This window comes from Kitasatospora sp. MBT63, assembly GCF_000710465.2.
Classification (GTDB): Bacteria; Actinomycetota; Actinomycetes; order Streptomycetales; family Streptomycetaceae; genus Kitasatospora.
Map to the genome: position 1 here is coordinate 1 of NZ_JAIZ01000517.1, position 57,671 is coordinate 57,671.

At 73.0% G+C, this 57,671-nt stretch carries 52 protein-coding genes and 1 pseudogene (1 of these 53 running past the window's edge); 10 read left to right on the forward strand and 43 right to left on the reverse strand.

The genetic code is table 11. From position 1 onward, the window contains the following. Together AA75_RS27660 and AA75_RS27665 are read right to left on the reverse strand one after the other, a co-directional pair. The coding region (locus AA75_RS27660) for a glycoside hydrolase family 3 N-terminal domain-containing protein (RefSeq protein WP_033823002.1) at positions 1-1,040 on the reverse strand (1,040 nt) is incomplete at its 3' end. Between the two features lie 127 nt (positions 1,041-1,167). Continuing rightward, on the reverse strand, positions 1,168-2,334 hold the full coding sequence (locus tag AA75_RS27665; RefSeq protein ID WP_033823003.1) for an SAM-dependent methyltransferase: 1,167 nt from the start codon (positions 2,332-2,334) through the stop codon (positions 1,168-1,170). A 316-nt stretch (positions 2,335-2,650) separates the two neighbouring features. Between AA75_RS27665 and AA75_RS27670 the strand changes: the two genes are divergently transcribed. Further along, positions 2,651-3,694, forward strand: a complete 1,044-nt coding sequence (locus tag AA75_RS27670) for a phosphatidylinositol-specific phospholipase C domain-containing protein (protein WP_033823004.1) — start codon at positions 2,651-2,653, stop codon at positions 3,692-3,694. 71 nt (positions 3,695-3,765) lie between these two features. Here AA75_RS27670 and AA75_RS27675 read toward each other — a convergent pair whose 3' ends face one another. Continuing rightward, positions 3,766-5,427, reverse strand: a complete 1,662-nt coding sequence (locus AA75_RS27675) for a peptide-N4-asparagine amidase (RefSeq protein ID WP_051813511.1) — start codon at positions 5,425-5,427, stop codon at positions 3,766-3,768. 161 nt (positions 5,428-5,588) lie between these two features. Between AA75_RS27675 and AA75_RS27680 the strand changes: the two genes are divergently transcribed. Beyond that, positions 5,589-7,523, forward strand: a complete 1,935-nt coding sequence (locus tag AA75_RS27680; RefSeq protein WP_233289216.1) for a Xaa-Pro dipeptidyl-peptidase — start codon at positions 5,589-5,591, stop codon at positions 7,521-7,523. A gap of 47 nt (positions 7,524-7,570) precedes the next feature. On the opposite strand, the gene AA75_RS27685 is transcribed toward AA75_RS27680, so the two are convergent. From AA75_RS27685 to AA75_RS27755, 14 genes are all read right to left on the reverse strand, one after another. Then, positions 7,571-8,377 carry an Fpg/Nei family DNA glycosylase gene (locus AA75_RS27685; RefSeq protein WP_033823005.1) on the reverse strand — a complete coding sequence of 269 codons (807 nt, stop codon included), beginning with the start codon at positions 8,375-8,377 and terminating at the stop codon, positions 7,571-7,573. 107 nt (positions 8,378-8,484) lie between these two features. Next, positions 8,485-9,237 carry an AAA family ATPase gene (locus AA75_RS27690; RefSeq protein ID WP_051813513.1) on the reverse strand — a complete coding sequence of 251 codons (753 nt, stop codon included), beginning with the start codon at positions 9,235-9,237 and terminating at the stop codon, positions 8,485-8,487. Positions 9,238-9,339: 102 nt separating this feature from the next. Continuing rightward, positions 9,340-9,780 carry a type II 3-dehydroquinate dehydratase gene (aroQ, locus tag AA75_RS27695; RefSeq protein WP_033823007.1) on the reverse strand — a complete coding sequence of 147 codons (441 nt, stop codon included), beginning with the start codon at positions 9,778-9,780 and terminating at the stop codon, positions 9,340-9,342. After that, on the reverse strand, positions 9,777-10,865 hold the full coding sequence (gene aroB, locus AA75_RS27700) for a 3-dehydroquinate synthase (RefSeq protein WP_033823008.1): 1,089 nt from the start codon (positions 10,863-10,865) through the stop codon (positions 9,777-9,779). The genes aroQ and aroB overlap by 4 nt, the downstream gene beginning before the upstream one ends. Then, a complete protein-coding gene (locus AA75_RS27705) occupies positions 10,862-11,377 on the reverse strand; it encodes a shikimate kinase (RefSeq protein WP_033823009.1) in 516 nt (171 codons plus the stop codon). The genes aroB and AA75_RS27705 overlap by 4 nt, the downstream gene beginning before the upstream one ends. Next, positions 11,374-12,558, reverse strand: coding sequence for a chorismate synthase (aroC, locus tag AA75_RS27710; protein ID WP_033823010.1), 1,185 nt, complete (start codon positions 12,556-12,558; stop codon positions 11,374-11,376). Before aroC ends, AA75_RS27705 begins: the two co-directional genes overlap by 4 nt. 190 nt (positions 12,559-12,748) lie before the next feature. Next, positions 12,749-13,588, reverse strand: coding sequence for a shikimate dehydrogenase (locus tag AA75_RS27715; RefSeq protein ID WP_033823051.1), 840 nt, complete (start codon positions 13,586-13,588; stop codon positions 12,749-12,751). A 103-nt stretch (positions 13,589-13,691) separates the two neighbouring features. Further along, positions 13,692-14,510 carry an ABC transporter ATP-binding protein gene (locus AA75_RS27720; RefSeq protein ID WP_033823011.1) on the reverse strand — a complete coding sequence of 273 codons (819 nt, stop codon included), beginning with the start codon at positions 14,508-14,510 and terminating at the stop codon, positions 13,692-13,694. Beyond that, positions 14,507-16,297, reverse strand: a complete 1,791-nt coding sequence (gene mltG, locus AA75_RS27725; protein ID WP_149038417.1) for an endolytic transglycosylase MltG — start codon at positions 16,295-16,297, stop codon at positions 14,507-14,509. The genes AA75_RS27720 and mltG (AA75_RS27725) overlap by 4 nt, the downstream gene beginning before the upstream one ends. A 126-nt stretch (positions 16,298-16,423) precedes the next feature. Beyond that, a complete protein-coding gene (gene mltG / locus AA75_RS27735) occupies positions 16,424-17,611 on the reverse strand; it encodes an endolytic transglycosylase MltG (protein WP_051813518.1) in 1,188 nt (395 codons plus the stop codon). Between the two features lie 86 nt (positions 17,612-17,697). Next, positions 17,698-18,180 carry a Holliday junction resolvase RuvX gene (gene ruvX / locus AA75_RS27740; protein WP_033823012.1) on the reverse strand — a complete coding sequence of 161 codons (483 nt, stop codon included), beginning with the start codon at positions 18,178-18,180 and terminating at the stop codon, positions 17,698-17,700. Continuing rightward, positions 18,180-20,849 (reverse strand): alanine--tRNA ligase, encoded by a 2,670-nt coding sequence (gene alaS / locus AA75_RS27745; protein WP_033823013.1) that lies wholly within the window; start codon positions 20,847-20,849, stop codon positions 18,180-18,182. Before alaS ends, ruvX begins: the two co-directional genes overlap by 1 nt. Next, positions 20,849-21,271, reverse strand: coding sequence for a DUF6167 family protein (locus AA75_RS27750; RefSeq protein ID WP_055731255.1), 423 nt, complete (start codon positions 21,269-21,271; stop codon positions 20,849-20,851). The genes alaS and AA75_RS27750 overlap by 1 nt, the downstream gene beginning before the upstream one ends. Positions 21,272-21,273: 2 nt before the next feature. Continuing rightward, positions 21,274-21,753 carry a DUF948 domain-containing protein gene (locus AA75_RS27755; protein ID WP_033823014.1) on the reverse strand — a complete coding sequence of 160 codons (480 nt, stop codon included), beginning with the start codon at positions 21,751-21,753 and terminating at the stop codon, positions 21,274-21,276. Between the two features lie 285 nt (positions 21,754-22,038). On the opposite strand from AA75_RS27755, the gene AA75_RS53760 reads away from it, so the two are divergent. Beyond that, positions 22,039-24,153, forward strand: coding sequence for a regulator (locus AA75_RS53760; protein WP_304441501.1), 2,115 nt, complete (start codon positions 22,039-22,041; stop codon positions 24,151-24,153). 116 nt (positions 24,154-24,269) lie between these two features. Here AA75_RS53760 and rpsD read toward each other — a convergent pair whose 3' ends face one another. After that, positions 24,270-24,884: a 30S ribosomal protein S4 gene (rpsD, locus tag AA75_RS27765; protein WP_033823015.1), complete on the reverse strand. Its 615-nt coding sequence runs from the start codon at positions 24,882-24,884 to the stop codon at positions 24,270-24,272. A gap of 320 nt (positions 24,885-25,204) precedes the next feature. Beyond that, a complete protein-coding gene (locus tag AA75_RS27770) occupies positions 25,205-26,554 on the reverse strand; it encodes a replication-associated recombination protein A (RefSeq protein WP_033823016.1) in 1,350 nt (449 codons plus the stop codon). A 94-nt stretch (positions 26,555-26,648) separates the two neighbouring features. Between AA75_RS27770 and AA75_RS27775 the strand changes: the two genes are divergently transcribed. After that, on the forward strand, positions 26,649-27,149 hold the full coding sequence (locus AA75_RS27775) for a VOC family protein (RefSeq protein WP_033823017.1): 501 nt from the start codon (positions 26,649-26,651) through the stop codon (positions 27,147-27,149). Between the two features lie 9 nt (positions 27,150-27,158). Here AA75_RS27775 and ppk2 read toward each other — a convergent pair whose 3' ends face one another. Then, positions 27,159-27,968: a polyphosphate kinase 2 gene (gene ppk2 / locus AA75_RS27780; protein WP_033823018.1), complete on the reverse strand. Its 810-nt coding sequence runs from the start codon at positions 27,966-27,968 to the stop codon at positions 27,159-27,161. Between the two features lie 242 nt (positions 27,969-28,210). Between ppk2 and AA75_RS52475 the strand changes: the two are divergent. Further along, positions 28,211-28,342: pseudogene (locus AA75_RS52475) on the forward strand (LysR family transcriptional regulator); the annotation flags it as partial. Between the two features lie 191 nt (positions 28,343-28,533). After that, on the forward strand, positions 28,534-29,247 hold the full coding sequence (locus AA75_RS44865; protein ID WP_233289218.1) for a LysR family substrate-binding domain-containing protein: 714 nt from the start codon (positions 28,534-28,536) through the stop codon (positions 29,245-29,247). On the opposite strand, the gene AA75_RS27790 is transcribed toward AA75_RS44865, so the two are convergent. The 4 genes from AA75_RS27790 to AA75_RS27805 form a co-directional block, all read right to left on the reverse strand. Continuing rightward, the gene (locus AA75_RS27790) at positions 29,220-29,726 is read right to left on the reverse strand and encodes a GNAT family N-acetyltransferase (protein WP_033823019.1); all 507 of its coding nucleotides are present in this window, start codon (positions 29,724-29,726) and stop codon (positions 29,220-29,222) included. The two genes, AA75_RS44865 and AA75_RS27790, sit on opposite strands and share 28 nt — an antisense overlap. 113 nt (positions 29,727-29,839) lie before the next feature. Continuing rightward, entirely contained in the window at positions 29,840-31,627 is a 1,788-nt protein-coding gene (aspS, locus tag AA75_RS27795) for an aspartate--tRNA ligase (protein ID WP_033823020.1), read from the reverse strand. Next, positions 31,624-32,886, reverse strand: coding sequence for a histidine--tRNA ligase (gene hisS / locus AA75_RS27800; RefSeq protein ID WP_033823021.1), 1,263 nt, complete (start codon positions 32,884-32,886; stop codon positions 31,624-31,626). The genes aspS and hisS overlap by 4 nt, the downstream gene beginning before the upstream one ends. Before the next feature lie 11 nt (positions 32,887-32,897). Beyond that, positions 32,898-33,605, reverse strand: coding sequence for an MBL fold metallo-hydrolase (locus AA75_RS27805; protein WP_033823022.1), 708 nt, complete (start codon positions 33,603-33,605; stop codon positions 32,898-32,900). Between the two features lie 249 nt (positions 33,606-33,854). Here AA75_RS27805 and AA75_RS27810 point away from each other — a divergent pair, with 249 nt between their 5' ends. Both AA75_RS27810 and AA75_RS27815 read left to right on the forward strand, forming a co-directional pair. Next, complete coding sequence (locus tag AA75_RS27810) at positions 33,855-34,643, forward strand: peptidylprolyl isomerase (protein WP_033823023.1); 789 nt, start codon at positions 33,855-33,857, stop codon at positions 34,641-34,643. A 248-nt stretch (positions 34,644-34,891) separates the two neighbouring features. Continuing rightward, complete coding sequence (locus AA75_RS27815; protein ID WP_033823024.1) at positions 34,892-36,121, forward strand: DUF349 domain-containing protein; 1,230 nt, start codon at positions 34,892-34,894, stop codon at positions 36,119-36,121. 93 nt (positions 36,122-36,214) lie between these two features. Here AA75_RS27815 and AA75_RS27820 read toward each other — a convergent pair whose 3' ends face one another. The 17 genes from AA75_RS27820 to pgsA form a co-directional block, all read right to left on the reverse strand. Beyond that, positions 36,215-37,012: a hypothetical protein gene (locus AA75_RS27820; RefSeq protein ID WP_033823025.1), complete on the reverse strand. Its 798-nt coding sequence runs from the start codon at positions 37,010-37,012 to the stop codon at positions 36,215-36,217. Between the two features lie 108 nt (positions 37,013-37,120). Further along, on the reverse strand, positions 37,121-39,670 hold the full coding sequence (locus AA75_RS27825; protein WP_233289219.1) for a bifunctional (p)ppGpp synthetase/guanosine-3',5'-bis(diphosphate) 3'-pyrophosphohydrolase: 2,550 nt from the start codon (positions 39,668-39,670) through the stop codon (positions 37,121-37,123). A gap of 2 nt (positions 39,671-39,672) precedes the next feature. After that, positions 39,673-40,224 carry an adenine phosphoribosyltransferase gene (locus AA75_RS27830; RefSeq protein WP_033823026.1) on the reverse strand — a complete coding sequence of 184 codons (552 nt, stop codon included), beginning with the start codon at positions 40,222-40,224 and terminating at the stop codon, positions 39,673-39,675. Positions 40,225-40,247: 23 nt separating this feature from the next. Then, positions 40,248-41,360, reverse strand: coding sequence for a protein translocase subunit SecF (secF, locus tag AA75_RS27835; RefSeq protein ID WP_033823027.1), 1,113 nt, complete (start codon positions 41,358-41,360; stop codon positions 40,248-40,250). A 4-nt stretch (positions 41,361-41,364) separates the two neighbouring features. Then, positions 41,365-43,086, reverse strand: a complete 1,722-nt coding sequence (gene secD / locus AA75_RS27840; protein WP_033823057.1) for a protein translocase subunit SecD — start codon at positions 43,084-43,086, stop codon at positions 41,365-41,367. A 228-nt stretch (positions 43,087-43,314) separates the two neighbouring features. Next, a complete protein-coding gene (gene yajC, locus AA75_RS27845; RefSeq protein ID WP_051813524.1) occupies positions 43,315-43,728 on the reverse strand; it encodes a preprotein translocase subunit YajC in 414 nt (137 codons plus the stop codon). 200 nt (positions 43,729-43,928) lie between these two features. Further along, positions 43,929-45,023, reverse strand: coding sequence for a Holliday junction branch migration DNA helicase RuvB (gene ruvB, locus AA75_RS27850; protein WP_033823028.1), 1,095 nt, complete (start codon positions 45,021-45,023; stop codon positions 43,929-43,931). A gap of 52 nt (positions 45,024-45,075) precedes the next feature. After that, a complete protein-coding gene (ruvA, locus tag AA75_RS27855; RefSeq protein WP_033823029.1) occupies positions 45,076-45,687 on the reverse strand; it encodes a Holliday junction branch migration protein RuvA in 612 nt (203 codons plus the stop codon). Continuing rightward, the gene (ruvC, locus tag AA75_RS27860; RefSeq protein WP_033823030.1) at positions 45,684-46,259 is read right to left on the reverse strand and encodes a crossover junction endodeoxyribonuclease RuvC; all 576 of its coding nucleotides are present in this window, start codon (positions 46,257-46,259) and stop codon (positions 45,684-45,686) included. Before ruvC ends, ruvA begins: the two co-directional genes overlap by 4 nt. A gap of 115 nt (positions 46,260-46,374) precedes the next feature. Then, entirely contained in the window at positions 46,375-47,133 is a 759-nt protein-coding gene (locus tag AA75_RS27865) for a YebC/PmpR family DNA-binding transcriptional regulator (RefSeq protein WP_033823031.1), read from the reverse strand. 78 nt (positions 47,134-47,211) lie between these two features. Continuing rightward, complete coding sequence (gene pdxT, locus AA75_RS27870; protein WP_033823032.1) at positions 47,212-47,826, reverse strand: pyridoxal 5'-phosphate synthase glutaminase subunit PdxT; 615 nt, start codon at positions 47,824-47,826, stop codon at positions 47,212-47,214. Between the two features lie 90 nt (positions 47,827-47,916). After that, the gene (gene pdxS, locus AA75_RS27875) at positions 47,917-48,828 is read right to left on the reverse strand and encodes a pyridoxal 5'-phosphate synthase lyase subunit PdxS (RefSeq protein WP_033823033.1); all 912 of its coding nucleotides are present in this window, start codon (positions 48,826-48,828) and stop codon (positions 47,917-47,919) included. Between the two features lie 175 nt (positions 48,829-49,003). Then, positions 49,004-49,549, reverse strand: a complete 546-nt coding sequence (locus AA75_RS27880) for a membrane protein (RefSeq protein WP_033823034.1) — start codon at positions 49,547-49,549, stop codon at positions 49,004-49,006. An 11-nt stretch (positions 49,550-49,560) separates the two neighbouring features. Further along, positions 49,561-49,923, reverse strand: a complete 363-nt coding sequence (locus AA75_RS27885; protein WP_033823035.1) for a hypothetical protein — start codon at positions 49,921-49,923, stop codon at positions 49,561-49,563. An 84-nt stretch (positions 49,924-50,007) separates the two neighbouring features. Next, positions 50,008-51,189 (reverse strand): glycosyltransferase family 4 protein, encoded by a 1,182-nt coding sequence (locus AA75_RS27890; RefSeq protein WP_033823036.1) that lies wholly within the window; start codon positions 51,187-51,189, stop codon positions 50,008-50,010. Next, positions 51,186-52,088: a phosphatidylinositol mannoside acyltransferase gene (locus AA75_RS27895; protein ID WP_233289217.1), complete on the reverse strand. Its 903-nt coding sequence runs from the start codon at positions 52,086-52,088 to the stop codon at positions 51,186-51,188. The genes AA75_RS27890 and AA75_RS27895 overlap by 4 nt, the downstream gene beginning before the upstream one ends. Positions 52,089-52,096: 8 nt before the next feature. Beyond that, on the reverse strand, positions 52,097-52,765 hold the full coding sequence (gene pgsA, locus AA75_RS27900; protein WP_033823038.1) for a phosphatidylinositol phosphate synthase: 669 nt from the start codon (positions 52,763-52,765) through the stop codon (positions 52,097-52,099). Between the two features lie 247 nt (positions 52,766-53,012). On the opposite strand from pgsA, the gene AA75_RS27905 reads away from it, so the two are divergent. Then, complete coding sequence (locus AA75_RS27905; RefSeq protein WP_033823039.1) at positions 53,013-55,055, forward strand: elongation factor G; 2,043 nt, start codon at positions 53,013-53,015, stop codon at positions 55,053-55,055. A 37-nt stretch (positions 55,056-55,092) separates the two neighbouring features. Here the strand turns inward: AA75_RS27905 and AA75_RS27910 are convergent, their stop codons facing one another. Beyond that, positions 55,093-55,515 carry a thiol-disulfide oxidoreductase DCC family protein gene (locus tag AA75_RS27910; protein ID WP_033823059.1) on the reverse strand — a complete coding sequence of 141 codons (423 nt, stop codon included), beginning with the start codon at positions 55,513-55,515 and terminating at the stop codon, positions 55,093-55,095. A 205-nt stretch (positions 55,516-55,720) separates the two neighbouring features. Here AA75_RS27910 and AA75_RS27915 point away from each other — a divergent pair, with 205 nt between their 5' ends. After that, the gene (locus AA75_RS27915; RefSeq protein ID WP_051813528.1) at positions 55,721-57,361 is read left to right on the forward strand and encodes a hypothetical protein; all 1,641 of its coding nucleotides are present in this window, start codon (positions 55,721-55,723) and stop codon (positions 57,359-57,361) included. 64 nt (positions 57,362-57,425) lie between these two features. Here AA75_RS27915 and AA75_RS27920 read toward each other — a convergent pair whose 3' ends face one another. Continuing rightward, on the reverse strand, positions 57,426-57,671 hold the 3' portion of the coding sequence (locus AA75_RS27920; protein WP_033823040.1) for an HIT domain-containing protein. It continues 315 nt past the right edge of the window; 246 of the gene's 561 nt are visible here — the last part of the coding sequence; its start codon lies beyond the right edge, outside the window — the gene reads right to left on this strand; the stop codon is at positions 57,426-57,428.

Sequence of the window (57,671 nt, forward strand, 5' to 3'; positions counted from 1 at the left end):
CCCACGGCGGGGTCCGGCCGGGGCGGGGTGGCCGCGGGCCGCGCCCAGACGCGCAGGGCGGCGACCCGGGCGGCGGCCTCGGCGAGCCGCTGTTCGGTCAACCGGCCCTCCCGGAGGGCGAGTTCGACCTCGTGATGGATCTCTGGGAGCAGCTTCTCGGCGTCCGGGGAGCCGAGCAGGACCAGGTCGGCTCCGGCGGCCAGGGCGGCCGCCGCGGCTCCGCCGAAGCCCCAGCGGTCCACGATCGGGGCCATGTCCAGGGCGTCCGTGACGATCACCCCGTCGAAGCCGAGCTCTTCCCGCAGCAGGCCGGTCAGGACCGAGTGGCTGAACGTGGCGGGCAGTTGGTCGATCCTGGGCAGCCGGATGTGGCCGGTCATCACGAGCTTGGCGCCCGCGGCGATACCCGCGGCGAACGGCGGCAGGTCGAGTGCGGCCAGTTGGTCGCGGTCGCGGTCGACGTCGGGCAGGGCGGTGTGCGAGTCGGTCCGGGTGTCGCCGTGGCCGGGGAAGTGCTTGAGGGTGGCGGCGATGCCGTGGCGCTGCAGGCCTGCCACGAAGGCGGCGGTGTGCCGGGCGACCAGTGCGGGTTCGGCGCCGAACGAGCGGACGCCGATGATCGGGTTGTCCGGGCGCGAGTTGACGTCCGCGCACGGTGCCAGGCAGAGGTTGACACCGGCGGCGGCCAGGTCGGCGGCGATGGCGGCGGCGACCAGGGTGGTCAACTCTGGGTCGTCGACGGTGCCGAGCGCGTGGTTGCCCGGGTAGGCGCTGCCGGTGAGGTAGTCGAGGCGGGTGACGTCCCCGCCCTCCTCGTCCAGTGCGATCAGGAGGTCGGGCCGGACCGCGCGGAGGCGGTCGGTGATGTCCTCGCGCAGCGGGCCCCGGGCGTCGAGCAGGTTGGTGCCGAACAGGGCGACGCCGGCCAGGCCCTCGTCGGCGGCCCGCAGGATCCAGTCGGCGGGTGTGCGGCCGGCGTACGCGGGCAGCAGGCAGGAGTTGACGAGCGCCGCGAGGGCGGTGGCGGTGCGGTGGGGCATGGCGGTGCGGTGCCTTCCTGGGACCTGTCGGGTGGGTGGGGTCAGGACGACCGGCGGCGGTCGGAGCGGTCGGTACGGGGAACGGGCGACGGGATCGGGCGAGGGGGAACGGGCGGGAGCCCCGGGGTCAGCCTCGGGTTCGGCGCAGCAGGACGCCCGTGCTGCCGCGCTTGCTGAGGTAGGCGCGGCCGCCGCAGACCGGCTCCAGCCGGGGGCCGACCAGTTCGGTCTCCTCGGCGGCCCGCCAGTTCCGCGAGCCCGCCAGCCACGGGCGCAGGCGGGCGTCCAGCGTCGCGGGTTCCAGGGCCACCAGGACCCGTTCGGTGGGCAGCCGGTCGATCAGGTCGAGGTCCTGGCCGTAGTAGAGCATCTCGATCAGCAGATGGGCCGGGGAGGCCGGGGAGGCCGGTCCGGTCAGTGCGGCGAGGTCGGCGTCGCCGATCCGGACCGCGGGGGTGCCGGCGAGTGCGGCGGCGAGGCGGGTGCGGAACCGCGGATTGGGCTCGGTGGCCAGCACCTGGTGCCCGGCTGCGGCCAGCCTTCGGGTCAACGCCCCTTCGCAGGCGCCCACTTCGACCAGTTGCCCGGACTGCGGCGGGCAGTGGCGGGCGATCCAGGCGGCGGTGGCGTCGAGCCGGTCGGCCTCGTACCGGGAGGAGTCGAACTCCCAGGGGTCGGCGACCGAGGCCGCTTCGTCGTCGAGGCTGGCGAGCAGGGCGAACAGCCGGTCGCGTTCCTCCTCGTCGGCCTCGAAGAAGCGCTCGGCGGACGGGACCCGGGCGGTGCGGAGCATGTGCTGCGGGTGGTCGCAGGCCAGCAGGTGGGCGCACCAGTGGTTGACGAACTCCAGCTTGGCCGACACGAGTTCGCGGCTCAGCGGGTGGTCGAGGTCGCTGACGAACTGCAGGTACGGCGAGTAGCCCACGGCGTGCCGTACCGGCAGTGCGGCGCCCGCCGCCGCCCGGGCGACCGACCGGCCGAGGGTGCCGCGGCTGCGGCGGTTGTCGGCCGGGGAGTGGGTCCAGATCCGGGCGGGACGGCCGGCCCCGGCCCGGGCGATCAGGGCGGCGGCGTCCGGTCCGGGCCCCGACGGCGCATCGGCCGGGCCGGCCGGGCCGACCAACGGGCCCAGCAGGGCCAGCCGTTCGGCGGGCGGGGCGCCGGCGGGGAGGGTGAGCACCGTGCCGGATCCGGCGACGACCACCTCGGTCTGCGCCCCGCCGGGGTCGGCCAGCACGGAGAGGAAGTCGAGGACCGCGTCCTCGGCCCGGAGCACCACCACGATGTCGATCACAGACGGGTCCCGTCGGATTGGCCGGCAGCAGGATCGGGCACGGAGTCCGCCGCTTCGACGTGGCGCCCGAGCAGGAACACTAACCCTCCGTCAGGGCTGTGGTCCAGACCACTGGTTGACTCAATCCGGCACCCGCGGTCCGCCCGCACCGGCACCCGCCACCCGTCCGCGGCGACCCCCGGCGACCGCGGGAGCCCGGCGGCGGCGGACGCTCACCCCGAAGCATCCGCCAGTTCCTTGTCATGTCACCTTCCGTGCGCTCGAATGGTCGACGCTGGTCCCACCGAACCCCGGCATCCCCCGCCCAGGAGGAACCTTGACCGTCCGTCGCACCCTCGCCGCCGCCGTGCTGGCACTGTCGGCCGCCGCCCTGATCCCCGCCCCGCAGGCGTCGGCCACCGGCACCGGCGACCTCCCGTTCGGCTCCACCACCACCGTCGGCCTGCACAACACCTACGACCCGGCGGCCTTCTCGTACCTGGCCCAGGCGCTCGACACGGGCACCGGCATGATCGAGCTGGACGCCTGGACGGACACCATCACCAAGGAGTGGAAGGTCAGCCACTCCAACCCGCTCGGCAACAGCAACAACTGCGTCAACGCGAGCTCCGCCGCCCAGCTCTACAGCGGCGGCGCCAACAAGAACCTGGAGTCCTGCTTCGACGACATCCGGGTCTGGCTCGCCGCCCACCCCACCGCCGGCCCGCTGGTGGTCAAGCTGGAGCTCAAGGGCGGTTTCGCCGCCAACCGCGGCATGGGCCCCAAGGAGCTGGACGCCCTGATAGCCGCCCACCTGGGCGCCGCCGCCTACCGGCCCGCCGACCTGCTGGCCGGGCCCGGCGGCTCGTACGCCACCCTCGACGACGCGGCCCGGGCCGGGAACTGGCCGAGCCGGGCCGCGCTGGCCGGCCGGGCGGTGGTCGAGGTGATCCCCGGCACCGTCGAGGAGAGCAACCCCTTCGACACCCTGCACACCGACGTCGAGTACGGCCGCTACCTGCGCGACCTGGCGGCCGCCGGGAAGCTCGGGCAGGCGCAGATCTTCCCGGCCGTGCACGGCGCCGCGGCGGCCGACCCGCGCACCCGCTACGAGAGCGCGATCCGGCCGTGGTTCGTCCTGTTCGACGGCGACGCGGCCGCCTATCTGAACGGGATCGACACCTCCTGGTACGACAGCCGCCACTACCTGCTGGTGATGACGGACGCCCAGAACGTCGCCCCGGCGATCAGCGGCACCGACCCGACCGCCGACCAGGCCCGCGCCCGGTCCGTCCAGCTCGCCGCCGCCCACGCCTCCGTGGTTTCCAGCGACTGGCGTCACCTGCCGGAGGTCCAGTCCCTGGTCCTCCCCCGGGGCTGACCGCAGGTGCGTGGCCGGCCCGGGGAGACGGGCCGGCCACGCACCGCGGGCGAAGGCCGTACAGGGCGACTTCAGGGCACCGGCCACCCGTCCCGGGTGGCGGCGCTGCGGTGGTAGGGGCCGTCGGGCCCGGTGGAGCGGTAGTCCTCGGTCGCCTCGGCGGTGCGGACGGTGGTGTCGCCGTCGTGGCGGTGGGCGGTGGGGGCGTAGGTGTGGTCGACGGTGCTGCGGGCCAGGGTGAGCGGGCCGAGGCGCAGACCGTCCTCCTGGTGGCGGCCGAGTGTCATGGTGGTCCGCTGGTCGGTGTTGCCGGCCGCGTCCCGGACGTAGTGGTAGCCGACGTCCAGCGGGTCGCTCTCGTGGGCGGTGCGGGTGAGGGCGGGGCCGAGACCGGCCCGGGTGGTGACGGCGCGGGTCAGGTCGGTCCGGTTGCGCAGGGTCAACTCGTTCCCACCGGAGGCGAGTTGCTCGTCCGAGGAGAAGGCCAGGTCGTCCCGGACCTCGGTGCTGACCCGGCCGTGCGAGGTCTGCACCCAGCCGGTGGCCGTGTCGTGCCGGGTGGCGGTGACCGTCCAGTGGCCGCTGCCGCCGCCCTGGTCGGTGAGGGCGGTGGTGACGGTGGCCTCGGGGGCGACCCGGTGGTCGATGAGCCGCCCCTCGGTGCGGGCCCGGCCGTGGTCGACGGTGGCGAACAGGTTGATCTGGCCGGTCCACAGGTCGTTGCTCTGGCTCTCGGCCGCGTTGACGGCGATGCCGATGCTGTGCGGGCGGCCGTCGAGCAGCAGTCCGACGTACGGGGTCAGGTCGAGCCGGTAGCCGGGCAGGTCGAAGGCGGCGATGCCGGGGGTGGGCCGCCACAGCAGCGGGTCCCAGCCGCCGGTGTAGATCACCGGGTACGGCCAGACGGCGCCCGCGCTGCGGCCGTCCACCGACAGCCGAAGCTCCCGGAACGGGCCCTTCCCGCACAGGCCGAGGCCGGGGTTGGCGCTGACGTACGCGTCGGGCGCGGATGCGTAGGCGAACTCCTCGCAGGCGCCGCCGCCGCGGGTGTAGACCTCGGCGGTGAGGCGTTCCAGGTTCTGCGGGAAGACCAGCGGCACGGCGGCGGACGGCGCGGCGCCGGTGAGGCCGAACGGGCCGGTGGTGAGCAGCCGGTCGGCGGTGGCGGCGGCCGGGTGCCGGGGGGAGGCGGTGTAGAAGGTGAGGCTCGCGGTGATCCGGAAGACGCCGGTGTAGGTGGCGTCCGTGACGTTGGCGAGGTCGAGGGCGAAGGGCTGCGGGCGGTCGAGGAGCGGCGCGTAGCGGGTGACGTCGCGCTCCACGCTCCACTCGATGCCGTCGGCGGAGGGTTCCGGGGTGGAGGAGAGCAGCACCTGGACCCCGCCGATCCGCACCGTGAACAGCCGGTCGAACTGCCGGCCGGCCACCCGCCCGTGCAGGTCGAGCACCACGGCGGACCAGGGCCCCCGGCAGGCCGCGGGCGGGGTGAGAGTGACGGTGTACGGGGTGTCCGGCGGGTTGCCGTAGCCGTTGCTGAACGGCTGGTCGTGCATCGTCTCGACGGTGCAGGAGCGGGTGTCCGGCCTGGTCAACGGCTTGGCGACGCTGAACGGGTCGTGGTAGTCGGTGCCGAAGTCGGCGCTGGCCGGGCCGGCCGCCAGCAGGGTGGCGGCGAGCGCGAGCACGGCGGCCAACAGCCGTGCCGCGCGCCGGTACAGGGGACGAACGGCCATCGGGGTGCCTCTCCTCGCTGCCTGGCGGTCGAGGCATCCTCCAGTCCATGGCATGGCCGGGTCAAGAGGGCGCGACCCCTCCTCCGCCGCTCGTAAAATCTTGTCGACGACACGTCAAAAGACTTCTGGCGCAGCCGGATCCACGACTACCGTCAAAACCTGTGACAACCAGCCGAAAGCGCCTGTCCGCCCTCCTCACCGCCCTGCTCGCGCTCCTCGCCGCCGCCGCGCTGGGCCCGGCCGCCGCGCACGCGAGCACCGGCGGCACCGTCCGCAGCGGTGCCAGCCAGCCCGTCTACTCCTACGCCGACGCCGTCCGGGAGACCGTCTGGGTCGACACCGGGCTCGACGGTGACGGCAACGGCCGCACCGACCGGGTCGCCGCCGACATCGTCCGCCCGCGCGAGCCGGCCGCGGCCGGCCTCAAGGTCCCGGTCATCATGGACGCCAGCCCGTACTACTCCTGCTGCGGGCGCGGCAACGAGAGCCAGCTGAAGACCTACGACGCGCAGGGCGGGCCGGTGCAGTTCCCGCTCTTCTACGACAACTACTTCGTCCCGCGCGGCTATGCGGTGGTCCTGGTCGACCTGGCCGGCACCAACCGCTCGGACGGCTGCGTCGACGTCGGCGGCCCCTCGGACATCACCTCCGCCAAGGCGGTGGTCGACTGGCTGAACGGCCGCGCCGCCGGCTACACCTCCCGGACCGGCACCGGCACCGCCAAGGCGGGCTGGACCGACGGCTCGGTCGGCATGATCGGGAAGTCCTGGGACGGCACCATCGCCAACGGCGTGGCCGCGACCGGCGTGCCGGGCCTGCGGACCGTGGTGCCGATCTCCGCGATCAGCTCCTGGTACGACTACTACCGCTCCGACGGCGCGCCGCTCTACGGCGGCACCCCGGCCGACCTGTCCGCCGCGGTGGAGAGCCGGGCCACCCTCGGGCACTGCTCGACCGTGCAGAAGCAGCTCGCCGCCGGCTCCCCCGCCAACGGCAACTGGACCCCGCTGTGGCAGCAGCGCGACTACGTCGCCTCCGCCGCCAAGGTGCGCGCCAGCGTCTTCCTGGTGCACGGGCTGCAGGACCTGAACGTCCGGGACATCAACTTCTCCCAGTGGTGGTCGGCGCTGGCGCAGAACGGGGTGGAGCGCAAGATCTGGCTCGCCCAGACCGGCCACGTCGACCCGTTCGACTTCCGCCGGACGGCGTGGGTGGACACCCTGCACGCCTGGTTCGACCACTACCTGCTGGGCGTCGACAACGGCGTCCAGAACGGGCCGGCCGCCGACATCGAGCGGGCCCCCGACCAGTGGACCCAGGACCGGACGTGGCCCGCGCCGGGCACCGTGACCACCACCCTCGGCCTTCGCCCCGGCACCCTCACCACCGGCCTGGGCAGCGGTACCGCGGCCTTCACCGACGACCCGGCGCGCGACGAGAACGCCTGGGCCGCCGACGCCGACCGCTCCACCCCGGACAAGACCGTCTTCGCCACCGGCGCGCTCACCCAGCCGCTGCGGATCTCCGGCGGCGGCTCGATCACCCTGACCGTCAAGCCGTCGACCCGCAGCGCCCGGCTGAGCGCGGTGCTGGTCGACCTCGGCCCGGCCACCGTCCGCGACTACCAGGCCGCGGGCGAGGGCATCACCACCCTCGGCACCCGATCCTGCTGGGGTGACAGCACCGCGGGCGACAGCGCCTGCTTCCTGGACACCGCCGCCGACACCGCCCAGGTCGGCGCCACGGTCTTCAGCCGGGGCTGGGCCGACCTCGGCCACTACGCGGGGCTCGACCGGTCCCTCACCCTCACCCCGGGCACCGCGTACCCGATCACCTTCGACCTCGCCGGCACCGACCACGTGGTGCCCGCCGGGCACCGGCTGGCCCTGATCGTGGCCGGCACCGACCACGGGCTGATCGACCCGCCGTCCACCCGGCCGGCCCTCACCCTCGACCTGGCGCACTCCTCGCTGCGGCTGCCGCTCACCGGCGGCCCGGGCCCGCTCCCGCAGGCCGTACCGCACGAGGGAGCCGCGCTGCCCGCCCTGACCGGCGGCGCGGGCGGCACCGCGGCCCGGCCGGAGACCTTCCGGTAGCCCGCCCGCCGGGCCCGCCCCCGGGCGGGTCCGGCCGGTGCCGGCCGTCAGCGCTGCTGGCAGGCCGGGCACCAGAAGAGGTTGCGGGCCGCGTGCTCCTCGGTGCGCACCGGTGTCCCGCAGACCAGGCACGGCTGGTCGGTGCGGCGGTAGACGTAGACCTCGCCGCCGTGGTCGTCCACCCGCGGCGGGCGGCCCATCGCCTCGGGGGTGTGCTCCGGACGGACGGTGTCGATCCGGCCGATCCCCGCCCCCTCGTGCATGAGGGCCACCAGGTCCGCCCAGATCGCGTCCCACTCCGCCCTGGACAGGTCCCGGCCGGCCCGGTGCGGGCTGATGCCGAGCCGGAACAGCACCTCGGCGCGGTAGACGTTCCCCACGCCCGCCAGCACCTTCTGGTCCATCAGCAGCGCGGCCACCGTGGTGGCGCTGCGCGAGATCCGCTGCCAGGCGGGCACCGGGTCCGCGCCCGCACGCAGCGGGTCCGGGCCGAGCCTGCGGTGCACCGCGGCCTTCTCCGCCGGGGTCAGCAGCTCGCAGGTGTTGGGGCCGCGCAGGTCGGCGTACGCGTCGTCGGACTCCATCCGCAGCCGGATCAGGCCGACCGGCTCGGGCGCCGGGCCCTCGCCGAAGGTGAAGCCGCCGTACAGGCCCAGGTGGATGTGCAGCCACGCCTCGCCGAACCCGAGGAAGAGGTGCTTGCCGTGCGCCTCGGCCTCGTCCAGCCGACGGCCGTCCAGCAGCGCCGCCCCCTCGGCGAACCGGCCCTGCGGGCTGGAGACGCGCACCGGCCGCGCCCCGAAGACCCGGAAGTTCTCGGTGGCCAGGCGGTGGATGATGTGGCCCTCGGGCACGGGCGTCAGCTCCTCGGCAGATCAGTTGCGACCCGTCCATTCTCGCAGCGGGGTACGACACACCCCGCCGGGCCGGGGAGCCGGGCCGGGGAGCCGGGCCGGCCGGCTCAGCCCGCGGGCCGGCCCGTCAGCCGGGACAGGATCGCGTGGTCCAGCGCGGCGGCCGTGGCGGCCACGTCCAGCTGGGAGTTGTCGATGATCGGCAGGCCGGAGGTGCGCCAGCCGGCCATCCGCCCGTGGATCCGGGCGACCTCCTCGTCGCTGAGCCGCCGGTTGCCGCTGCGCCGGGCGTTGCGGGCGAGCACCGAGTCGAGGCCCGGCAGCAGCACCACCGGGATCATGCCGGGGCCGATGTGCCGCTTCCAGCCGCCGAGCCCGATCGCCGGGCGGTCCGGGAACACGGCGTCGTCGATGATGCAGGAGATGCCGTTGGCCAGGTAGTTGCGGCAGGCGAAGCCGCAGGTGCGGCGGGCCAGCCGGTACTGCGCCTCGGAGGCGGTGTTCCAGCCCGACTGCGGGTTGGCGAACCCGGCCTGCACCCACTCCCGGACGTCGTCCAGGCTGATGTGCGCGGTCGCGGTCGGCCGGCGCTCGGCCCAGTGCCGGGCGACGGTGGTCTTGCCCGCACCGGCCGGGCCGATCAGCAGCACCGCGAGCGGCCCGGTGGGCAGGTGCTGCGGCGGGTGGGCGGGAAGCTGCACGGGGGCTCCGGTCGGCAGCACGAAGTGGCCGGTCGGCTGCGGCGGTGCGGCGGCGGGCGGCGGGCCGCCCGGGTGCGGCGGCCGGGCCGGGGTGTACGGCGGCGGCTGGTGGCCGCCCTGCGGGGCCGGGTACGGCGGCGCCAGTGGTCGCGGAGGCACTGGTCCTCCCCCTGCGTACTGCGTCACGGTCACCTCCCGACGGGGACACTACACGTCGGCCCGGCGGCGGACATAGTCCGCGGCCGGGCCGATGATCGCACGTCAGCGCGTGGTGAGCTGCTCCGCGAGGGCGCGCAGGGCCAGTTCGTACGAGCCCAGCCCGAAGCCCGCGATGGTGCCCGAGGCGACCGCCGCGATGACCGAGTTGTGCCGGAACTCCTCCCGCGCGTACGGGTTGGAGATGTGCACCTCGATCAGCGGCGCGGTCCGCTGCGCGGCGGCGTCCCGCATCGCGTACGAGTAGTGCGTGAACGCGCCCGGGTTGATCACCACGGGGGTCTGCCGGTCGGCCGCCCAGTGCAGCCACTCGACCATCTGCTGCTCGGAGTTGGTCTCCTTGACCTCCACCTCGAAGCCGAGCTCCTTGCCGAGCGCCGTGCAGCGCTCGACCAGCCCGGCGTAGGAGGTGGCGCCGTAGACGTCCGGCTCCCGGCTGCCGAGGCGGCCGAGGTTGGGACCGTTGAGCACCAGCACCCGGCTCATGCCGACACCTCCCCGTACGCGCCGACCAGCAGCGTCGGGTCGGGGCCCTCCAGGATGGAGGTCTTGCCGAGGCCGTCCAGCACGACGAAGCGCAGCAGGTCGCCGCGGGACTTCTTGTCGATCTTCATGGCGTCCAGCAGCTTGGGCCAGGCGTCACCGCGGTAGGTCAGCGGCAGGCCGACCGAGCCGAGCACCGCCCTGTGCCGGTCGGCGGTCTCGTCGTCGAGCCGGCCGGCGAGCCGGCCGAGTTCGGCGGCGAACACCATGCCGATCGAGATCGCCGCGCCGTGCCGCCACTTGTAGCGCTCGTTGCGCTCGATGGCGTGGCCCAGGGTGTGGCCGTAGTTGAGGATCTCGCGCCGCCCGGCCTCCTTGAGGTCACCGGAGACCACGTCGGCCTTGACCTGGATGGCCCGGCGGATCAGCTCCACGGTGTGCGGGCCCTGCGGGGTGGTGGCGCCCTGCGGGTCGGCCTCGATCAGGTCGAGGATCTCCGGGTCGGCGATGAACCCGCACTTGATCACCTCGGCCAGCCCGGAGACGTAGTCGTGCCGGGGCACGGTCTCCAGGGTGCCGAGGTCGGCCAGCACGCCCGCGGGCGGGTGGAAGGCGCCGACCATGTTCTTGCCCTCGGCGATGTTGATGCCGGTCTTGCCGCCGACCGCCGCGTCCACCATGCCGAGCAGCGTGGTCGGCATGGCGATCCAGCGCACCCCGCGCAGCCAGCTCGCCGCGACGAAGCCCGCCAGGTCGGTGGTGGCCCCGCCGCCCAGGCCGACGATCACATCGCTGCGGGTGAAACCGGTCTGGCCCAGCACCGACCAGCAGTACGCGGCGACCTCGGCGCTCTTGGCCTCCTCGGCGTTGGGCACCTGCAGCGCGATGGCCTCGTAGCCCTCGGCCGCCAGGTCCTCGCGGATCGCCTCGCCGGTGGCCTCCAGCGCTTCCGGGTGGATGATCGCCACCCGCTTGGCCCGGTTGCCGATCAGCGGCGCCAGCTCGCCGAGCAGCTGATGCCCGATCAGCACGTCGTACGGGTCGTGGCCGGCGCTGCCGCCGACGCGGATCGTGACGGTGTCAGTCATGGGGTCTTCAGCTCCAGTGCTTCCAGTACGGCGTCGGCGGCCTGCTCGGGCGTGCGGCCCTCGGTGTCCACCACCGCGGTGGAGACCGCCAGGTAGACCGGGCGGCGCAGGTCCATCAGCTCCCGCCAGCGGGCCCGCGGGTTGATCGCGAGCAGCGGGCGCGGGGCATCCAGGCCGACCCGCTTGACGGCGTCCCCGAGCGCGACGTCGAGGAACACCACCGGCAGCCCGGCCAGTTCGGCCCGGGTGGCCTCGGCCATCACCGCGCCGCCGCCGAGCGCGAGCACCCCGTCGTGGTCACGGACGGCGGCCGCGACGGCGGCCGCCTCCAGCGCGCGGAAGTGCGGCTCGCCCTCGTCCACGAAGATCTCGGGGATCGGCTTGCCCGCCGACTGCTCGATGTCGGCGTCGGTGTCCCGGAAGCCCACGCCGAGCCGGGCGGCGAGCAGCCGCCCGACCGTGGACTTGCCGGCCCCCGGCGGGCCGACCAGCACGACCACCGGTCCGCTCATCGGACGATCAGGTTGTCGAGGTAGCCCTGCACGTTGCGGCGGGTCTCGGAGACGTTGTCGCCGCCGAACTTCTCCGCCACCGCGTCCGCCAGCACCAGCGCCACCATCGCCTCGGCGACGATCCCGGCCGCCGGCACCGCGCAGACGTCCGAACGCTGGTGGTGCGCCTTGGCGGGCTCACCGGTGCGCACGTCCAGGGTCTGCAGCGCCCGCGGCACGGTCGCGATCGGCTTCATCGCGGCCCGCACCCGCAGCAGCTCACCGGTGGACAGACCGCCCTCGGTACCGCCCGAGCGACCCGAGGTGCGCCGGACGCCCTCCGGGGTGGGGACGATCTCGTCGTGCGCCTGCGAGCCCGGCACCCGGGCCAGGTCGAAGCCGTCGCCGACCTCCACGCCCTTGATCGCCTGGATGCCCATCAGCGCGGCGGCCAGCCGGGCGTCCAGCCGGCGGTCCCAGTGCACGTGCGAGCCGAGACCCACCGGCACGCCGTACGCCAGCACCTCGACCACACCGCCGAGGGTGTCGCCGTCCTTGTGGGCCTGGTCGATCTCGGCGACCATCCGCTCGGAGGCCTCCGGGTCCAGGCAGCGCACCGGGTCCGCGTCGAGGCGGGCCTCGTCGGAGGGCAGCGGGTAGACCCCGGCCGGGGCCTTGGCGGCGGCCAGCTCCACCACGTGCGAGACGATCTCGATGCCGCAGGTCTCCTTGAGGTAGGAGCGGGCGACGGCGCCGAGCGCGACCCGGGCGGCGGTCTCGCGGGCGGAGGCGCGCTCCAGGATCGGGCGGGCCTCCTCGATCGAGTACTTCTGCATGCCGGCCAGGTCCGCGTGGCCCGGGCGGGGGCGGGTGAGCGGCTCGTTGCGGGCCAGGTTGGCCAGGATCTCCGGGTCCACCGGGTCGGCCGACATCACCTGCTCCCACTTGGGCCACTCGGTGTTGCCGACCATGACCGCCACCGGGCTGCCCATGGTGAGGCCGTGCCGGACGCCGCCGAGGAAGGTGACCTCGTCCTGCTCGAACTTCATCCGCGCGCCACGGCCGTATCCCAGCCGGCGGCGGGCCAGCGCGTCGGCCACCAGCTCGGTGGTGACCGGCACACCGGCCGGCAGGCCCTCCAGCGTCGCGACCAGAGCGGGACCGTGCGACTCCCCCGCCGTCAGCCAGCGCAACCTACCCAACGGAGCTCCTTCGTCAGCGGCCCGGACCGCAGCTGCGGGCCGGGCCGGGCGTCTTGGGCGGCCCCGAGGTACCGGGCCCGCCGTCCGTCTCCGATCTTTTCACGTCCGGCGGCCGACCGGGCGCACGGTCCGGGTTCCGGACACCGCACGTCCGCTCCTCGACCGTCGACACCCCTGCTGACCTGCGGGATCAGCGGTACGACCCGGGTAGGGCCAGCTCGGCCTCGCCGGCCGCCCGCATCGCGGCCAGCGGGCCCGCCACCTTGGTGAACAGTTCGAACTGCAGCACCGCCTGGTGCACCAGCAGGTCGAGACCGCCCAGCACGGTGGCCCCGCGCTGCGCGCAGGCAGCCGCCAGCGGGGTCGGCCACGGGTGGTACAGCACGTCGAACAGGGCGCCCGGCCGCGCCGGGACGGCCGCCGCCACCTGGTCGGTGGCCCCGGCCGGCGTGGTCGAGATGGTCAGCGGGGTCTCCAGTGCCTCGGCGGCCCGCGCCCAGTCGGCGGTCCGCAGGTCGAGCCCGAGCCGCTCGCCGAGCGCCCGCATCTCGGCCGCCCGCTCGGGGCTGCGGACGTACGCCGTCACCGGGCCGTCGCAGATCCGGGCCAGCGCCGCCAGCGCGGAGGAGGCGGTGGCCCCCGCGCCCAGCACCGCCGCCGACCCGACCTGGTCGATGCCGCGCTCGGCCAGGGCGTTCACCAGGCCGGGGATGTCGGTGTTGTGACCGTGCAGACGCCGGTCCGGGCCGAACACCACGGTGTTCACCGCGTCGACGCGCAGCGCCGTCGCACTCACCTCGTCCAGCAGCGGGATAACCGCCCGCTTCAACGGCATGGTCAGCGACAGCCCGGCCCACTCCGGGCCCAGCCCGGCCACGAACGCGGGCAGCGCGGCCTCGTCCAGCTCGAAGCGGTCGTAGTGCCAGCCGTCGGCCAGGCCCAGCGCCGCGTACCCCGCCCGGTGCAGCACCGGGGAGAGCGAGTGCGCGATGGGCGAGCCGAGTACGGCGGCCCGGTGGTGCGTCGTCACGGAGCTGGTCACCTTTCCCTCTGGATGACCGCCACCCTAGTGCCGCCGCACCGGCGGCCGGGACCGGGACCGGTCGGGGTGCCGGACCCCGGCACCGGCGGGATCAGCGGGCGGGGGACTTGGCGGCGGCCCGGGCGGCCCAGCGGCCCTCACTGCGGGTGATCCGGATCGGGTGCCGGAAGCACGCGCTGACCAGCTCGGTGGTCAGCACCTCGTCGACCGGCCCGGCCGCCACCGACTCGCCGTCGCGCAGCAGCAGCGCATGGGTGGTGCTGGCGGGCAGCTCCTCCAGGTGGTGGGTGACCAGCACGCTGGCCAGCTCCGGGTGGCGCAGCCGCAGGTCGTCCAGGCTGTCCAGGAGCTGCTCGCGGGCGGTCAGGTCGAGACCGGTGGCCGGTTCGTCGAGCAGCAGCAGACGGGGTGCGGGCATCAGCGCGCGGGCGATCAGCGCCCGGCCGCGCTCGCCCTGCGAGAGCGTGGTCCACGGCGCCTCGGCGCGGTGGCCGATCCCCAGGGTGGCGATCAGCGACTCGGCGTGCGCGGCCTGGTCGTCAGTGGGCTGCCACCGCGGGTACAGCTCCACGCTGTTGGTGATGCCGGTGAGCACCACCTGGCGGACGGTCAGCGGCGAGCGCAGCGGGTGCCGCGGATTGACGTGCCCGAGGTAGGAGCGCAGCTCCCGCAGGTCCACCCGGCCGAGCTGCCGGCCCAGCACCCGCACCTGCCCCCGGGTGGGGTGGGAGAGGGCGCCGAGCAGGGCGAGCAGCGTGGTCTTGCCGGCGCCGTTGGCCCCCAGCACGGCCCAGTGCTCGCCCGGCCGCACCGTCAGCGAGACCTGGCGCAGCAGGTACCGGCCGTCGCGGACGACGTCCACCTGCTGCGCCTGGAGCAGCGGCTGCGGATCTCCGGTCGGCTCGGTCACTTGCAGTAGTTGCCCTGCTTGTCGAAGCCCTTGCCCTGCGCCTTGCAGTACTCCTCCACGTTCTTGGCGTGCTCGGCACCGGTCGTCGCGAAGCGGGTCTCGGTACTGGACATCGCGATGAAGAAGACCCAGTCGCCCGGCGTCGGGTTCAGCACGGCCTTGATCGCCTCGTCGCCCGGGTTGGAGATCGGGGTCGGCGGCAGGCCGGGGTTGACGAAGGTGTTGAACTTGTTGGACCCGTCGTTGATCTCCTTCTCGGTCAGCGCGGTGCGGCCGAGCGAGTACTGGAGCGTGGTGTCCATGCCGAGCTTGTGCTGCGTGGCGTTGGTGTTGAGCCGGTTGTAGATGACCCGGGCCATCTTGCCGAAGTCCGCGTCGTTGTTGCCCTCGCGCTGCAGGATGCTGGCCTCGGTGATCACCTCGTAGGCGTTCTTCAGGCCGATCTTCTGCGCGTTCTCGTCGAGCTTGAGGTCCTGGTAGTGCTGGACGGCGTTGGTCACCATCTGCTTCAGCACGTCCTCGGGCTTCATGCCGTCGGCGATCGAGTAGCGGGTGGGGTAGAGGAAGCCCTCGATGTTGCCCTGGGCGTACGCCGGCAGGCCGAGGTTGGCCACCTGCGCCTTGGCGGCGTTGGCCGTGGTGCCCTTCTCGACCTTGAGCTTGCGGTCGATCGCGGCGTAGATGTCGCCGGAGGGCAGGCCCTCGGGAATCACCAGCACGTTGCCGCCGGCCGAGTCGACCAGGTACTTCACCGCGGCCTCGCCGGACATCTGGTGCTTCATGGTGAAGAAGCCCGGCTGGATGGTGTTCGCCTTCGGGTTCTTCTGGAACGCGGCGGTGAAGGCCTCGACGCTCTTGACCACGTCGGCCTCCCGGAGCGTCTGTCCCATCGCGACGCCGCTGCCCGGCTTGATCTCGATGGTGACCGAGCCGGCGCCGTCGCCCTGGTAGTCCGGCGGCGGGCCGAAGTGGCTCTGGTAGAAGCCGTAGCCCCACCAGCCGGCGCCGACGACGCCGCCCATCAGCACCAGGGCGACCACCAGGCAGGCGCCGCGGTTGCGGCGGCCGGCCTTCTTGCCCTTCTCCTTGCGCTTGCGCTCGGCGTCCCGGGAGGTGTCCTGCTCGGCGCCGCCGAAGAAGGACTCGTCCTCGTCGGGGGCCTGCTCGCCCGGCTCGTCGAGGTACTCGTCCTCGGCGGCGGGGTCGGCCCAGTCGTCGAACTCCGGTTCGGCCTGCGGGCCGTCCAGCGCGGCGGCCTCGGCCTCCCAGTCGATGCCGTCGGGACCGGGGCCGGACGGCTGCGGCGGCCGCGCCTGCCGCGGCGGCTGCTGCTGCCGCACCTGCTGCGGTTGCTGCTGGACGGGCTGCTGCGGCTGTTGCTGCTGTTGCTGCTGCTGCTGCGGGATCTGCTGCTGGTACGGCTGCTGCTGGTAGCCGGACCCGGGCTGCGGCTGGCCGTACTGCGGCTGCTGGTAGCCCTGCTGCCCCTGCTGCTGCCCGTACTGGCCGCCCTGGCCGCCCTGCTGGGGCCAGCCCTGCTGCTGCGGCTGCTGCTGCGGATATCCCTGCTGCTGCGGGTAGCCGCCCTGCGGGTACCCCTGCTGCTGGGGATAGCCCTGCTGCTGCGGGTACCCCTGCTGCTGGCCGAACGGAACGCCCTGCGGGTTCTGCTGCTGCCAGGCGTCCGGCTGCCCGCCGGGCCGGGGCTGCTGTCCGCCTGTACCCGGGGACCCCGGGTACCACGGCTGGTCGCCCTGGGGGCGGTAGCCCCCACCCAGATCAGTCATCGATCCCCTTAACGCGTTCCTGCGCCCGTGGCGGACCGCAGACGTCTCGAACCGGCGTGCTAGGGACACGCCCGATGGGAGACGTTACCGTACCGCAGGGAGGGTCCCGGCCGGTCCCGCAGGTCCTCACGGTGAGGCCGGTGCAGGTGAGGCGGGGTGCTCGGCGCGGTAGGCGTTGAACTCGTCGACGTTCTTCTGGTGCTGCTCGGGGCTGTCGGTGAACCTGGTGTCCCCGGGGCTGACGGTGACGAAGAAGATCCAGTCCCCCTCCGCGGGGTGGGTGGCCGCGTGCAGGCCGTCCCGGCCGGGGTTGCCGATCGGACCGGGCGGCAGGCCCTTGTGCAGGTAGGTGTTGTAGGGCGAGTCCAGTTTGGTGTCGGTGGCCGTGGTGGTGAGGGTGGAGCGGCCGAGCGCGTAGTTGATGGTGGAGTCCAGCTGCAGCGGCATCCCCTTGGCCAGCCGGTTGTAGATGACCCGGGCCACCTTGGCCATGTCGTCGGGATTGTCCGCCTCCGCCTCGGCCAGGCTCGCGACGATCATCATCTGGTACGCGGACTGGCCCTCGACCCCGACCACACCGTTGGCCTCGGCGGCCTTCCCGGCCTCCTTCACCATCTCCTGGAGCAGCCCGAGCGGCGTGGTGTCCCCGGTGATCGGGTACGTCGACGGGTAGAGGTAGCCCTCGGGGTTGCCGTGCGCGTCGGGCGGCAGGCCCAGTTCGCCCGCACGCTGCTTGGCGATCGACTCGGTGGTGCCGGCCGGCAGGTTCAGCCGGGAGTCCACCGCCGCGTAGATCTGGGTGGTCCGGCGGCCCTCGGGGATGGTCAGCGCATTGGCGTTGCCCGGGTCCAGCAGGACGTTCAGCGCCGCGGCCGCGGACATCCGGTGGTGCAGGGTGTACGTGCCGGGCTGGATACGGTTCCCGGCCGGGCTCTTGGCGGCGGCCTCGGTGAAGGCCCGGGCGCTGGCCACCACGTCGTTCTTGACCAGGGTCTGCCCGATCTGGGTCAGCGAGGCGCCCTGGCTCACCGACACCTGGACCGTGCCGCTGCCGTTGCCCGTGTAGTCGGCGGCCGGCGGCCGGCCCTTGGGCCACATCACGTAGACGGTCGCCATCACCACGGCCACCACCGCCACCAGCGCGACGGCGGTCAGCAGGCAGGCCAGCCCGGTGTGCCGCCGGCGCGGGTCCGGCGGAGGCGGCTGCTCGCCGCCGCCGAGCAGGGCACGGGGCTCCGGCTCGAGGACCGGCGCACCGAGGTGGCCGGGGCTGAGTCCGGGCGTCAGACCTGGTGCGATGAACGGATCGGACACGGCTGCCCTCTGGTCGGCGGGAACGGCCGGGGCCCGTACGGACTCACGTCCGCACGGGCCCCTCACCGCACGCTAGGCCAGAGTGATCAGCTGACCGGCTCGACGCTCTCACCGGGCGCCCGACCGCTCACCCGTTCGGTCTCAAGGGCGCTCTGCAGGATCACCACGGCCGCCGCCTGGTCGATCACCGAGCGGCCCTTCTTGCTGCTCCGTCCGGAGGCCCGCAGGCCCTGGCTGGCGGTGACCGTGGTCATCCGCTCGTCCACCAGCCGCACCGGCACCGGCGCGAGCAGCCCGGCCAGCCGGCCGGCGTACACCCGGACCTTGGCCGCGGCCGGGCCCTCCTTGCCGCTCATCGAGCGGGGCAGACCCACCACCACCTCGATCGCGTCGTACTCCTCGGCGATCTCCTTGAGGCGGGCCTGGGAGCGGCCCCCCGCGGGGACCGTCTCCACCGGCGTGGCGATCAGCCCGTCGGGGTCGCAGGAGGCGACCCCGATCCGGGCGTCGCCCACGTCGACGGCGATCCGGCGGCCCCGGCGGAAGACCTTCTCCGGCAGCTCCTCCATCAGGCGGTGCGCTCCGCCACCAGGCCGCGGACGGCGGCGATCGCCGCGTCCACGGCGGCCGGGTCGGTGCCGCCGCCCTGGGCGACGTCGTCCTTGCCGCCACCGCCGCCACCGAGCGTCTTGGCGGCGGTGCGGACCAGCTCACCGGCCTTGACGCCGCGGGCGCGGGCGTCCTCGTTGGTGGCGATGACGGTCAGCGGACGGCCGTTCGCCACGGTGAAGGCCGCGACCACGGCCGGACGCGAACCCAGCCGGGCCCGGACGTCCAGCACCAGCTTGCGCAGCTCGTCCGCACCGGCGCCGTCGGCGACCCGGGCGGCGACCAGCGCGACGCCCCGGACGTCCTCGGCCGCGTCGGCCAGACCCGCGGCGGCGGCCAGCACCTTCTCCGCGCGGAAGCGCTCGATCTCCTTCTCGGCGTCCTTGAGCTTGGCGAGCATGCCCGAGATCTTCTCCGGCAGCTCCTCCGGGCGGCCCTTGACCAGCTCGGTGAGCTGGGAGACCACGGTGTGCTCGCGGGCCAGGAACTTGTACGCGTCGACGCCGACCAGCGCCTCGACCCGGCGCACGCCGGAACCGATCGAGGACTCGCCGAGCAGCTTCACCAGGCCCAGCTGGGCGGTGTTGCCGACGTGCGTGCCACCGCACAGCTCCTTGGAGAAGTCGCCGATGGTGACCACCCGGACCGAGTCGCCGTACTTCTCGCCGAACATCGCGATGGCGCCGGCCTTGCGGGCCTGATCCATCGTCATGACCTCGGCGGTGACGTCGAGTTCGCGGACCAGCACCTCGTTGATCTTCTGCTCGACGTCGGTCAGCACACTGCCGGGCACGGCGGCGGGCGAACCGAAGTCGAAGCGGAAGCGGCCCGGGGCGTTCTCCGAACCGGCCTGGGCGGCCGTCGGGCCGAGCGCGTCACGCAGCGCCTGGTGGGTCAGGTGGGTGGCCGAGTGGGCCCGCGAGACGGCCCGGCGGCGGTCGGTGTCGATGGTGGCGTACGCGGACGCGCCGAGCACCACCTCGCCGAACAGCACCCCGCCGGAGTGCACGATCACACCCGGCACCGGCTGCTGGACGTCACGGATCTCGACGACCGCGCCGGACTCCAGCCGGATCCGGCCGTGGTCGGCGAGCTGGCCGCCGCCCTCGGCGTAGAAGGGGGTGCGGTCGAGGATGATCTCGACCTCGTCGCCCTCGGTGGCGGCCGGCGCCGGGACGCCGTTCACCAGCAGACCGACGACGGTGGCCTCGCCCTCGGTGGCGCTGTAGCCGGTGAAGACGGACGCGCCGGACTTGTCGGCGACCTCGCGGTACGCGGCGACGTCGGCGTGGCCCATCTTCTTCTTCTTGGCGTCCGCCTTGGCGGCGTCCCGCTGCGCCTGCATCAGGCGGCGGAAGCCTGTCTCGTCGACCTGGAGGCCCTGCTCCTCGGCCATCTCCAGGGTCAGGTCGATCGGGAAGCCGTAGGTGTCGTGCAGCTTGAACGCCTGGTCGCCGGAGAGCACCGCGCCACCGGACTGCTTGGTCTCGGTGATGGCCGCGTCCAGCAGGCTGGTGCCGGACTTCAGGGTCTGCAGGAAGGCGTTCTCCTCGGAGACCACGACCGTCTCGATCCGCTTGCGGTCGGCCTCCAGCTCCGGGTACTGCGGGGCCATCGCCTTGATCGAGATGTCGATGAGCTCCTTGGCCACCGGCCCGGTGGCGCCCAGCAGCCGCATGTTGCGGATCGCGCGGCGCAGGATGCGGCGCAGCACGTAGCCGCGGCCCTCGTTGCCGGGGGTGACGCCGTCGCCGACCAGCATCAGCGCGGTGCGGAAGTGGTCGGTGACCACGCGCAGCGAGACGTCCGACTTGTGGTCGGCGCCGTAGGTGTGGCCGGTCAGCTCGGCCGCCCGGTCGAGGATCATCCGGCTGGTGTCGATCTCGAAGAGGTTGTCGACGTCCTGGAGGATCGCGGCGAGGCGCTCGAGGCCGAGACCGGTGTCGATGTTCTTGCTCGGCAGGTCGCCGAGGATCTCGAAACCGTCCTTGCCGTCACCGTGGCCGCGCTCGTACTGCATGAAGACCAGGTTCCAGATCTCCAGGTAGCGCTCGCCGTTGACGGCCGGGCCGCCCTCCTCGCCGTACGCGGGGCCGCGGTCGTAGTTGATCTCCGAGCACGGGCCGCACGGGCCGGGGACGCCCATCGACCAGAAGTTGTCCTTCATGCCGAGGCGCTGGATGCGCTCGGACGGCACGCCGATGACGTCCCGCCAGATCAGCTCGGCCTCGTCGTCGTCCTGGTAGACGGTGATCCAGAGCTTCTCCTTCTCCAGGCCGTAGCCACCGTCCGCGACGGGCGTGGTGAGCAGGTCCCAGGCGAACTTGATGGCTCCTTCCTTGAAGTAGTCACCGAAGGAGAAGTTGCCGCACATCTGGAAGAACGACCCGTGCCGGGTGGTCTTGCCGACCTCTTCGATGTCCAGCGTGCGTACGCACTTCTGCACCGAGGTGGCCCGCGAGAACTGCGGCTTCACCTCACCGAGGAAGTACGGCTTGAACGGCACCATGCCGGCGTTGACCAGCAGCAGGGTGGGGTCGTCGGCGACCAGGGACGCCGACGGAACGACGGTGTGGCCGCGCTCCTCGAAGAAGCGCAGCCAGCGGCGGCGGATCTCTGCCGACTCCATCAGTGGTCCTTCCGGTTGGGGCTTCCCGGCAGCTCGTCGAGCCGGCGGGAGGGCGAATCAATGGCTTGGGGGATGGTGCGGATGGTGCGAGGCGGGGGCAGGGCGGCGCCCGGGGAACCCGGGGCCGCCGGGATAGCTCGGTACGTCGGCTCGCCGCGCAGGGGCGCTCGCCGGCGCGGCGGCTCGAGGACCGCGGTGCCGTCCAGGCCGAGGTCGCCGCGCAGCTGCTCCTCGCGCTCGGCCATGCCGGCCCGCACGTCCCGCGCGAACCGCTTGGCGGCGTCGCCCAGGTGCAGGGCGCCGCGCGCCGCGGTGCCCGACAGGCTGTCAGGGGTGAGCCGGTGCACGGCCTCGTTGGCCTTGTTCATGGCCCAGACGGTGGCGCCCGCGCCGACCGCCATCCAGAAGATCCGTCGAACCATCGTCAGCCCCTCACGGCTCGCCGGACACGGGAGATCAGTCCGCCGCCGCGCGGCGCGGTGGCCGCGCGCACCTCGGCCCGGATCAGGCTGGCCAGCGCCTCCCGCTCGGCCGACTGCGGCGGGACGGTGACGGTGCCCTGCTGGCGGCTGACGGCCTTTCGGACGCCGTAGCTGAAGGCAGCGACCTTGACCAGCGGGCCGCCGATGGTGGCCGCGACGGTGGAGGAGAGCGCGTTGGCGTTGGCGGCGGCGTCCTGCACGTTGGCGGTGATCTCGTCCACCCGCTCCAGCTGCTCGTTGGCGCTGCGCACCGCGGTGCCCGCGTCGACCAGCAGCGGCACGGCCTGCTCGGTGACGGCCGACACCAGTACGGTGGCCTCCTTGAGCACCCGCGACAGCCGTACCAGGACGACCGCGAGCAGTGTGACCAGGACCGCCCAGAACACGGCCACCAGCAGACCGGCCAGCTCTCCCACGGACACCGGTGCGCTCCCTCGCCTCGCCACGTCTGCAGATCTTCCTCAAAGGTGAACCCTATCGCGGCCGGACCCCTTCACCCGACCGGATATCGCCTGGTCGCCCGGCCGGTCGCGCGGACGGCGGGCGTGACCTCGTACGGGCCGTCTCGTTGGGCCGGGTGGGTCCGCGCGTCGCGGGCCGCCAGGGTGGCCGGCCGGTGTCCGGCCAGGCCGGACGGGGGGCGGCAGTTGTCGAGTGGGCCGACGCCAGCGCGGGGCGGTACGCCGGCGGGCCGGCTGCTCGCCGACGTGACCAGCTTCGTCGGCCGCCGCGGCGAGCTGGCCGCCCTGACCGCGTTGATGGGCCCGGCCCGGCTGGTGACCGTCACCGGGCCCGGCGGGGTCGGCAAGACCCGGTTCGCGATGCGCGGGGCCGCCCGGCTGGCCGAGCTGACCGGCCTGTTCCCGGACGGCGTCCGGTACGCCGAGGTGAGCGCCGTCCAGGACCCGCTGCTGCTCGGCCACGCGGTGCTCGAGGCGCTCGGGCTGACCGACTCCACCGCCCGCCCACCGTACGAGGTCCTGGTCGAGCAGGTGCGCGAGCAGCGGCTGCTGCTGGTGCTGGACGGCTGCGAGCACCTGGTGGGCCCGTGCGCGGAGCTGGTCGACACCCTGCTGCGGGCGGCTCCGGGCCTGCGGGTGCTGGCCACCAGCCGGCAGTCGCTGGGGACGGACGGCGAGCACCTGCTGCCGCTGGCCCCGCTGCCGGTCGACCCGCCGCCGGGCGGCGGCACGCCGGACGCGGTCACGCTGTTCGCCGACCGGGCCGCCGCGGTGCTCCCCGGTTTCGAGCTGACCGAGCGCAACCGCGCCGAGGTGGCCGTGCTCTGCCGCCGCCTGGACGGCATTCCGCTGGCCGTGGAGCTGGCGGCGGGGCGGCTGCGGGCGCTGTCGGTGGCACAGATCACCCTCCGGCTGGACGACCGGTTCCGGCTGCTCACCGGCGGTTCCCGGACGGCTCCGGCGCGGCACCAGACGCTGCGCACCACGATCGGCTGGAGCCACGAACTGTGCACCATGAAGGAACGTTTGCTCTGGGCCAGGCTGTCGGTGTTCGCCGGGACGTTCGACCTGGACGCCGCCGAGTACGTCTGCGGCGGCGAGGGGATCGACCCGGACGAGGTGCTCGACCTGCTCGGGGAGCTGGTCGGCAAGTCGGTCCTGCTCCGCGAGGAGGGCCCGCAGCAGGTCCGGTTCCGGCTGCTGGACACCCTGCGCGAGTACGGCGCCCGGTGGCTGCGGGCCGGCGGCGACCGGCACCGGCTGCTGCGCCGGCACCGGGACTGGTACCTGGGGGTGGCGTCCTGGGGCGAGGTGGAGTGGTTCGGCCCGCGGCAGGCGGAGACCGCCGAGCGGACCCGGCTGGCCCACCCGAACCTGCGGGCCGCGCTGGAGTTCTCGCTCTCCGAGCCCGGCGAGGAGCAGCTGGCCCTGGTGCTGGCCGGGACGCTGTGGTTCTACTGGGTCGGCTCCGGGCACCTCGGCGAGGGACGGCACTGGCTGGACCGGGCGCTGGCGCTGGCCCCCGCACCGACCGAGGCCCGGGCCAAGGCGCTCTGGGTGACCGGCTACATGGCCACCCTGCAGGGCGACCTGGCGCGGGCCCGGCCGGCCCTGGAGGAGTGCCGCGAGCAGGCGCTGGCCACCGGCGACGACCGGGCGCTGGCGTACGCCGTCCACCGGCAGGGCTGTGCGGCGTTGATCGGGGACGAGCCGCAGCGGGCGGCGGAACTGTTCGAGGAGGCGCTGTGGCACTACAAGACCATCGGCGAGCTGAACAGCAACGTCCTGATGGCGATGTTCGAGCTGGGCATCGCGTACCTGTTCCTGGGCGACGCCGAGCAGGGCGAGCGCTGGATCTCGGAGGTCCGGGAGATCGCCGAGCAGCACGGTGAGCAGTGGGCGTACGCCTACGGTCTGTACGCGCTGGCCTACGCCCGCTGGTCGTCGGGCGAGGTGCGGCTGGCGCGGGCCCACGCCCGGGAGTGCGTACGGCTGAACCACCTGTTCCGGGACCTGCTGGGGATCGTGCTGGCGATGGACGTGCTGGCGCTGCTGGAGACCGAGGCCCCGGACGGGGACCTGGTGGAGGCCCGGGTGCTGCAGGGCGCGGCGCACCGGATCTGGCAGGCGGTGGGCAAGCCGTTCTTCGGTTCGCGGTCGTTCAACGGGCCGCACCTGGAGTGCGAGCGGCGGGCCCGGGACGGGCTGACCGAGCAGGAGTTCCACGAGGCGTTCCGCCTCGGCGGGCAGCTGGACCTGGACGCTGCGGTCTCCCGCGCGCTGGGCCGCGGCGACCGGCCGGGGCCGGAGGGCCTGCCCGGGCCGCGGCCGGTGCGGCCGTCACCGGTACCGGCGTTCTGAGCTCCCCGCGGGCCCGCCGTCCCGGGGCCCCGGTCTTCCGGGGGCCCGGCGCCCGGAAACGGGCCGAGCCCCGCAGCCGGCAGGCTGCGGGGCTCGGTGGGGTACGTGCTCGCGGGTCAGCGCGAGTAGTACTCGACGACCAGCTGCTCGTCGCAGATCACGGGGATCTCGCGGCGCTGCGGCTGGCGGTCCAGGCGGAAGGCCAGGGCCTTCAGGTTGACCTCGAGGTACTTCGGGGTCTGGCCCTCGCCGGCGTTGCCGCCCTCGCGAGCCACCTGGAAGGGGGTCTTCTCCTTGGACTTGTCCTTGACGGTCACGACAAAGCCCGGCTTCATCTGGAACGACGGCTTGTTGACCTTGCTGCCGTTGACCTCGATGTGGCCGTGCACGACCATCTGACGGGCCTGGTAGATGGTGCGGGCGATGCCCGAACGCAGGACCAGGGCGTCGAGACGGGTCTCCAGCTCGGCGATCAGCGCCTCACCGGTCTTGCCCTCGACCTTCTTGGCACGGTCGAACGCCCGCGCCATCTGCTTCTCGCTCAGGTCGTACTGCGCGCGCAGACGCTGCTTCTCGGTCAGACGGACCTTGTAGTCAGAGTTCTGCTTGCGGCCACGGCCGTGCTGGCCGGGCGGGTACGGGCGGGCCTCGAAGTACTTGACGGACTTCGGGGTCAGCGGGATGCCAAGGGCACGAGCGATCTTGACCTTGGGACGCTTCTGGTTCGCCATGAACCAAACCTTCCTTGCTTCACGAATACGGCTTCACCAGGTGTTGACGGAGGTCGCTCCTCGCGACCCGGAGAAAAACCACCCGCGAGGGGTGATCAGCCGCTCTCCGGAGCCGGGCACATCTGTGCATGCACACGAGTGGCCCACCGACCACGGAGGTGGTGGGCTGCCCGCGACACCGAAAGCCGGTGCGCGACGCTCCAAGGGCCGCTCCCGGAGGAGTGGCCACGGGCCGGTGCCCCGCTGGTGCGGCCGGTCGGCCGGATTCTCATCCGCCGCCGTACCCGGGACATGGCACTTCGGGACAGTCTACCGTGCGATCAGTCGCCCTTGAGCCGCGCCCTGGTCCACTCCGCGATGTCGGCGTAGCGGGCCTCCCCGCCGCGCCGGGTCGGCCGGTAGTACTCCTTGCCGTGCACCGGGTCCGGCGCGTACTGCTGCGCGGCGATGCCCTCCGGCAGGTCGTGCGGGTACTGGTAGCCCTGGCCGTGGCCGAGCTTGCCCGCGCCGCCGTAGTGCGCGTCCCGCAGGTGCGGCGGCACCGCGCCGGCCAGGCCCTGGCGGACGTCGGCGAGGGCCGCGTCGATCGCCAGGTAGGCGGCGTTGGACTTGGGGGCCAGCGCCAGCGCGATGGCCGCCTGGGACAGGATGATCCGGGCCTCGGGGAAGCCGATCAGCGCCACGGCCTGGGCGGCCGCGACCGCCGTCGGCAGCGCCGTCGGGTCGGCCAGGCCGACGTCCTCGCTGGCGGAGATCATCAGCCGCCGGGCGATGAACCGGGGGTCCTCACCGGCCTCGATCATGCGGGCCAGGTAGTGCAGGGTGGCGTCCACGTCACTGCCGCGGATCGACTTGATCAGCGCGCTGGCCACGTCGTAGTGCTGGTCGCCGTCCTTGTCGTAGCGCACCGCGGCCTGGTCGACGGCGGTCTCGGTGGTGGCCAGGGTGAGCTCGGCCTCGCCCTTGTCCAGGGCGGCGCCGGCCGCGGCCTCCAGGGTGGTGAGCGCCCGCCGGGCATCCCCGCCGGCCAGCCGGACCAGGTGGTCCTCGGCCTCGGCGGTCAGCTCGACGCTGCCGGCCAGGCCCCGCTCGTCGGCCACCGCGCGGCGCAGCAGGGCCCGTACGTCGTCGTCGGTGAGCGACTCCAGGGTGAGCAGCAGCGACCGGGACATCAGCGGGGAGATCACCGAGAAGTACGGGTTCTCGGTGGTGGCGGCGATCAGGGTGACCCAGCGGTTCTCCACCGCGGGCAGCAGGGAGTCCTGCTGGGCCTTGGAGAAGCGGTGGATCTCGTCCAGGAAGAGGACCGTCTCGCGGCCGGACATGCCGACGGCCCGGCGGGCGCCGTCGATCACCGCCCGGACCTCCTTGACCCCGGCGGTGATCGCGGACAGCTCGACGAACCGGCCCTCGACGGCCTGGCTGATCACGTGGGCGAGGGTGGTCTTGCCGGTGCCGGGCGGCCCCCAGAGGATCACCGAACTGGTCGCCGCGGGCCCCTTGGCACCGGAGACCAGCCGCCGCAGCGGCGAGCCGTCCTTGAGCAGCCGGCGCTGACCGGCCACCTCGTCCAGGGTGCGCGGGCGCATCCGTACGGCCAGCGGCGCGCGGCCGGGCTCGGCGGCCTGGCGTGCCTCGGCGGCGGCGGTGAAGAGGTCCGGTTCTTCCACCTCTGAAGGGTATGCGAGAGCTCCGACAGCCCGGGCGCCCGCCGGCGGGACCCCCGTAGTTCGAATTTGAACCAGAGGGGCGTAGGGTGGCGCCATGTCCGTACGCCGACTCAACCACGCAGTGCTCTGGATCCGCGACGTCGACCGCTCGGTCGCCTTCTACCGCGAGGTCCTGGGCTTCCAGCTCGACCACCTGATGCCGGGGCGGGCCGCCTTCCTGAGCGCCGCCGGCAGCAGCAACGACCACGACCTCGGCCTGTTCGCGATCGGCGCGGACGCACCCGGCCCCGAGCAGGGCAGGGTCGGCCTGTACCACCTGGCCTGGGAGGTCGGCACCCTCGGCGAGCTGGCCGAGCTCGGGCGGCGGCTGGCCGAGCGCGGCGCCCTGGTCGGCTCCACCGACCACCTGGTGTCCAAGTCCTTCTACGCCAAGGACCCGGACGGCAACGAGTTCGAGCTGATGTGGCGCGTCCCCCGCGAGGACTGGCCGGCCGCCGACTCCGACGCCCGCCCGGGCCCGCTCGACCTCCCCGCCGCCATCGACCGCTGGGGCCCCGACCGCCCCACCGGAGCCGCAGCCGGCTCGGCCACCTGACGCGGGCCGTCAGGCCTCCAGTGCCGCCGCGTGGTCCGGGACGTAGGTCTGCAGATCGCGCGGCGGGCGGCGGTAGCCGTGGGAGGCCGGGCGGGGCGGGAGTTCGACCTCGGGGCGGCGGACCTCCCGGTAGGGCACCGAGGAGAGCAGGTGGGAGATCATGTTGATCCGGGACCGCCGCTTGTCGTCGCTCTCCACCACGTACCAGGGCGACTCCGGGACGTCGGTGTGCACGAACATCTCGTCCTTGGCCCGGGAGTAGTCCTCCCAGCGGCTGATCGACTCGATGTCCATCGGGGAGAGCTTCCACTGCCGCATCGGGTCCGCCATCCGGTCCCGGAACCGCCGCTCCTGCTCCACGTCGCTGACCGAGAACCAGTACTTGCGCAGCAGGATCCCGGCCTCGATCAGCATCCGCTCGAAGGTCGGGCACTGGCGCAGGAACTGCTGGTGCTCCTCCGCGGTGCAGAAGCCCATCACCTTCTCCACCCCGGCCCGGTTGTACCAGCTGCGGTCGAACAGCACGATCTCCCCGGCCGCGGGCAGCTGCTCCACGTAGCGCTGGAAGTACCACTGGCCGCGCTGGCGCTCGGTCGGCGCCGGAAGTGCCGCGACCCGGGCGATGCGGGGGTTGAGGTACTCGGTCACCCGCTTGATCGCGCCGCCCTTGCCGGCCGCGTCCCGGCCCTCGAAGACGACCACCAGCCGCACGCCCTCGGCGCGCACCCACTCCTGGAGCTTCACCAGCTCGTACTGCAGGCGCAGCAGCTCCGCCTCGTACAACTTCCTCGGCAGTCGATCCCTGCGCTTCCCCGCCACCGGGCCCTCCGTTCGCACGTGCGGCTGACGGTCACTCACGCTACGGGGCTTCGCCGTCCGGCGCAGGTCGGCGCGGGTCGGCGCGGGTGGGCGGCAGCGGGGTGCGCGGCGGGTACGGCAGGCCGGGCGGGCCCGGTTCCGGCACTCCCCTGTGCTGCCGGGGCCGGGCCCGCCCGACGAGTGATCAACTGTCCCCCGGACCCCGCCGTTTCGGCAAATTACCGCTTCCATAACCTTGCGGCATGGACATCGACACCCGCCTGCTGCGCTCCTTCGCCGCGGTCTGCGAGGAGGGCCAGCTGACCGGGGCGGCCGCCCGCCTGTTCGTGAGCCAACCGACCCTGACCAAGCAGATCCGCCAGCTGGAGACCCAGCTCGGGGTACGACTGTTCCAGCGCTCCCGGGAGGGCATGACCCCGACCGCCGCGGGCCGGGTGCTGGCGGACCGGGTGCCCGCGCTGCTGACCGGCTGGGAGGACGCGCTGCGGGCCACCCGCCGGCCGCCGTCGAGGCGCAGGGCACCCTGCGGGTCGGGTTCGAGGGCAGCACCATCAACGCGGTCGGCCTGGCCACGGTCGAGGACTTCGGCCGCCGGATGCCCGGCTGGCAGGTCCGGATGCGGCAGAACAACTGGTTCGACCCGACCTCAGGGCTGGCCTCCGGCGAGATCGACCTGGCGCTGTGGCACGCGCCCGCCGCCATCGCGGCCGCGTACAACTGCGCCGAGCTCGGTGTGGAGGAGCGCTGCGCGGTGCTGCCGGCCGGCCACCGGCTGGCCGACCGCGAGGTGGTGGACCTGGCGGAGCTGCTGGACGAGGACTTCGTCGCGATCCCGCGGGAGGCCGGGTTCTGGCGGGACTACTGGCTGGCCGTCGAGGAGCGCGGCGGCCACCCGGTCCGGATCGGCGCGGTCGCGCACAACGCGGACGAGTGGCTGACCGCGATCGCCTGCGGGCAGGGCATCGGCTTCGCGCCCGTGACGATGAGCCGGCTGGCCTCCCGGCCCGGCGTGGTCTACCGGCCGCTGCGCGGGGTCAGCGCCAGCCGGGTCGGCCTGTACTGGCCGCTGGACCGGCCGCTCACGCCCGCGATGGCCGCGTTCGTGCGCAGCTGCCGGGAGACCGTGCGGATCGGGCCGGCCTGCCCCGGACCGTCGCCGCTGGACACCGTGCCCGCCCAGCGGCGCCCCGGCGGCGCGACGGCGCCCGCCGCGCCTGCTCCGGCCCCGGGCCCGGCGCCCGCCCCGGCCGGTCAGACCTCGGCGAACGGCGCCGGGTAGCGGCACACGCCGTGCGGGCCGCCGTCGTACCCGGGCAGCGGCAGCGCCTGGAAGTACGCGTCGGGTGCCTCGAACGGGCCGCTGATCCGGTGCCGGGAGGCCGGCTCGAAGCCGAAGCGGCCGTAGTAGTCCGGGTCACCGAGCACCACCACCAGCCGCTCCCCCGCGGTCTCGGCGGCCGCCAGCGCGGCCCGGACCAAGGCGGCGCCGACGCCCTTGCGCTGCCACTCGGGGGCGACCGCGACCGGCGCCATGGACAGGCCGTCGCCGTCGCCGACCCGGAGCCTGGTGAGCAGGACGTGCCCGACGATGAGGTCCCGGTCGTCGACCGCGACCAGCGAGAGAGCCGGTATCCAGGCGGAGTCCCGGCGGAGCGCGTCCACCAGGTCGGCCTCCTCGGGGCCGGGGAAGGCCGCCATGTGGACACGTCTGGTGGCGGGGGCGTCCGCCGGGTTCTCGACTCTGGTTCGGATGGTCATCCTCGACCCCTCTGCTGTGGCACGCCGTTGTGCACCGGCCCCGGGCGGGGCGAGCCTACCCTGAGGCGGATCGCACCGGCCGGGGCCGTGAGCATGGTGTTACTGACCGGGTGTCAGGCCTTGACCTCGGACGCCGCGGCGGCGTCCGTGCCCTTCGGCTTGGCGTCGACGCCCGCCTCGCGGCGCTGGGCCGGGGTGATCGGGGTCGGCGCGCCGGTGAGCGGGTCACCGCCGGTGCTGGTCTTCGGGAAGGCGATCACGTCACGGATGGTGTCGTACCCGCCCAGCAGGGTGACGATGCGGTCCAGGCCGAAGGCGACACCGCCGTGCGGCGGCGGGCCGTAGTTGAAGGCGTCCAGCAGGAAGCCGAACTGCGACTGCGCCTCCTCCTCGGACAGGCCGATCGCGTCGAAGGCCCGCTTCTGGACGTCCCGCTGGTGGATACGGATCGAGCCGCCGCCCAGCTCGGAGCCGTTGAGCACCAGGTCGTAGGCGTTGGACAGGGCCGTGCCCGGGTCGGTGTCGAAGGTCGCCAGCGACTCGGCGGTCGGCGCGGTGAACGGGTGGTGCACCGCGTGCCAGCCCTGGAAGGCGCCCTTGTCGTCCTCGATCGGCTCGAACATCGGGAAGTCGACGACCCACAGGAAGGCCCAGGCCGACTCGTCGATCAGCTCGCAGCGGCGGCCGATCTCCAGGCGGGCCGCGCCGAGCAGCTCCTGCGAGGCGGTCTTCTTGCCGGCGGCGAAGAACACCGCGTCGCCCGGCTTGGCGCCGGCCGCGGCGGCCAGGCCCGCCAGGTGCTCCTCGGAGAGGTTCTTGGCGACCGGGCCGCGCAGCTCGCCGGTCTCGGCGTCGACCAGCACGTAGGCGAGGCCGCGGGCGCCGCGCGCCTTGGCCCAGTCCTGCCAGGCGTCCAGCTGCTTGCGCGGCTGGGAGGCGCCGCCGGGCATGACGACCGCGCCGACGTACGGGGCCTGGAAGACCCGGAACTCGGTGCCCTGGAAGTACTCGGTCAGGTCGGTGAGTTCCTGGCCGAAGCGGACGTCCGGCTTGTCGGAGCCGTAGCGGTTCATCGCGTCCGCGTAGGTCATCCGGGGCAGCGGGTTCGGGATCTCGTACCCGTGCACCTCGCGCCAGATGGCACCGACGATCTTCTCGCCGAGGGCCAGGATGTCCTCCTGGTCGACGAAGGACGCCTCGATGTCGAGCTGGGTGAACTCCGGCTGCCGGTCCGCGCGGAAGTCCTCGTCGCGGAAGCAGCGGGCGATCTGGTAGTAGCGCTCCATGCCGGCCACCATCAGCAGCTGCTTGAACAGCTGGGGCGACTGCGGCAGGGCGTACCAGTGGCCGGGCTGCAGGCGGACCGGGACGAGGAAGTCGCGGGCGCCCTCGGGGGTGGAGCGGGTGAGGTACGGCGTCTCGATGTCGAGGTAGTCGTTCTCCTCCATCACCGTGCGGATGATGTGGTTGACCTTGGAGCGCAGGCGCAGCGCGCGGGCCGGGCCCTCACGGCGGAGGTCCAGGTAGCGGTAGCGCAGGCGCACCTCCTCGTTGACCGTGCCGGGCTCGTACTCGGCGACCGGGAACGGCACCGGGGCGGCCTCGGAGAGCACCTCCAGCTCGTTCACCACGACCTCGATCGCGCCGGTCGCGATGTCCGGGTTCTCGTTGCCCTCCGGGCGGACCCGGACCTCGCCGGTGACCTTGACGCAGTACTCGGCGCGCAGGCTGCCGATGGCCTCCAGGTCGCGGGCCACGATCTGCACGGTGCCGGAGGCGTCGCGGAGGTCGATGAACGCGACTCCGCCGTGGTCACGGCGGCGGGCGACCCAGCCGGCCAGGATGACGGTGGTGCCGGCGTGCTCCGCGCGGAGCGTGCCCGCGTCGTGCGTGCGGATCACAGCTGCTTCTCCTTCAGGGTGGTGACGAGTGCTTCGAGGGCGACGGGCGTCTGCTCGCCGGTGGTCATGTCCTTGAGCTGGACGACGCCTTCGGCGAGGTCCCGGTCGCCGGCCACGAGGGCGTAGCGGGCGCCGGAGCGGTCGGCGGACTTCATGGCGTTCTTGATGCCCTTGACGCCGAACGCCAGGTCGGTGGCGACGCCGGCCCGGCGCAGCTCCACCACCTTGGCGAACAGGACGTTCTTGGCCGTCTCGCCGAGCGCGACGGCGTAGACGGAGGTGGCGGCGGGCAGGTCGAGGACGATGCCCTCGGCCTCCATCGCGAGGAAGGTGCGGTCCACCCCGAGGCCCCAGCCGACCGACGGCAGCGCCGGGCCGCCGAGCATCTCGGACAGGCCGTCGTAGCGGCCGCCGCCGCCGATCGCGGACTGGGCGCCGAGGCCGTTGTGCACGAACTCGAAGGTGGTCCGGGTGTAGTAGTCCAGGCCGCGGACCAGCTTCGGGTCGTCGACGAAGGCGACGCCTGCGGCGGTCAGCAGCTCGCGGACCTGCTCGTCGTACGCCTTGCAGTCCTCGCAGAGGAAGTCCCGCAGCCGGGGCGCGTCGGTGAGCTGGGCCTGGACGGACTCGCGCTTGTCGTCGAGGACCCGCAGCGGGTTGATCTCCGCGCGGCGGCGGGTGTCCTCGTCGAGGTCGAGGCCGGCCAGGAACTCGACCAGGGCGGCCCGGTAGACCGGCCGGCACTGCCGGTCGCCGAGGCTGTTGAGCAGCAGCGAGTAGTCGCGCAGGCCCAGCGAGCGGAAGGCGTCGTCGGCCAGGATGATCAGCTCGGCGTCCAGCGCGGGGTCCTCGGCGCCGATCGCCTCGGCGCCGACCTGGGCGAACTGGCGGTAGCGGCCCTTCTGGGCCCGCTCGTAGCGGTAGAAGGAGCCGGAGTACCAGAGCTTGACCGGCAGGTTGCCCTGCTTGTGCAGGTTGGCCTGGAGGGCGGCGCGGACCACCGAGGCGGTGCCCTCGGGACGCAGCGCCAGCTCGTCGCCGCCCTTGGTGGTGAGGTTGTACATCTCCTTGGTGACGATGTCGGTGGACTCACCGACGCCGCGGGAGAAGAGCTTGACGTCCTCGAAGACCGGCGTCTCGATGTAGCCGTAGCCGGCCCGGCGCGCGGGGCCGGAGAGCCGCTCGCGGATCGCCAGGAAGGTCGCGGAGCTCGGCGGCAGCAGGTCGTAGGTGCCCTTGGGGGCGCTGAAGGTGCTCAACTTCTCTTCCGTCACATTCCTCGTCGCGGGAAGGCCGGAGCATCGAGCGCTCCTGCCGCCTGCTGGAGGTAGGGGTTGGTGGCGCGCTCACGGCCGATGGTGGTCTGGGAGCCGTGGCCGGAGAGGACCACGGTCGCGTCGTCGAGGGGCAGGCACACCCGGGCCAGCGAACGCATGATCGCCGCGCTGTCCCCGCCCGGGAGGTCGGTACGCCCGATGGAGCCGGCGAACAGCAGGTCGCCCGAGAAGAGCACCGGCGGGATCTCGTCCGATGCGGGCGTCCGGAAGGTCACCGACCCCTTGGTATGGCCGGGCGCGTGGTCGACGGTGAGCTGCAGTCCGGCCAGCTCCAGCAGGCTGCCGTCCGCCAGCTCGCGGACGTCGTCCGGCTCGCCGACGGTGAGGCTGCCCATCAGCTGCTGCCCGAGCGAGCGGCCGAGCGCCCGCTCCGGGTCGGCCATCATGTAGCGGTCCTCGGGGTGGATCCAGGCGGGCACGCCGCGGGCGCCGCAGATCGGCATCACCGAGGCGATGTGGTCGATGTGTCCGTGGGTGAGGACCACCGCGACCGGCTTCAGCCGGTGCTCGCGGATCAGGTCCTCGACGCCCCGGGTGGCCTCGTGACCGGGGTCGACGATCACGCACTCCTCACCGGCGGCCGGCGCTACCAGGTAGCAGTTGGTGCCCCAGGCCCCGGCTGGAAATCCGGCGACGAACAACGCGAGTCCTCTACGGTCGGGGGCGGGCGCTCGGGTCTCACCGCCTGGTCGCACCAGAGCCTACCGGCGGGACACCACCGCGGGCGAACCCGTTACCACGTGCCCCCGCGGGTCGATCGTGTCCCGTGCACATCGCGTTTGACCTCGAACTTACGCACAGACTCCTTACACTTGGCCGCCAACGGATGCGATGATCCGCATCGGCACTTTTCCCCCAGACGTCCAGCGCATACGTAGGAGACACGGCCGGTGGCCAGCAACGAACAGCGACGGCGACAGCTCGCCCGCGAGAAGTACGAGCGCCAGATGGCGCGCCGGGCCCAGGCGCACAAGCGCCGGAAGCAGCGGAACGCGATCATCGGCGGTGCGCTCGCGGTCGTGGTGGTCGCCGCCGGCGGTGCGTGGGCGGGCGGCGTGTTCGACTCCGCCGACAAGTCCAAGACCCCGCAGGCCGCCCCGACCGCCCCGGTCACCCAGGTCAAGGGCTGCAACCCGCCGGCCGCGGGCCAGCCGAACGGCAAGCAGTGGAAGACCGAGCCGGCCATGACGGTCGACGGCAAGTCCGCCTACACGGGGACCCTGCAGACCAGCTGCGGCACGGTGACGGTGTCACTGGACCCGGCCAAGGCGCCGCACACGGTGAACTCCTTCGCCTTCCTCGCCGGCGAGCAGTACTTCGACCACGTCAAGTGCCACCGGCTCACCACGGAGGGCATCTACGTGCTCCAGTGCGGTGACCCGACCGGCACCGGTTCCGGCGGCCCGGGCTACCAGTTCGCGGACGAGAACCTGACCGGCGCCACCTACCCGGCCGGCACCCTGGCGATGGCCAACGCGGGCCCGGGCACCAACGGCAGCCAGTTCTTCCTGGTCTACAAGGACACCCAGCTGCCGCCGAGCTACACCCCCTTCGGCAAGATCACCGGCGGTCTGGACGTGCTCCAGAACATCGCCGCCGGCGGGGTCCAGGGCGGTGGCGGCGACGGCGCCCCGACCGCCGGCGTGGTCCTCGACAAGGTGACGGTCGCCAAGGGCTGACCGGCATCGGCGCCGCGGTCCCCGAGCGGGCCGCGGCGCCGGCGGAAATCGCCCGGCCCGGATGCGGACAGCACCGGCGCTGGTCGCCTATGTTGCTGTTGTATAGGGTGCCCTGACCGTCGGCCGTCACCCTCGGCGCAACAACGGACGGTCCGGACGGCGGACTTCATCGGTCCGCCGCACATCAACTGTGGACGACGCGCGCGCCCCGCACTGAGCGGGCCGCGGCGTCATGTGGAGGAGGCGCTGTGAGCAGCGACCCGTGGGGCCGTGTCGACGAGCAGGGGACCGTGTACGTCAGGACCGCGGACGGCGAACGCGCCGTCGGCTCCTGGCAGGCGGGCTCCCCGGAGGAGGCCCTCGCCTACTTCGAGCGGAAGTACCAGGGCCTGGAGGCCGAGATCGGCCTGCTGGAGCACCGCGTCCGCAAGACCGACCTGGCCGCCAAGGAGGCCCAGGTCGCCCTCGACCACCTGCGCGCCCAGGTCGTCGAGGCGCACGCGGTGGGCGACCTGGACGCGCTGGCCAAGCGCCTCGACACGCTGGCCGGCGAGATCGAGACCCGGCAGACCGAGCGCCGGGCGGCCCGGGCCAAGGCCCAGGAGGAGACCCGCGCGGCCAAGGAGGCGCTGGTCGCCGAGGCCGAGCGGCTGGCCGAGTCCACCCAGTGGCGGGAGGCCGGCGACCGGCTGCGTGCCCTGGTGGACAACTGGAAGGCGCTGCCGCGGCTGGACCGCAAGAGCGACGACGAGCTGTGGCACCGCTTCTCGCACGCCCGGTCGGTCTTCTCCAAGCACCGCAAGGCGCACTTCGCCGCGCTGGACGTCGAGCGCGACCAGGCCCGTGCGGTGAAGGAGAAGCTGGTCATCGAGGCCGAGGCGCTCTCGGACTCCACCGAGTGGGGTGCGACCGCCGCCGCGTACCGCGACCTGATGACCCAGTGGAAGGCGGCCGGACGCGCCCAGCGGGACGCGGAGGAGGAGCTGTGGGCCCGGTTCCGGGGCGCGCAGGACGTCTTCTTCCAGGCCCGCTCCGCGACCTTCAGCGAGCGTGACGCCGAGCAGGGCGAGAACCAGAAGCTCAAGGAGGCCCTGCTGGTCGAGGCGGAGGCGATCCTGCCGATCACCGACCTCAAGGCCGCCAAGGCCGCGCTGCGGGACGTCAACGAGCGCTGGGAGGCCATCGGCCACGTGCCGCGCGACGCCCGGCCGAAGCTGGACGCCCGGCTGAACACCGTCGAGCGGGCGATCCGCGAGGCGGAGGACGCCGAGTGGCAGCGTTCCAACCCGGAGGCCAAGGCCCGCGCGGCCGGCATGACCGGGCTGCTGCAGTCCGCGGTGGACAAGCTCCAGGCCGACCTCGACAAGGCCCGGGCGGCCGGCAACGCGAGCAAGGTCGCCAAGCTGGAGAACGAGCTGGCTGGCCGTCAGGCGCTGCTGGACCAGGCGCTGAAGAGCCTCCAGGAGTTCAGCGGCTGACGCCGCCCCCGGCAGCAGACGGGCAGGGCCCCCTCCGCGGAGGGGGCCCTGCCCGTGTTCCGTCCGGGGTCCGGCGGCTCAGACCGGGCCGGCTCAGACCGGGCTGGCCGCGCCGGTCGCACCGGACTCGCGCTGCAGCTCGTCCAGGTCGAGGGTCCGGTCGGCGGGCGGGGCGGTGGCGGCGACCTGGGCACCGAAGTCCTTGAAGTCGAGCCGGCCGCCCTCGCTGCCGCCGTTCGTCTCCAGCCGGACCGGATAGGGCCGGCCCTGGACCGCCACGTACAGGGTCCCCGGGCTGTCCCCCTGGGTGGTCTGCACGGTGACGACCGGTGTGCCGTCGACCGTGGTGCGGCTGCCCTGGCCGAGCGGGCCGTTGTCGGTGCCGATCAGGTCGGCGATGGTGTTCAGGTCGCAGAGCGAGCCGACGTCGGCGAAGTCGGTGTTGGCGGTGGTGGTCCGCAGGTACTTGTCGCCGACCAGGGCCGCGATGGCCGGGCCGCCGTGCGTCTCTAGGAAGGTCTGGTCGGGCTTGATCCAGAGCTGCTCGCCGAGCTGGACCACGCCGAAGCCGCCCTCGCCGTCCAGGCTCATCGAGCCGGCGCAGTGCGCATCGCCGTCCATTGCGAGGTCGATGGTGACCGCCGAGCCCGCCGAACTCACCTGGCCGGCCACGTGGACACTGTGGCTCTCCTTGAGCGCCTGGACCGACTTGTCGACGATCTCGCGCGGGGCCAGCGACTCCACCCCGTTCGGTGCGGACGGGTCGGCCGAGGACGCCGCGGCCGGCTGGGCCGAGGACCCGCCGCCGCCCGCTCCTCCGCCGCCGCAGCCTGTGGCGGCGGTCAGCCCGGCACCCATCAGCACGGCCACGACGATCTGCCTGCCACCCATGGCGGCCTCCGCGAGTCGACACCCAGCACCGCATCGGACGGTGACATTCTGTGCCGCTCGCGGAGGCCCCGCATCCGCAGCCGCCGCGGGGGGGCGGGGCCGCCGGAGCTACTTGCGGGCCGAGGTCACCCGGTACACGTCGTAGACGCCCTCCACGCCGCGGACCGCCTTCAGGACGTGGCCGAGGTGCTTCGGGTCGCCCATCTCGAAGGTGAACCGGCTCATCGCCACCCGGTCCCGGGAGGTCTGCACCGCCGCGGAGAGGATGTTGACGTGCTGGTCGGAGAGCACCCGGGTGACGTCCGACAGCAGCCGCGAGCGGTCCAGCGCCTCGACCTGGATGGCGACCAGGAACACCGAGGACTGGGTGGCCGCCCACTCGACCTCGATCATCCGCTCCGGCTGCTGGGTCAGCGCCTCGACGTTGACGCAGTCCGAACGGTGCACCGAGACGCCGTTGCCGCGGGTGATGAAGCCGACGATCGGGTCGCCGGGCACCGGGGTGCAGCAGCGCGACAGCTTCACCCAGACGTCCTCGACGCCCTTGACGATCACGCCGGGGTCGCCCTTGGCCCGGCGGCGAACCGCCCGGCTCTGGTGGGTCGGGGTGGTGGTCTCGGAGAGGTCCTCGACCGCGCCCTCCTCACCGCCGAGCGCCTGGACCAGCTTCTGCACGATCGACTGCGCCGTGACGTGGCCCTCGCCGATCGCCGCGTACAGCGAGGAGATGTCCGGGTAGCGCATCTCGTGCGCCAGGGTCACCAGCGAGTCCCCGGTGAGGATCCGCTGGATCGGCAGGCCCTGCTTGCGCATCGCGCGGGCGATGGCCTCCTTGCCCTGCTCGATCGCCTCCTCGCGGCGCTCCTTGGAGAACCAGGCGCGGATCTTGTTGCGGGCCCGCGGCGACTTGACGAAGGTCAGCCAGTCCCGCGACGGCCCGGCGTTCTCCGCCTTGGAGGTGAAGACCTCGACCGCGTCGCCGTTCTCCAGGGTGGACTCCAGCGGCACCAGCCGGCCGTTGACCCGGGCCCCTATGCAGCGGTAGCCGACCTCGGTGTGCACCGCGAAGGCGAAGTCCACCGGGGTGGAGCTGGCCGGCAGCGCTATCACGTCACCCTTGGGGGTGAAGACGAAGACCTCGTTGTTGGACAGGTCGAAGCGCAGCGACTCGAGGAACTCGCTCGGGTCCTCGGTCTCCTTCTGCCAGTCCAGCAGCTGCCGCAGCCAGGCCATCTCGTTGACCGCGTCGGCCTTGTCGTGCTGGCGCCCGTGGGTGGGGGTGTCGGTGCGGACCTTGGAGGCACCGGCCACCGCGCGCTGCTTGTACTTCCAGTGCGCCGCGATGCCGTACTCCGCCCGGCGGTGCATGTCGAAGGTCCGGATCTGCAGCTCGACCGGCTTGCCGCCGGGGCCGATCACCGTGGTGTGCAGCGACTGGTACATGTTGAACTTGGGCATCGCGATGTAGTCCTTGAACCGCCCCGGCACCGGGTTCCACCGCGCGTGGATGGTGCCCAGTGCCGCGTAGCAGTCGCGGACGGTGTCGACCAGGACCCGGATGCCCACCAGGTCGTAGATCTCGGCGAAGTCGCGGCCCCGCACGATCATCTTCTGGTAGACCGAGTAGTAGTGCTTGGGCCGGCCGGTGGTCTGGGCGGTGATCCGGGCCCCGCGCAGGTCGCCCTGGACCTGGTCGATCACGGTGGCCAGGTACTCGTCGCGCTTGGGCGCGCGCTCGGCGACCAGCCGGACGATCTCGTCGTACATCTTGGGGTAGAGGATCGCGAAGGCGAGGTCCTCCAGCTCCCACTTGATGGTGTTCATGCCCAGCCGGTGCGCCAGCGGGGCGTAGATCTCCAGCGTCTCGCGGGCCTTCTTCTCCTGCTTCTCCCGCTTGAGGTAGCGCATGGTGCGCATGTTGTGCAGCCGGTCGGCCAGCTTGATCACCAGGACCCGCGGGTCCTTGGCCATCGCGACGACCATCTTGCGCACGGTCTCGGCCTGCGCGGCCTCGCCGAACTTGACCCGGTCCAGCTTGGTCACGCCGTCGACCAGCAGCGCGACCGAGTCGCCGAAGTCGCGGCGCAGGGTCTCCAGGCCGTAGTCGGTGTCCTCGACGGTGTCGTGCAGCAGCCCGGCCATCAGGGTCGGGGCGTCCATGCCCAGCTCGGCCAGGATGGTGGCGACGGCGAGCGGGTGGGTGATGTACGGGTCGCCGCTCTTGCGCTTCTGGCCGCGGTGCCACTTCTCGGCCACCGCGTAGGCGTTCTCGATGTCCTTGAGCAGCGCCGGGTCGGCCTTCGGGTCCTGCGCCCGGATGGTGCGGAACAGCGGCTCCAGCACCGGGTTGACCGTGGAGCTGCGCTGGCCGCCGAGCCGGGCCAGGCGGGCGCGCATGCCGCCGGAGGACGGCCGGGGCGCGGCGGGCGGCCCGGGGCGGACCGGGGCCGTACCGGAGGGCGCGGTCCTGGTCTGGTCAGCCGTGGGCACAACCTCGTCGGGCAAGGACACTCCTCGGGGGCGCGGGGCCTGCCCCTTCGCACAACTGGGCAGGGGTGAACCTTCATGGTACCGAGAGTGCAGGCCGGGCGTTCCGCCGCCCGGCCGGGAACGCCCGAGGGGGCGTACGGCCGTGGCCGTACGCCCCCTCGGGGGAATGACTAGACGGTGACCAGGGTCTCCAGCGGAGCACCGCCCAGGTGCGGCTCCAGCCGCTCCCGGCCGGGCAGGAAGCCCAGCTCCATCAGGACCACCACGCCCACCAGCTCGGCGCCGGCCTCCCGGACCAGGTCCACCGAGGCACCGATGGTGCCGCCGGTGGCCAGCACGTCGTCCACCACCAGGACCTTCTCGCCCGGGGTGAAGGCGTCGCACTGCACCTCCAGGGTGGCGGTGCCGTACTCCAGCTCGTACGAGCGGGCGAAGACCTCGCCGGGCAGCTTGCCCTTCTTGCGGATCGGCACGAAGCCGAGGCCCGCCGCGAAGGCCGCCGGGGCCGCCAGCACGAACCCCCGCGCCTCCAGCCCGACCACCTTGGTGGCGCCGAGTTCCCGGGCCCGGTCGGCCAGCGCCCGGGTGAGGGCCGCGAAGGCCTCGGCGTCGGCAAGCAGCGGCGCGATGTCCTTGAACAGCACGCCGGGCTTCGGGTAGTCCGGTACGTCCCTGATCCGGCTGTTGAGCAGCTCGGCCAGGACGGGGTCAGCGGAGGTCACGGGGGTCCTTACGGAGTACGGGCTCAGTGCTTGCCGGAGGGGCGGCCCTTGCCGCGGGCGCGGCCGACCGGCTGGTTGCGCTGACCAACCATACCCGCCGGCTGGCCGGACTCGTCCTCGCCGTGGTCGCCGTGCTCGCCCTGCCCGGCGGCCTGCTCGGCCGCCTTGGCGTCCGCGGCCCGGCGGGCGGCGACCCGCTTGGCCAGGTCCTTCATCTCCGGCGTCATCTCCTTGAGCTGCGCGAGCAGCGGGGTGGCGACGCAGATGGAGGAGTACGCACCGGCCGCGAGGCCGATGAACAGGGCCAGCGAGATGTCGTTCAGGGTGCCGGCGCCCAGCAGGCCGCCGCCGATGAACAGCAGCGCGGCGACCGGGAGCAGCGCGACCACGGTGGTGTTGATGGAACGCACCAGGGTCTGGTTGAGGCCGAGGTTGGCGGCCTCGCTGTAGGTGCGCTTGTTCTGCTTGGTGATGCCCTTGGTGTTCTCCTTCACCGTGTCGAAGACGACGACGGTGTCGTACAGGGAGTAACCGAGGATGGTCAGGAAGCCGATCACGGTGCCCGGGGTGACCTCGAAGCCGACCAGGGCGTACACACCGATGGTGATCAGGAGGTCGTGGATCAGGGCGACCAGGGCGGCCGCCGCCATCCGCCACTCGAACGCGACGGCCAGGTAGATGGTGACCAGCACCATGAAGATCACCAGGCCGAGCAGGGCCTTCTGGGAGATCTCGTGGCCCCAGCTGGGGCCGATCACCTGGGCGTCGACCTCGTTGGCCGGCACCGAAAGCTCCTTGGAGAGCTGCTCGGTGAAGGTCGAGGCGTCCACGCCGGAGGCGGAGCTGACCTGGATCCGGACGTCACCCTTGTCGGTCGACTGCACCACGGCGGTCGAGTCGTGGGTGATCTTGTTGGCGACGTCCTGGGCCTGCGAGACCGACAGGCCGGGCTTGTGCACGGTGTAGACCGAGCCGCCCTTGAACTCGATGCCCAGGTGCAGGCCCATGGCCAGGCCGATGGCCGCGACCAGGACGATCACGCCGGAGATCGAGTACCAGAGCTTGCGGCGGCCGACGAAGTCGAAGCTGATCTCGCCCTGGTAGAGGCGGTGGCCGATGTTGCCGAAGCGCGACATGGCGTCAGGCCTCCTTGGGGGCGCTGGGGGCGGAACCGCGGCGGCGGCTGCTCCGGATCGGCGGGCGCGCGCCCAGCCGCTTCGGGTCCAGGCCGGACCACTTGTGGCCGCTGGAGAAGAACTTGGTGCGCGCCAGCAGGGTGATCAGCGGCTTGGTGAACAGGAAGATCACCACGACGTCGAGCAGCGTGGTCAGGCCCAGCGTGAAGGCGAAGCCCTGGACCTTGCCGACCGACACCAGGTACAGCACCGCGGCACACAGGAACGAGACGAAGTCCGAGACCAGGATGGTGCGCCGGGCCCGGGGCCAGGCGCGCTGGACGGCCGGGCGCAGCGGGGCGCCGTCGCGGACCTCGTCGCGGATGCGCTCGAAGTACACGATGAAGGAGTCCGCCGTGATGCCGATCGCGACGATGGCGCCGCAGACCGCCGGGAGGTTCAGCGCGAAGCCGATGGTGGCGCCGAGCAGCGACATGATCGCGTAGGTCAGGGAGGCCGAGACCAGCAGACCGGCGATCGACACCAGGCCGAGGCCGCGGTAGTAGACCAGCGAGTAGATGACCACCAGGATCATGCCGATCAGACCGGCGAGCAGGCCGGCCTTCAGCTGCTCGCCGCCGAGCTGCGGGGAGACGGTGGTGACGTCGCTCTTGGTGAAGTCGAGCGGCAGGGCGCCGAAGCTCAGCACGTTGGCGAGGCCCTTGGCCTCCTCCTGGCCGAAGTTGCCGGAGATGACCGCGTTGCCGCCGGTGATCGACTGCTGGACGTAGGGGTGGGAGACCACCTTGCCGTCCAGGACGATGGCGAACTCGTTGGCGGGCTGCGGCTGGGTGGCGAGCTGGCCGGTGACCGCGGCGAAGGACTTCGAGCCGGCGTCGGTGAAGGACAGCTGGACCTGCCAGCCGGCCGCCTGCTGGGTGTCGAAGCCGGCCTGGGCCTTGGCGACGTCACCGCCGTTGAGGGCGACCGGGCCGAGGATGAACTTGTTCCAGACCTTCTGGCCCTTGACCGCGGTGTCCTCCTGCTGGAAGGAGCAGGCGAGCGCGGGCTTGGTCGGGTCGGTCTGCAGGTCCTTGCGCTGGGCCGGGTCCGAGCAGTCCAGCGCGGCGAACTGCTGCTGCAGCGCGGCGATGGCCGGGTCGGTGGCCGGGGCCGGGGTGGCGGCCGGGTCGGCGGGAGTGCCCGGCGAGGCGGCGGCGCCCGGAGTGGCGGCGGTGCTCGCGCCGGCCGAGGCCGTCGGGTCGGCCTGCAGGGCGCCGCTGACCGCGCGGCCGGCCTTGCTGGCACTGGCCGAGGCACCGGCGCTCGGGGAGGCCTGGGTGGCGGCCGAGCCGGTGGCGGAGCTGCTCGGGGAGGCGCCGGGAGAGGGGCTGCCGGTGGCCGGGGCGCTCGGGGAGGCCGACGGGTCCACGGCGGGCTGGCCGCTCGGGGCGAAGGTCAGGACGGGGCGGAAGTAGAGCTTCGCGGTGTCGCCGACCTGCTTGATCGCGGTCTGCTGGTCACCACCGTCGGGGATGTTGACGATGATGTTGTTGTTGCCCTGGGTCTGCACCTCCGCCTCGGAGACACCCAAGCCGTTGACGCGCTGCTGAATGATCCCGACCGCGATGTCCATGCTGGACTTGTTGATCGCGGACGGGTCCTTCGACGTAGCGGTCAGCGTGATGCTGGTGCCACCGGCGAGGTCGATTCCGAGACGCGGGGTCTTGTGACCCGTCCCGAACATGAGGGCGACCAGTCCGACGGTCGCCACCAGGATGAGGGCCAGCGCCCGTCCGGGGTAACCGTCGCGCGGACGCGACTTTGGTGTTGCCACCTTGCTCGTTTCTCCCTGTCCATGCCGTCGCGCGGACCGGTCCGGTCCGGCTCGTGGCGGACGGGATCGGCGGCGGACGGCCCTGAGGTCCTGTTGGCCAGCGGCGGGTGCCGCTCGGCCGGGCAAGGCCCGACCGTACTACTTGCTCTCGGGAGCCCCACCGTCGGCGCTGCTGTTGCCCGACTTGTCCTTGTCAAGGCTGAGCGGCTTGTCCTCGGCGTCGTGCGCGTCAACGTCCTCGACCGGCTCGCCGAGCTCGTCCGCGTCGTCCTCGGCCGGGCGGCCGTTGATGATCGCGTCGTACTCCAGCGGGTCCAGCACGGCCGCGACGGCGCCCTTGGTGAAGTGGGTGACCACACCCGGCGCGATCTCCAGCTCGACGGTCTCCTCGTTGACCGACTTCACCAGGGCGTAGAGGCCGCCGATGGTGCGCACGCCCGCGCCCGGCTCCAGTGCCTGCTGCATCGTCTGCATCTGGGACTGGCGCTTCTTCTGCGAACGGAACAGCAGGAAGATCGCCAGGAGCGGGAGGAGGAGGATGATGAAGTTCACAGCCAGGGTCCTTTACAGGCCGCCCGCCCGGGCGGCCAGGGTATGCGTCGGCCCATCGGGTGAGAGGGGCGGTCCGGCGGAGTCTAGGCGACCCTTATCGATCGGACAACGCCAAGCATCGCATCCTGCCGCCGAAAGTGGCGACCCTCTGCCTGCACAGTTTCTGTGCGCTTCGCTCACGACCCCGTCGCCGGGCCCGCTCAGACCTGACCCTTTCCGTGCCACAGGCCGGGCTGGACCGCGCCCGCCCCGCCGGGCTGCTGGAGCGGCGGGGTCATCCCCAGGTGCTGCCAGGCCGCGGCGGTGGCGACCCGGCCGCGGGGGGTGCGGGCCAGCAGTCCCTCGCGGACCAGGAACGGCTCGGCCACCTCCTCGACCGTCTCCGACTCCTCACCGACCGCGACCGCCAGGGTGGACAGGCCGACCGGGCCGCCGCCGAACAGCCGCAGCAGGGCGTCCAGCACTGCCCGGTCCAGCCGGTCGAGGCCGCGGGCGTCGACCTCGTACACCTCCAGGGCCCGGGCGGCGATCTCCCTGGTGACCACGCCGTCATGCCTGACCTGCGCGAAGTCCCGGACCCGGCGCAGCAGCCGGTTGGCGATCCGGGGGGTGCCGCGGGAACGCCCGGCGATCTCGGCGGCGCCGGCCGGGTCGATCTCCACGTCCAGCAGGGCGGCCGAGCGGTGCACCACCCGCTGGAGCTCGGCGGGCGCGTAGAACTCCATGTGGCCGGTGAAGCCGAAGCGGTCGCGCAGCGGGGGCGGCAGCAGGCCGGCCCGGGTGGTGGCGCCGACCAGGGTGAACGGCGGCAGCTCGAGCGGGATGGCGGTGGCGCCGGGACCCTTGCCGATGATCACGTCGACCCGGAAGTCCTCCATCGCCAGGTAGAGCATCTCCTCGGCGGGCCGGGACATCCGGTGGATCTCGTCCAGGAAGAGCACCTCGCCCTCGGTCAGCGAGGAGAGGATCGCGGCCAGGTCGCCGGCGTGCTGGATGGCCGGGCCCGAGGTGATCCGGATCGGGGCGTTGAGCTCGGCCGCGATGATCATCGACAGGGTGGTCTTGCCGAGCCCGGGCGGGCCCGAGAGCAGCACGTGGTCCGGGGCGCTGCCGCGCCGCCGGGCGGCCTGGAGCACCAGCGAGAGCTGCTCGCGCACCCGCTCCTGGCCGATGAACTCGTCCAGCAGCTTGGGCCGCAGCGCCGCCTCGACCGCCTGGTCCTCGCCGTCGGCGGCCGCCTGCACCAGCCGGTCGGCGGCCAGGCGGTCGGCGGGCTCGGGATCGTACGGGCTCATCGGGACGGGCTCCATTGTCGACAAAGTAACAGGTCGTCAGATCGGTACGGCGTCAGCGGGCGCGGTTCAGGCCGCGCAGGGCGGCCTTCAGCAGCACCCCGATGTCGGGCACGCCCTGCGCCTCGGCCTCCGGGGTGACGGCGGTGACCGCGTCGTCCGCCTCGCGCGGGGCGTAGCCGAGCCCGACCAGGGCGGCGTGCAGCTGCTCGTGCCAGGGGGCGGGCCCGGTGGCGACCGGCTTCTGGGCGGGCACCGTGCCGTGCGGGGCGCCCAGCTTGTCCTTGTACTCCAGCAGCAGCTTGGCCGCCTTGGCCTTGCCGATGCCGGGCACCGCGATCAGCGCCTTCTCGTCCCCGCCGGCCACCGCGACGCGCAGCGCCTCCGGGCTGTGCACCCCGAGCATGGCCTGGGCGAGCCGGGGGCCGACGCCGGGCGCGGCCTGGAGGACCTCGAAGGTGGCCCGCTCGTCGTCGTCGGCGAAGCCGTACAGGGTGAGCGAGTCCTCCCTGACGACCAGTGAGGTCGCCAGCCGGACGCTCTCGCCGAGCCGCAGCCGGGCCAGCGTGGCCGGGGTGCACTGGACGGCCATCCCGACACCGCCGACCTCGACGACGGCGGTGCCGGCGGCGACAGCCGCCACCGGACCCTGGACGAAGGCGATCATCGGCGGCGCTCCTGGTGGACGGCGGGTGCCCGGCGGGCGGTACGGGGTGCGGGGGCGGCCGCGGCGGCCTGGGCGATGGCGGCGGTGAGCCGGTTGGTGGTGCCGCCGCGCCAGATGTGACAGATGGCCAGCGCCAGCGCGTCGGCGGCGTCGGCCGGCTTCGGCGGGGCGTCCAGCCGCAGCAGCCGGGTGACCATGGCCGTGACCTGCGCCTTGTCGGCCCGGCCGGAGCCGGTGACGGCGGCCTTGACCTCGCTCGGGGTGTGCAGGGTGACCGGGATGCCGCGCCGGGTGGCGCAGAGCATCGCGACCGCGCTGACCTGCGCGGTGCCCATCACGGTGCGGACGTTGTGCTGGGCGAAGACCCGCTCGACGGCGACCAGGTCCGGCCGGTGCTCGTCCAGCCACTGCTCGATGCCCTGCTCGACCAGCAGCAGCCGCGGCCCGATCTCGGCCTCGGCGGGAGTGCGGACCACCCCGACCCCGATCATGGTCAGCGGCCGCCCGGGCGCACCGTCGACCACGCCGACGCCGCACCTGGTCAGCCCGGGGTCCACCCCTAGTACGCGCAATGCCGTGCCGCCTTTCCGTGACCCGTGCAGGCTACCGCCCGCCACCGACAGCCGGGGAGGACGACACCGGCCCGGCGGTCCTGGCGGACCACCGGGCCGGGGAGGTGCTGCCTGGTCACTCGGCGTCGAGCTCGGCACCGACCTCGTCGCTGATGTCGAAGTTGGCGAAGACGTTCTGGACGTCGTCGCTGTCCTCGAGGGCGTCGATCAGCTTGAAGATCTTGCGGGCGCCGTCGGCGTCCAGCTCGACCTGCATGCTGGGGACGAAGTTGGCGTCGGCCGAGTCGTAGTCGATCCCGGCGTCCACCAGCGCGGTGCGGACCGCGACCATGTCGGTGGCCTCGGAGATCACCTCGAAGGTCTCGCCGAGGTCGTTGACCTCCTCGGCGCCGGCGTCGAGGACGACCTCGAAGACCTTGTCCTCGTCCACGCCGTCCGACTTCGGGACGATCACCACGCCCTTGCGGTTGAACAGGTACGACACCGAGCCCGGGTCGGCCATCGAGCCGCCGTTGCGGGTCATCGCCACGCGCACGTCGGAGGCGGCGCGGTTGCGGTTGTCGGTGAGGCACTCGATCAGCACCGCGACGCCGTTGGGGCCGTAGCCCTCGTACATGATCGTGGAGTAGTCGGCCCCGCCGGCCTCGGCGCCCGAACCGCGCTTGACGGCGCGGTTGATGTTGTCGATCGGGACGGAGCTCTTCTTCGCCTTCTGGATGGCGTCGTACAGCGTGGGGTTACCCGCCGGGTCGCCGCCGCCGGTGCGCGCCGCCACCTCGATGTTCTTGATCATCTTGGCGAAGAGCTTGCCGCGCTTGGCGTCGATCACGGCCTTCTTGTGCTTGGTGGTAGCCCACTTAGAGTGGCCGGACATCGCCAGCTCCTTTACGTCGCCAGATGGAAATGAACAGAGGAGATCTTACCGGTGTCGTCACCGACACCTCGCACACGGTCAGTGCGCGTTCTCGACCATCGCCACGAAGTACGCGTGCACCCGGTGATCACCGGTCAGTTCGGGGTGGAACGAGGTGGCCAGCAGGTTGCCCTGGCGCACCGCGACGATCCGGCTGTCCGGGCCGTCCGCGGCGGGCACCTCGGCCAGCACCTGGACGCCCTCGCCGACCGACTCCACCCAGGGGGCCCGGATGAACACTCCGTTGACCGGCTCGTCGCCCAGCCCCTGGAACGGGATCGCACTCTCGAAGGACTCGTTCTGCCGGCCGAAGGCGTTGCGGCGCACCGTCATGTCGATGCCGCCGACCGTCTCCTGGTCGTCCCGGCCGTCCAGGATCTTGTCCGCCAGCATGATCATGCCGGCGCAGGTGCCGTAGACCGGCATCCCGGCCGCCACCCGCTCGCGCAGCGGGTCCATCACGCCGAACAGCAGCGCCAGCTTGGACATGGTGGTGGACTCGCCGCCGGGGATCACCAGCGCGTCGACCTCGGCCAGCTCCTCGGCCCGGCGCACCGGCCGGGCCAGCGCGTCCGCGGCGGCGAGCGCGATCAGGTGCTCGCGGACGTCTCCCTGGAGGGCCAGGACGCCGATGACTGGGTTGTTGGTGGACACGGTTGCTACCCCTTGGGAAATCGGTGCGGATGCGTGGCGCGGCCCGCCGCGCGGTGGAGCCGCGGCGGGCCGGCGGGCGAGGAGGGAGGCTTACCAGCCGCGGTTGGCGTAGCGCTCGGTCTCCGGCAGGGTGTCGCAGTTGATGCCGACCATGGCCTCGCCCAGGTTGCGGGAGGCGTCCGCGATGATCTTCGGGTCGTCGTAGAAGGTGGTGGCCTTGACGATGGCGGCGGCACGCTTGGCCGGGTCGCCCGACTTGAAGATGCCGGAGCCGACGAAGACGCCCTCGGCGCCGAGCTGGCGCATCAGCGCGGCGTCGGCCGGGGTGGCCACACCGCCGGCGGAGAACAGCACGACCGGCAGCTTGCCGAGCTCGGCGACCTCCTTGACCAGCTCGTAGGGGGCGCGCAGCTCCTTGGCGGCGGCGTACAGCTCGTTGTTGTCGAAGCCGCGCAGCTTGGCGATCTCGTTCTTGATCTGGCGCAGGTGGCGGACGGCCTCGACCACGTTGCCGGTGCCGGCCTCGCCCTTGGAGCGGATCATGGCCGCGCCCTCGGCGATGCGGCGCAGGGCCTCGCCCAGGTTGGTGGCGCCACAGACGAAGGGGGTGGTGAAGGCCCACTTGTCGGAGTGGTTGACCTCGTCGGCCGGGGTCAGCACCTCGGACTCGTCGATGTAGTCGACACCGAGCGACTGCAGGACCTGGGCCTCGACGAAGTGGCCGATCCGGGACTTCGCCATGACCGGGATGGAGACGGCCGCGATGATCTCCTCGATCATGTTGGGGTCCGACATCCGGGCGACGCCGCCGTCCTTGCGGATGTCCGCGGGGACGCGCTCCAGGGCCATGACGGCCACCGCACCGGCGTCCTCGGCGATCTTCGCCTGCTCGGCGTTGACCACATCCATGATCACACCGCCCTTGAGCTGCTCGGCCATGCCGCGCTTGACGCGGGCGGTGCCGATCTGCGGCTGGTCTGCGGTGATGGGGGTGGTGGACACGTGAGACCTCACTCGAAGATGAACCAGTGCTATCGCCCTATCGTAGGCCCGAACGGCCTCTGATCCACGCGCCATCCGGTCCACTGGGACCTTCGGCATACGACAAAGAGGCTGGATCCGGACCAAAGCTCCGTACGAGAAGCTGTGCCGTTCCCCGGGCCCGGTGAGCCCGGACCTAGGCCGGAGCGCCTTCCGGGGTCAGCGCCGCCGGAGGCTCGTCGTCCATCTCGAACGCGAGCGGGAACGGCGCCCGGCCGGCCAGCCGGAAGTACCGAACCAGACGGTGCTCGCGTACCGCTCGGGCCGCCCGCACCGCGTCGTTGTGGAACCGCCGCGCCATCGGCACCCGGCGTACCGCCGCCGTCAGCTCCTTCAGCGCCTCGGCCCCGCCGGGCGCCGCCAGCAGCGCCCGCACTTGCTCGGGCTCGGCCAGCACCGCGCGCAGCGCGAGGCTCAGCTCGCTCTCGGCCACCTCGCGGTGCTCGTCCTCGCTCTGCCGGGCCGCGTGCGAGGCCTCGTACAGCAGGATCGAGGCGGCCGGGTCCAGCAGCGAGGAGGTGGCCAGCTCCAGCGCCACCGAGGCCCGCCGGACCAGTTGGGCGTCCAGCGAGGCCCGCGCCGCGTCGATCCGCGCGTGCAGCCGGTCGAGCCGGCCCGCCGTCCAGCTGAGGTAGACGGCGAACAGCACGACGGCCGCGGCGGCCCAGATCCAGGTAGTCACAGGCCGTTACGCTACCCCGCCGCCGAAACCGACTTCCGGTAGGTCCGCCGGTCCATCTCCACCACATCGACCGCCAGGTGCAGTTCGACCCCTTCGGCGGCCACCGCGGAGCGCTCCAGCAGTCCCAGCAGCGCCTCCGCCAGCGCCGTCCGCTGCTCGACGGTTCGGCCGTCCAGGATCCGGATCTCCAGCAGCACCACCTCGCGGGCGGCGGCACCGTCACCGATGTAGCTCTCCTCGACCCGCCGGAACCGCGTCTTGCACTCCGCCACCGCCGCGCCGATCACCTCGCCGACCAGCGGGTGCAGTTCGGCGGCGAACGCCCGCCGGTCGAGCTTCACGTCCACGGAGTGGTCGACGGTGATCTGCGGCATGGGGCCCTCCCCTGGGCACGGTGTCGGTACCGCGCCATCCTCCCCCACCGGCGCCGCCCGCGGGGCCGTCGGGCCGGACCCGGCTCAGTCGCGGGCCAGCCCGAACCGCTCGCGCCAGCCGGAGCGCTCGTCCTCGGCGACCGGCGGCATGCCGTCCGTCACCGTCTCGTAGACGGACAGGATGTCCGCACCGACCGTCTCCCAGTCGAACCGCCGCACGTGCCGCGAGGCCGCTTCCCGCAGTTCGGCCAGCCGCTGCGGGTTGCCCAGCAGCTTCACCGCGGCGCCCGCCAGCGCCTCGGCGTCCTCCACCGGGAACAGTTCGCCGGCCGCCCCGCCGTCCAGCACCTGCCGGAACGCGTCCAGGTCGCTGGCCAGCACCGGCGCGCCCGCCGACATCGCCTCGACCAGGATGATCCCGAAGCTCTCGCCACCGGTGTTGGGCGCCACGTACAGGTCCACGCTGCGCAGCAGCCGGGCCTTCTCCGCGTCGCTGACCATGCCGAGGAACTCCACCTGGGCCCGCACCTCGGGCGCCAGCCCGGCCACGGCCTCCTCCTCGTCGCCCTTGCCGGCCACCAGCAGCCGCACCCCCGGGCGCTCCGCGAGGATCCGCGGCAGCGCCGCCAGCAGCGTGGGCAGGCCCTTGCGCGGCTCGTTGATCCGGCCGATGAAACCGATCGTGCCGGCCCCGCCGTCGGGCGCCGCGCCCTGCCAGCGCGGGTCCGGCTCGGCGTCCGCGAAGAACCGCACGTCGACGCCGTTGGGGATGACCACCGCGTCGCCGCCCAGGTGCTCGACCAGGGTGCGCCGGGCGTACTCGCTGACCGCGATCCGGGCGCTCATCTTCTCCAGGCCGGGCTGCAGGATCGGCGAGGCCGCGATCATCGCCCGGGAGCGCGGGTTGGAGGTGTGGAAGGTGCCGACCATCGGCCCGGAGGCCGACCAGGCGGCCAGCATCGACAGGCTCGGCGAGTTCGGCTCGTGCACGTGCAGGATGTCGAACCGCCCGTCGTGCAGCCACCGCCGCACCCGCGCCGCCGACAGGATGCCGAAGCTCAGCCGCGCCACCGACCCGTTGTACGGCACCGCGACCGCGCGGCCCGCCGAGACCACGTACGGCGGCAGCGCCTCGTCGTCCTCGGCCGGGGCCAGCACCGACACCTGGTGGCCCAGCCCGATCAGGTGCTCGGCCAGGTCGCGGATGTGGAACTGCACCCCGCCGGGGACGTCCCAGTCGTACGGGCAGACGATGCCGATCTTCACTGGCTCCCCCTCGGGGCCCGCGGACCGGTGAGGTCCGCCAGCCACAGCTTCTGCAGCATGTGCCAGTCCACCGAGTGCTCCCGGATGCCCTCGGCCCACACGTCGGCCAGCTCCTGGACCATCGCGGCCGTCCGCGAGCGCCGGTCGCCCTCGGCCGGCACCGCGATCTCCGGGTGGATCTCGGCCCGCAGCACCGGACCGTCGTACCAGAGCGTCACCGGGAACAGCGCCGCGCCGGTCTGCTGGGCCAGCGCCGCCGGGCCGGCCGGCATCCGGGTCGCCTCACCGAAGAAGTCCACCTGGATCCCGGCCTCGGACAGGTCCCGGTCGCCGACCAGGCAGACCAGGCCGCCCGCGCGCAGCCGCCGGGCCAGGGTGCCGATCACCGAGACCTCGCCGCCGGTGAGCGCCAGCACCTCCATGCCCAGGCCCTCGCGGTAGGCCACGAACCGGTCGAACAGCGACTCCGGCTTCAGCCGCTCGGCGACCGTGGTGAACGGGTAGCCGCCGGCCGAGGCGATCCACGCCCCGGCCAGGTCCCAGTTGGCCATGTGCGGCAGCGCCAGGACCGCGCCGCGCCCCGCCGACATCGCCTCGTTCAGCGGCTCGAGGTTCTTCACCGTTATGGCGTCGGCGATCCGGGCCAGGCTCCAGGCCGGCAGCCGGAACGACTCCATCCAGTACCGCAGGTAGGACCGCATGCCCGCGCGCGACAGCTCGCGCAGCCGGGCCGCGTCCGCCTCCGGGTGCACCCGGGCGAGGTTGGCCTCCAACTGCCGCACGCCCTTGCCCTGCTTGCGCCAGGCGGTGTCCGCGATCCGGTTGAACAGGCCGCGCGCCACCGGCTCGGGCAGCCGCTTCACGGCCGCCCAGCCCAGCGCGTAGGCCGAGTCGGCCAACCGCTCCTTCACTCCGCCCCCTCGGCCGCGGCCGCCACCGCGGCGGCCCGGTCCAGCTCGATCGACTCCCGGCGGACCGTCAGGATCCGCTGCAGCATGGTCACCAGGCTGCCCGCCGCCACCACCCACAGCGCGAACGGCAGCAGCCACTCCACGTACGGCAGCCCGAAGGTGTGCAGCCCCGCGACACCGGCCGCGACCAGCGTGATCACCAGCCGCTCGGCCCGCTCGACCAGACCGGAGACGTCCACCGGGAAGCCCAGGCTCTCGCCGCGCGCCTTGGTGTACGACACCACCTGGCCACTGGCCAGGCAGAAGATCGCGACCACGCAGAGCAGGTTGTTGTCGCCCTTCCCGGCGTACCACATCGCCAGGCCGCCGAAGATCGCCGCGTCCGCGACCCGGTCCAGCGTGGAGTCCAGGAACGCGCCCCACTTGCTGGAACGCCCCGCCTGGCGGGCCATGTTGCCGTCGACCAGGTCGGAGAAGATGAACAGGGTGATCGTGATGGTGCCCCAGAAGAACTCGCCCCGGGGGAAGAACACCAGCGCCCCGGCGACCGAGCCGGCGGTACCGATCAGCGTCACCGCGTCCGGGCTCACACCCCAGCGGAGCAGCAGGGCGGCGAACGGCGTCAGGACACGTGTGAAGAAGGCACGCGCGTATTTGTTGAGCATGGCCTTCCGGACCGCTCCGATTCTCGGGATCACGCTCCGGACCCTTGGCGGCACCGGGCGGCCGAGCGGATCGTCCCACCCGGCTGGACAATGGTATCCACGCTGCTCGCGCGCTCCGTCGCCCCACGCCCGCGAGCGGGTTCCCGGGCCAACTGGCCGCCACCGAGGGCAGTTCGGCACCAACGGGACGTGATCACCCCGTCCCCGACAGTAACGGACCAATGGGGCGTACGGAGGTGAGAAGAGCATGCCGGACCGGACAGTCACCCACAGCCCCGCCCCCACCGTCGAGCGCCCCGACCAGCTGCGCAACGTCGTGCTGGTCGGCGCCAGCGGGGCCGGCAAGACCACGCTGGCGGAGTCCCTCGCGCTCACCGCCGGCGCCCTCACCAGGGCCGGAAGCGTCCCCGACGGGACCACCGTCGGCGACCACGAGGAGATCGAGCACCAGCAGCAGCGCTCCGTCCAGCTCTCGCTGATCCCGCTCGCCTGGCGCGACACCAAGATCAACCTGCTGGACGCGCCCGGCTACGCCGACTTCGCGGGCGAGCTGCAGGCCGCCCTGCGCGCCGCCGAGGCCGCCCTGTTCGTGATCTCCGCCACCGAACCCGTCGGACCGGCCGTACTCGCGCTCTGGCGCCAGTGCGCCGATGCGGGCCTGCCGCGGGCCGTCGTGCTCACCCACCTCAACGCGGCCCGGGTCCGCCTCGACGAGACCCTCACCGCGCTGCGGGCCGACCTCGCCGACGGCCGCACCGACACCCTGCTGCCGCTGCACCACTACACGCTCACCGACGGGCACCTGACCGGCTCGGTCGAACTGCTCACCGGCACCCGCCGCGGCGACCCGGGCGACAGCGGCGACCTGACCGCCGAGCGCAGCCTGCTGGCCGAGGCCATCGCCGGCGAGGACGACACCCTGCTGGAGCGCTACCTGGCCGGCGAGGAGCTCGACACCGGGGCACTGACGGCGGCGCTGCGCCGCGAACTGCGCCAGGACACCCTGCACCCCGTCCTCGCCACCGCGCCGCCCGCCGAACCCGGCGGCCCGGCCCCCGGCGCCGAGGAGTTGCTCGACCTGATCGCCGCCGCCTTCCCTTCCCCGCTGGAGCGGGCCGACGACCTCCCCGCCTGCGACGCCGACGCCCCGCTCGCCGCCCAGGTGATCCACACCGGCGAGGACCCGTACGTGGGCCGGCTCAGCCTCACCCGGGTGTTCTCCGGCACCCTGCGGCCCGACACCACGGTCGGGCTGCCGGGCCGCCCCGACGAGCGGATCACCGGCCTGAGCTGCCCGTTCGGCCGCCAGCAGCGCCCGGTCGGGCAGGGCACGGCGGGCGACATCGTCTGCGTCGCCAAGCTCGCCGGCGCCCGCACCGGCGACACCCTCACCACCGGACCCGACGTGCTCCCGCCCTGGCCGCTGCCGGAGTCCCTGCTGCCGGTCGCGGTCGAGGCGCACAGCAAGGCCGACGAGGACCGGCTCTCGCAGAGCCTCGCCAAGCTCGCCGCCCAGGACCCGGCGCTGCTGGTCGAGCAGAACCCCGACACCCACCAACTGGTGCTCTGGTGCACCGGCGAGGCCCACCAGGCGGTCGCCCTGGACCGGCTGCGCTCGCGCTACGGCGTGCACGTGGACGCGGTCCCGTACCGGGTGGCGCTGCGGGAGACCTTCGGCAGCCGGGCCGAGGGCCACGGCCGGCACGTCAAGCAGTCCGGCGGGCACGGCCAGTACGCGATCTGCGACCTGACCGTGGAGCCGCTGCCCGGCGGCGGCTTCGAGTTCGTCGACCACGTGGTCGGCGGTTCGGTGCCGCGCAACTTCATCCCGTCCGTGGAGAAGGGGGTACGGGCCCAGCTCGCCCACGGGGTGCTGGCCGGCTACCCGGTGACCGACATCCGGGTCACCCTGACCGACGGCAAGGCGCACTCGGTGGACTCCTCCGACGCCGCGTTCCAGACCGCGGCCGCGCTCGCCCTCAAGGAGGCCGCCGGCCAGGCCAAGGTACAGCTGCTGGAACCCGTCGACGAGGTCCAGGTGATGCTGCCCGACGAGTACCAGGGCGCCGTGCTGAGCGACCTGTCCGCCCGGCGCGGGCACGTACTGGGCACCGAGCCCTGCGGCCCGGGTCTCAGCCTGGTCCGGGCCGAGGTCCCCGAGATCGAGCTGACCCACTACCCGGTGGACCTGCGCTCGCTCTCGCACGGCACCGGCAGCTTCTCCCGCAGCTACCTGCGGCACGCACCGATGCCGGCGGCGGTCGCGGCCCGCTACGAGAAGGCCTCCTGAACGCGGCGCCCACGAGGAGCCCGGGCGCGGACGGGTGTCAGCCGCGTCCGCGCCGCGGCAGCGCGCAGGCCGCGGTGCCGCCCGGGAAGCGGTGGCGGTTGCGGGCCGTGAAGCGGTAGACCGCCGCCGCCAGCGGCCGTACCGGCGCCAGCGTGAGGAACCCGCCCAGGTACGCCCAGGCGCCGCCGGAGCGCAGCAGCAGCCGGGCGGCCGCCTGCGCGCCCCCGTACACCTCGCCGGTCGGCGTCACCCACAGCACCTCCTGCCCGGCCCGCTCCTCGGTGACCAGGCCGCGTCCGCCGGCCCGCCGGTCCAGCGCCGCCAGGTCGGCGAACTGGTACGGCACGGCGCTCCAGCCGCCCGAGGCGAGGGTCGCCCGCGGGTAGCGCTCCGCGAAGTTGACGCAGGTGGTGCAGAAACCGCAGTCGCCGTCGAAGACCAGTACCGGGTCCCGCCGCATGTCCTCAGCCATGCCCCGATCCTGCCTCATCCGGACGCCCCCGGAAGACAACCGATCGGCGGAGGATCGAAGCGCGCCGCGAACGGGCACCATCAGGGACGGGACCGGTGGTGGCCGAGATGTGACAGCGGTTCAGACGATCATCCACGCGACGGGGCGGCGGCACGGTAACCTGCCGCTGACAAGGGGAGGAGGGCCTGCCACAGTGAGCCAGCTCGACATGACCCCGGGTGCGCAGATACCCCGGACGGACGTCGGCAACCAGACCGCGGTCACCCAGGCGCTCTCCTCGGCGGCCTACCGCGACGGCGACTACAAGGTGCTCGGCGACCTCGCCGGGGTCAAGGTCAAGGAGGGCAAGTTCGCCCTCTTCCGGCCGAGCGCCGGTGAGGCCTTCAGCCGCGCCCTGCTCGACCGCACCCTGCCGCCCAAGCGCAATCCGCTGGTGCCCTCCTTCGGCACCGACGTCCGGATGGTGGTCGAGCACTGCCTGGCCGCCCAGGACCTGCGGGACGCCCGGGACCGCCAGCTCAGCACCGTCACCGTGCTCTGCGGCGGGATCTTCCTGCCCGGCACCCTGATCTGGCTGGCCGCCTACCAGGTGCGCGCGTACTTCGCCAAGGCCGGTTCGGCCCGCGACGGCTTCTTCGGCACCCTGGCCCTGCTGGCCGCCGCCGCGCTGGCCGTGCTGTTCGCCGTCCGGCCGCCGGTCGGCGGGGTCTGGGGGCTGTACTTCCGGGTCATGATGCTGGGCCCGGTGGCCGGCTGGTTCCTGGCCAAGCGGATCGCGCTGCGCTCCACGGTCGAACTCCGTTCGCGCTGGGGCGGTCTGGTCGAGGGCAGTGCGGTCGCCGCCACCGTGCCCAAGGCGGTCCCCCGGGACCACCTCGACAAGAAGGCCACCGAACTCAAGGGCTCGCTGGACCGTCTGACGGCGGAGCAGGAGACCAACGTCCACCACTACGCCGGCACCAAGGGCATCCTGGGGGTCGGCGCCCGCTGGGCGAACTGGGACCTCTCCGAGGACCTGCGGCCCGCCGAGGGCCACGAGGACTTCCGCACCTTCCACATCTACGACCTGGCCCGCAAGATCGCCGACCGGCTCGGCTCGCTGGCCACCAGCGAGATCCCGAACGGCGCGATGCCCCGGCCCGCCGTCCACCAGTGGGTGGTCCAGGACATCCCGGAGGGCGCGGACGAGATCGGCCGGCCCGGCGGCAGCGAGATGGACGGCTTCCGGATGCGCGACTTCGCCGTCGGCGAGGTGGCCAATCGGCAGACCTACGGCACCGACCTGCGGCACCGGATCGCGGTGCAGTTCGTGCTGCACAAGGGCCAGCTGGTGGCGACCCTGCTGGTGGACATCTCGGTGCTGCACAACAACCTGCGGGTCAGCGTGGCCGGCCACGCGCTGGGGCCGATCGCCGGCTACTTCACGGGCAAGCCCAAGCCCAAGGAGAAGAACGTCGCCAAGCCGGTCCGGTTCTGGGAGGAGCAGACCGTCCAGCTCTCCCTGGTGGACAACGACGAGGTGGTCCGGCAGGCGGTGCGGGCGCCGTTCATGCGCATCCCGACCCTGCTCACCTGGCTGGGCGGCTCGGTCGGGCTGCCGGAGCCGTTCAGCCTGCGCGCGTCCTGGGCGGACAAGACCTGGCCGAGCCGGTTCAAGTCGGACGACGTGATCCAGGGGGCGACCCCGGTGGTGAACGTCATCCTGGCCGCAACGATGGACTTCCTGGACGAGCACGACGTCTCCACCGACCGCTTCACCAACCGCTCGAACATCATGAAGTCCGAGATGCAGGGCGCCCGTCCGTACCACGCGGACCGCTACGACGCCGGCTGACCCGGCGGCGCACGGAAGAGGGCCGGTCCCGGTGGGGCCGGCCCTCTTGCGTGGGCGGTCCGGCTCAGTCCTGCGGCCAGAGCTCGGCCAGCATCTTGCGGGTGTCGGCGAGCAGTTGCGGCAGCACCTTGGTGTGGCCGACCACCGGCATGAAGTTGGTGTCCCCGCCCCAGCGCGGCACCACGTGCTGGTGCAGGTGGGCGGCGATCCCGGCACCGGCCGCGGCGCCCTGGTTCATCCCGATGTTGAAGCCGTGCGCGCCGGCCGCGGCCCGCAGCGCGGTCATCGCGCGCTTGGTGTAGTCGGCCAG

Bases quoted from the DNA above. Each gene is read 5' to 3' on its own strand.
- AA75_RS27675 (WP_051813511.1), bottom strand. From the start codon at position 5,427: ATGGCCGTTCGTCCCCTGTACCGGCGCGCGGCACGGCTGTTGGCCGCC.
- aroQ (WP_033823007.1), bottom strand. From the start codon at position 9,780: ATGAGCCGGGTGCTGGTGCTCAACGGTCCCAACCTCGGCCGCCTCGGC.
- aroB (WP_033823008.1), bottom strand. From the start codon at position 10,865: ATGACTGACACCGTCACGATCCGCGTCGGCGGCAGCGCCGGCCACGAC.
- AA75_RS27705 (WP_033823009.1), bottom strand. From the start codon at position 11,377: ATGAGCGGACCGGTGGTCGTGCTGGTCGGCCCGCCGGGGGCCGGCAAG.
- mltG (WP_149038417.1), bottom strand. From the start codon at position 16,297: ATGACTGATCTGGGTGGGGGCTACCGCCCCCAGGGCGACCAGCCGTGG.
- ruvX (WP_033823012.1), bottom strand. From the start codon at position 18,180: ATGGAGGAGCTGCCGGAGAAGGTCTTCCGCCGGGGCCGCCGGATCGCC.
- alaS (WP_033823013.1), bottom strand. From the start codon at position 20,849: ATGGAGTCGGCAGAGATCCGCCGCCGCTGGCTGCGCTTCTTCGAGGAG.
- AA75_RS27750 (WP_055731255.1), bottom strand. From the start codon at position 21,271: ATGGTTCGACGGATCTTCTGGATGGCGGTCGGCGCGGGCGCCACCGTC.
- rpsD (WP_033823015.1), bottom strand. From the start codon at position 24,884: ATGGCGAACCAGAAGCGTCCCAAGGTCAAGATCGCTCGTGCCCTTGGC.
- AA75_RS27775 (WP_033823017.1), top strand. From the start codon at position 26,649: ATGTCCGTACGCCGACTCAACCACGCAGTGCTCTGGATCCGCGACGTC.
- AA75_RS27790 (WP_033823019.1), bottom strand. From the start codon at position 29,726: ATGACCATCCGAACCAGAGTCGAGAACCCGGCGGACGCCCCCGCCACC.
- AA75_RS27820 (WP_033823025.1), bottom strand. From the start codon at position 37,012: ATGGGTGGCAGGCAGATCGTCGTGGCCGTGCTGATGGGTGCCGGGCTG.
- secF (WP_033823027.1), bottom strand. From the start codon at position 41,360: ATGTCGCGCTTCGGCAACATCGGCCACCGCCTCTACCAGGGCGAGATC.
- secD (WP_033823057.1), bottom strand. From the start codon at position 43,086: ATGTTCGGGACGGGTCACAAGACCCCGCGTCTCGGAATCGACCTCGCC.
- ruvB (WP_033823028.1), bottom strand. From the start codon at position 45,023: ATGAGCCCGTACGATCCCGAGCCCGCCGACCGCCTGGCCGCCGACCGG.
- ruvA (WP_033823029.1), bottom strand. From the start codon at position 45,687: ATGATCGCCTTCGTCCAGGGTCCGGTGGCGGCTGTCGCCGCCGGCACC.
- AA75_RS27865 (WP_033823031.1), bottom strand. From the start codon at position 47,133: ATGTCCGGCCACTCTAAGTGGGCTACCACCAAGCACAAGAAGGCCGTG.
- AA75_RS27885 (WP_033823035.1), bottom strand. From the start codon at position 49,923: ATGCCGCAGATCACCGTCGACCACTCCGTGGACGTGAAGCTCGACCGG.
- pgsA (WP_033823038.1), bottom strand. From the start codon at position 52,765: ATGCTCAACAAATACGCGCGTGCCTTCTTCACACGTGTCCTGACGCCG.
- AA75_RS27905 (WP_033823039.1), top strand. From the start codon at position 53,013: ATGCCGGACCGGACAGTCACCCACAGCCCCGCCCCCACCGTCGAGCGC.
- AA75_RS27910 (WP_033823059.1), bottom strand. From the start codon at position 55,515: ATGCGGCGGGACCCGGTACTGGTCTTCGACGGCGACTGCGGTTTCTGC.